This window comes from Rhodococcus sp. IEGM 1302 (genome assembly GCF_030056935.1).
Taxonomy (GTDB): Bacteria; Actinomycetota; Actinomycetes; order Mycobacteriales; family Mycobacteriaceae; genus Rhodococcus_F; species Rhodococcus_F qingshengii.
The window spans coordinates 1-57,671 of record NZ_JASHKY010000026.1; the positions used below are offsets into that span (position 1 = coordinate 1).

Consider the following 57,671-nt stretch of genomic DNA (forward strand, 5'->3'; position numbering starts at 1 on the left):
GCCGCCAGGGGTTGCGCGCAGGTCACCGCCGACGAGAATCGGAAGGCCAGAAGGACAAACAAATCAACGCTCTTCGTCAGACGGAGAGCAGCGGAGTTCCATTCGGAGGACACCGGTAGGTGGCCGGCCGCCGGGCAGGCGCCAACACACCGCCGGCAACGGACCAGGCATTCGCACCTCCCACTCGGGTGGCTCGCGCGGTGATTGTGCGGGAGCTGCGGAGGCTGGCCATGCTTGGTGCCGCGGTAGCGCTGATGTTCTTGTCGGTGGCCTCTGGCAGATTGTGAGGTGTAATGCAGCCGCGAAGTTCAGGGTGCTGTCTTTGAGCTGGTCCAGCACTGTTTGTTCAGGATCCATATGCTGCGAAGCGGCGGTAGTTGTCGATTTACGTTGCCGTTTGTTTCGCTCAGACTTCCGTCACGGGCAGTGATGGGGTTACAGTCTTCGGACGGGCTTGTTGAGCACTTTCGAACAGGTTCGTTCGTTGTACAACTGAAAACAGGCGGCTCCACGGTGCGCTAACACCTGAGGAACCGCCTGCGTCTTCACCTTCTGGTGATCGGTCGCCGCAAAACGATAACGATCATCTGAAGCATTCCAGCTGCCATCTTGGTGCCAAGCATCAAGGTGGCATTGCTGTTTGTAGCGTCGCAGTACATGGATACTGCGGTGAGCATGACAGCAGTCTGATTCAAAAACTTGATCAGGTTACTGTCGGTTCGAGACTCATCTGAGTCTCTTTCTGAGTCCGGGTTCAAGGTCATTTACCTCCCTTCCCGTCACCGTGCCCCAGGGTGGGGTCGGCTCAGTTCTGGGTGGATCGATATCCACGAGTGGAAAGGGCTCGAAAGCGACTCTCCCCTTTTCTCAGGGCTGATTGACCTCTCGGCAGTTGCTTCGAAGACGTTCCGCGTTGTGGTCTCTCAGTGCTCAAGACACTACCGCTTGTGGGCGAGAGAAACACATATCGCGAGATGTTGTGAGTTACATCGTTGAAATTCCCAGGTCGCGCTGGTGAACCCGTCCATTTCGCGTTCCGAGTGCGCCTGAGTCGTTCTGAATCGTCGTGGTCTCTTCCTCGAATGTGCGGGAGATTGAGCGTGTGTCCCCTACGCCTCACGCTAGGAGCCGTACAAGGCCACTGAGTCCCAGCACGGCGCCGATGAAAAGGATCGGTGTTCCTATTTTTGCTCCCATTTCTTCTTTGATGGGGTAACTCACGAGGGCGATGGCGCCACCAATGGACATCAGCAGGAATGCATTCCAGTTCATTGCCGTATGGGATCAGGATCTTCGTCCGGACCGCAACGGGGTCCCCCACCCGAAGATCTCGGTTCTTGAGGACCGGCGTATTTCTTCGGAGCTTCATTCCGGCTGTCCGTTTCTCGGCCGGTGGGGATGTCCGGGCGCGTTGTTAGCATCCATCGGACTAGGAGGTTGTTGTTGTGAAGTACATCGACTCTCCGGGGGCGGCTGAGGTCAACGCGGCTCTTCGGATGCGTGATCTCGGGTTCGTTGATGCCCAAGTTTCAGGGCCTGGTGCTGACGGGGGCATTGATGTGTTCTCGGAGCGCGCGGTTGCGCAGGTGAAGTATCGGGTCGGTTTTGTGGGTCGTCCGGACTTGCAGCGGTTGTTTGGGGCGCGTGGCAATCGGAGCGATCTGCAGATGCTCTTTTTTGCCGGATCTGGTTACAGTCGGCAGGCTGTCGAATACGCCGACGAGGTGGGCATGGCGTTGTTCGTGTACGACGAGATTGGAATCGTCGCGCCTCAGAATGGGTCTGCAGAGAATCTGGTTAACCGGGCTGGGCGACCCGTCCGTGTCACTGATGATCCGGGTGAGCCAGATTTTTACCCTGACGTCGACATCGCTGTTGCTGTCGAGTTGGCACGTAGTTATCGGGCCGAGCAGCATGAAATTCGCGTTGCCGAACACCTGGCGACTCGGGAGCCTGTTCCGCCGTTGATCCCAGTTGATGTGAAGTCAGCGGGAACGGCGGGTCGCCGGACCGAAACGTCAAATGTCTTGTCGTCCAGTGGTGTTGGGGGCCTGGTTCTCGCCCTGGCGGGGGCACTGATTGCGGTTGTTTCTTTCGCTGTCGTAGCTGGCGGGGTCGGTGCGGCGGTCAACAGTGACATGACCGCATCCGGTCGGATATTCAATGCTGTTGCAGCTTTTGTGGTCGCTGCTCTTCTCGGCTTTCTGGCGTACAAAATGATTAGGCGCGGTGTGCGTTGACCGGTAATGAGGTTCGGCAAGCCGTGATGCACACTGATTCCTTGTGATCCGACCTTCACCTGGCAAGTCCATAGACCGAGCGACTCGACGTTCCCTCAAGGACGCTCTGCTGACGCGAGAGTATTTCTGGCGCGGCGCGAAAAGCGAGTCCGCGTTCCTGTCAGACCTGTACCCCCTCAACGAACTCCCCAGCACCGATCCTCGCTATAGGACGGCGTACGAAGACATCCAGAAGCATCGCGAGATGAATAGCGACTGGGCCGATAGCTGGGTGTTCGACGACCCACGTTTCGATCTCATGGGTAGCTCGGACGAGACCTTCTTGGAGTTCGTCGCGCACACAGTACATCCGAGTGTGCGGCCGCGGGCCCTCCAGCGCTCGACCATGCTCATGCAGTTGAATACGGTCCTGGCGGCGAGTGGCTACGAGCTCTACGAGACGACCAGCGCTATCGGATCGGTCACGTTCAGTCATCGCCGCACGTCGATGGCTTCGGATATCGTGCCGCTCGACGGCCCCAAATCACAGGGGCCGATCCACCGCCAGAACATCGGCTCGGGTTCGTACGCACTTGTCTTCTCGTATGTTGATCCGTTTTACGGGATCCCGTTCGCCATCAAACAGGCGAAAAATAACTTGGATGACCGAGAGCGTCAGCGGTTCAAGCAGGAGTTCGACTCCTTGAAGGACTTGAATTCCCCGTATGTGGTCAAGGTGTATCGGTATGACGAGGGTCGCATCGAGTACGTGATGGAGTACTGCGATCAGACGCTCGAAGACTTCATCAAATATCGGACCGGCAAACTGACCTTCGATGCACGGAAACGCATCGCTTTGCAGTTTCTCCAGGGCATGCATCACATTCACGAGAAGGGTCTTCTTCATCGGGACCTGAGCCGGCGCAATGTGTTGGTGAAGCTCTACGACGAAGACGAAGTGTTGGTGAAGATCTCGGACCTCGGCCTGGTGAAGGTCCCGGAGTCCGATTTCACTCATTCAGGGACGGAGATGAAGGGGACCCACCGCGACCCGCAGCTCGAGCACTTCGGTGACTTTGGCCTTCGAAACGAGATGCACGGGATTGGCTACATCCTCCAGTACATATTCACCGGACGAACATCGCTGACTCTAGGACCGGGAGAAATGGGTCGGATCGTCCAGAAGTGCACGGCATCCGACTTGTCGCAGCGTTACGAACAGGTGGTTGACGTGATCACAGACGTCGAAGCTATGGAGGGAGCAGACGCCGTAACTGCATGAGAGATCAGCATTTGGATCTCGTACTTACGGCGTTGTCCTCCGCCCCGCGAATGGGATGGAGGACAACGGGGTCAGGATGTGCGAACGTGTCGGAAAATCAGCTGCCGAAGATCGATCCGAGGGATCCGGTCGCGGGCGGGTCGATGACCGGTGCTGCGGTGACGTTGACCGTCACCTGCAAGGTGGCGGCGGGGGCGGTGCCGTTTGTTGCGGTGACCATGAAGTCGAATTTACCTGCAACGGTGGGTGTTCCGGAAAGAGTCGGAACACCGGTGACGGGATCATTCGCGAACGTCGTTCCCGGCGGAAGCTTCGCCGGATCGACGACGGTCACAGCTGCGGCTGGTGTCCCGGTAACGGCGAAGGTTCGGGTCAAAACAGTTCCGACGGTGCCGGTCAGCGCAACGGGCGCAGTGTCCGCGAATACAGGAGCAGCAGGCGCCAGAGCAACAACCATCGTCACATCGAGTGTTGTGGGTGTTCCGACACCGTTGGCAGCGGTGAGGGTGAAGTCGAACTTTCCTGCGGTGGTGGGTGTTCCGAACAGAACCCCGCCCAAGCTCAGGACGAGACCGTCAGGCACCTTACCCGCGGCAACAGTAACGGCAGGGGATGGCGTCCCGGTGGCAGTGAACGTGCGGGTGAAACTCGTTCCGACTGTGCCGGCCAATGCGACAGGATCAGGGATGGCAGGCGCCGGGACGGTCGCGAAGACCGAGCCGCAGCAGCGGCCCCCAGCATTAGACCACCAGCCCTGACCGCTAATATGCCGCACGGTAACCGCACTATTGACCTCAACCACCTCGGTCAGACCTGCCGACATGTTGGCGGAGGGGTTCCATCCTATGAGACGCACCCAATCGCCCTCGCTGAGGTCTGTGGGCACGACGATCTGACACCACATGCCCACACCATAGGGATGTCGAACGTCGTCGAACCAGGTGTCGAACGTGACGTTCGACATCCACTCGCCGTGCCAGGTGTCCTCGGGCGGGACGCCACCATGATAATCACTCTCCTTGCCCTCATTCACCTGGACAGCAAAAGTGTTCCCCTCCTTCGCGTCTGAGCAGAACCGGGCTTGGTAGGAGGCTGAGGTGTCGACGAAATCTGGAGCTTCGGTGTTCGTGTTGGTGACGGGGGCTGGGGCCGGCGCATCAACCGGCACATCCACGGGCGCGGCAACAGCAGTGGTCGCGCCCGCGAGAGCCAGCACTCCGGAGGTCAGGAGAGCGGCGAGCCCTCGAAAGCGTCGGCTTCGGTGTGGTCGGAGATAGTGATCGAGTAGTGCCATGGTGGTGCGGCCTTTCGAGCAGAATCCACCGGAGAGGGCGGAGCGGCCACTGGAGGCAACCGCGACATAGAACATAACGGACAGTTGCCTTGATGAAATACGGTTCCGTGGCACTCGGTCGTGTTGGAGACTGTCTCGGAATCGATCGTTTTGGCGCCACTGTGCGGCATTGTGCCTTCGTCAACAACGATCAAGAAGGAATTGGCATCCACACATGCACGTCGACACGAAGGCGCCACCCGGATCGCTCGCCTCGCCGCAGAATTCGACTGGACCTGGGCCGTCGACGACCTGGAACCCTTCTGCGCACAGGCTAGATGGGAACTCGTCGAACTCAGGCAAGGTGGCGGCTCGATTCGGACGAACTTTCCATGTCAGCCGGCCGACGGCGTACATGTACAGGCGGAACCGTTCGATGCGCTACATCTCAATCTTCGTCACGGACCTGGCAGATCTAGGTACTCCCAAGGCAGAAGTTCGCTCGCTGCTGGACGAAGGGTTCACGAACCTCGATGTGGCACTTACCGCACTCCTGGGGACAGCCACGAGCGCCGAGCCCGGACCAACGGCAGCTCTCCGGTGGGATCTGCCGAAAGCGGTCATTTCACTGCACCTGAGTGTCATTGCGATCTACGTCAATTTGAAGAGTCCGAAGTATCAGGCATGGGTGGATGAGCCCGAACCGGAGTACGAGGACGAGGACTAGCGATCGAGGTCGGCGAGATCGCATCCGGTGTGGGAACAGGTTTGCGCACTCCTCACGCGAATCGGACCACTCACATCGAATGGTTAGGATCGCGTTAACCCCGCGATGCTGACCGGACGGGCAGTCGTGTCCGTAGTTTTTCGGTGTCCGAATTCGGGCCGTTGCGACCTGTTTCCGGGTGACCATCCGTTATGTTCTGGTGTTGTGGACGCTTCCCCGTGGCCGCGCCGCGCGCTTCGCCGAGGGTGCGGAATACATCCGGAAAAGGGCACACTGGTATGGCCATTCTTCATCGATCGATGTCACCGACGCGGCGGGCTCGACTGTTCGCGTGCGCCGGTGCTGCCGCGTTGGCAGTCACCGCCTTCGTCGCCGCGGCGGGTCCGGCATCAGCGGACACCGTCGTCGGCGCCCCCGTCCCGGTCGGCGTGAGTCCGGTCGGGGTGGCGATCACCCCCGACGGCGGCCACGCCTATGTCACCAACCAGGGCAGCAACTCGGTGCCGGTGATCGAGACCGAACAATCTGCGACCCTCACCGGATTACCCGCCGCCGGTGTCGTCGGTCAGCCCTACCGTCACGCGTTCACCGTCACCGGCCGGCCCGCCCCCACCGTGGCCGTGACCGCCGGCGCTCTGCCCGATGGCCTGACTCTGTCCGCGGAGGGTGTTCTGTCCGGAACCCCCACCACCAGTGGTCGATTCGAGTTAACGGTCACCGCCACCAACGGCATCGGCGATGCTGCGGTGCTGCCGGTCGTTCTCGACATCACCGACACCACGCCCCCTGCGGGGCCCTTCGGATCGCTGGGCAGTGACTCACTGAACTGGACCTTCTGACCAGCCTGGAGCGTCAATAGCACTGTGTTCCGCCGAGTTCGCATGGAGTCACTTCGGAGAGTGGCCGCCCATGTCTTTAGAGCATCGGTCAGCGTCGTCGCCCATCCGGTCGATCGCGAGACACTCCGATCGTTTGCGAGTTTCCTACAAGCTTCGAAAGCCTGCCAGAGCTGAGGTGTCTGGACGAGTGGACTGTCGACGCAGATCGCTAGGCTCTGAAAAAACACCCGACGGCACGACAGACGGAGCAGGGGCATGGGACTTAACGAAGATGAAGTCAAGAAGCAGCTCGGTATCGAGTCTTGGAGAAACCTCTCCAAGGACAAGATGCTGCGGTTCGCCGCGATGATGCCCGACATGGACACTGAGGTAACCCTCAAGATCATCGAAAAGTTCCCAGATTTCAAAGAGTTCGCTCTGGACACGGTGAAGGAGATAGAAAAAGCCCACGAGTCCACGCTCAAGTCAAATGACAAGAGCCAGGATCAGGTCTACAAGGCTCTCCAGGATATTCGCGAGATCCTCAAAGGCGAACTCGACAAAGATGACCTCGACTGGGACCAACGTAAGTTCATCATCGAGCTGGTCCAGGAAACTGGGAAGCTCGCGTTCCAGAAGGATGGCGAAGGTAAGCAGTTCTTGAATACCGTCCTCGGAAAGGTGGCGTTGGTTGGGGGCAGTGTGGTCGCTTTGGGAGTGGTCTTCGTGGGTGGGAAGGTCATGCTCGAACAGCGCGACGACATCGACGCCTGAGTTCCAGCATGAGCCTGAGTTTCAGCATGAGGATGTGAGCCCAACGGCTCGGATCTCAATTTTTCGGAAATCTCAAGGTAGTCATGGACTTTGATCCAGCCGAAGAGTATCGCAAGTCGATGATCGGAATCCTCGCTAACTGTGTCTTCTGAAAATGACAGCCGGGCTGGCTCTGTTCATGTCCGAGAAACGATCGTGTTTGAAACACCAGTGATCGTTGGGTGAGGAGGCGGCCTGGCGGCGCCTCTGCCAGAAACAGGTCTATGCCCGACTCCGACACTCAACCTACCGATCCCATCGCAGTCGGTTCCAGGGTCACCGTGATCCAGACCTCCGGATCACGGTCTCGCGATACCAATATCGGCCGCCGGTCCACAGACTGAGGAAGGGCCTGACCTACGGGGCGTAAGCATCCCATACAGCTCTGAAGAGAGATACGCCGCACTTGCCATGTGCAAGTGCGGGTGAACTATTTGGATGTTGTCGAAGGTCCGATTTACGGGGAAGGTCGACCCGTTCGAGTATCAGCTGTGGAGGATCCAGAGAAATTCACCGAACTCGGCGTCGGATGGGATGAGTCTTTCAAATCTGCGCGCGAACGTTCGATCACACCCGTTGTTCGGTGCGTCGGCTGAAACCTGTCGGACTTATCTGCTTAAGTGAAGTTCTCATTAACACCGCCACAATTGGCGATTTGAAGAAGAGACCAATGAACTCGTTGAAGATCTTTGCCGCTGTCTCTGCTACTGCCGCGCTTCTCGTCGTATCGGGTTGTTCGTCCGATTCCTCCGATGGTGCTGCGGCTTCCTCCGATGAAATTACGACTACCTCCGCTGAAGCTACATCCGCCTCCTCTGGAGCTACGACGCCAGCAAGTGTGTGTTCACAAATCGAAGACGCTGGCATCGGCAAGAACTGCGTACCAGGAAGCACCACGGGGCTCGCAGTGGCAGCAACCGGTGCCTACGATTTCGATCTCCCCTCGGTCCCGGGGGAAGGCGGAACCGTCATGATCTTCGACAATGCCGACATGTACCACAAAACAGTAAAAAGCTATGCCGATGCCGCTTTTCTGGCCGGACCACACCGCTACGGTTAGGAAAATGCGTTGATCTTCGTGCAGATCAACGAAGGACTCTCATCGAGTGATGGAGAAAAAGTCAAGGACATCGTTGACTCCCTGTAGTTCGATTTTGACGCAGCAATCATTTCCGAACTCTCTATCGGATGGTTCATAACCGACCATATTGAAACACGGGAGAAGATTCTGGCCACCAGAACAAAGATGTTCCTGGACCCGTGTCTAAAACTGATGGTTCATTCACGAAAAATCTAGGCTATCTATTAAGGGGCCTTCGTTCACGCGAAAACTCGAACGCAGTCCTCGCTCGACTTGAGAATCGTCTCAGATCCGTAGGCGAAGCAACCGTTGTCGAACCACCCCACCACGACGTGAATGTCCGTTATCTTCCTCGGTAGTGGTTGCAATCTCCTGGCTGCTAGGCGTCCCGCGCACGGATGCTGTCACCACGAAAGGGAGCACATCTGTGAATGGACTCGAAACGCCTACTCGTTTGTCCCGGACCACCGCCACCCTCGGGGTCGGCGCGCTCGCTGCCGCGATCACCTTCGGCAGCGCAGTTGGTACTGCATCAGCCGACACTCCGGTCGCCGACTTCGGCAGTCTCTCGTTCTCGGTGACCAACGGTCCCGACAACACCATCTACGACATCAACGCAATCATCAATCTCCCACCCGGCACACTGCCGCCAGGGATGATGACCCCTCAGATCACGGCGCCCGCCGCGCCCCCTCAACCAGTCGGCGACCCGTTTGCGGGCACCGCATTGGACTTCGTTCTGAGCTTCATTCAGGCTGCGGCCAGATAGCCGACAACAAAAAACGAGGCCACCAACTCTTGTGAGTTCGTGGCCTCGTCTTGTGGTGGGCGAAGGGGGACTTGAACCCCCACGTCCCGAAGGACACTGGCACCTGAAGCCAGCGCGTCTGCCATTCCGCCACTCGCCCGAGCAACGCCGAAACATTATCACGACAAACTTTGAAAGTTCTATTCGTGCAGCTCAGGGCACGAATCAGTGAACATCGAGCACCCAAAAGCCCAGAACCGATACCATGCTGAAACAGCGGCCAGGTACTGCCGAAGCGACATTTGACAGTACCGTGGAACCTGTACAGCAGTTTGGACGACACGCGACAAGGCGGTGCCGGCGCTACTTGCCGAGCATTTTGCCGTCGTAGATGCGAGGCGAGAGGAGGTCCCGATGGGCATCGTGCAGCGTTTCGAACGAAAGCTCCAAGGAGCTGTCGGCGACGCATTCGCGCGGGTCTTCGGTGGTGGTGTTGTGCCGCAGGAAGTAGAGGCGGCGCTCCAGCAGGAGGCACGTGACCGCGTCGAGCACCTCGGCGGCGGAATCCTTCTCGCCCCCAACAACTACGTGATCACCATCAACAACTCCGATCACGAAGAGCTGGCAGCAGATCGCGAACTGACGACAAAAGCTTTCAGCCGACACCTGCAGGATTTCATCCGCGATCAGGGTTGGCAGACGTATGGCGACATCTCGGTCACTTTCGAGCCTTCGCCTACGCTCCACACCGGTCAGTTCCGCACCCGCGGAACCGTCGACCCGGATGGTGACGCCGAGCAGGCATCGCCGCCGTCGCATGTTCCGCAGGTTTCGTCGCGGCCGCCACAACGGCCGCCTCAGCGACCCGCACCGATTGTTCCCCCTGTTTCCAATCCAGTCCCGTCACAACCAGGAGCCGGCCCCATGACGCAGAACTCAGGCTACGAACCAAGCCGCGAACCGGCGGGTCGCCAGCCCGAACCGCAGCAGCCGGCACGGAACGGGTACTCCCACGACGACGGCGGTTACGCCGCTCCGCAGGGCCAGGAAGCGCCGTACCAGAACGGTTACGACCGCGGCGACGGTTACCGCACGGGCGACGACCAGCAGGGCTACAACCAGCAGCAGGGTGGCTACGACCAGCAGGCGTACCCGAACCAGCAGCAGCCGTACGAGCAGGCCGGTTACGACCAGCAGGGCTATGACCAGCAGGGCGGCGGCTACGACCAGCAGGGTTACCAGCAGCAGCCGTACGACCAGCAGGGCTACGGCCAGCAGGCGTACCAGGGTGGGTACGACCAGCAGGGCTACCAGCAGGGCGGCTACGACCAGCAGGGTTACCAGCAGCCCTACAACGGACAGTCCTACGATCAGCCGGGCTACGACCAGCAGAGCTACCAGCAGGGCGGCTACGACCAGCAGGCGTACACACAGCAGCCGTACGAGCAGGGTGGCTACGAGCAGGGCGGCAACTTCGAGCAGACGCAGGCCTACCCGCAGCAGGGTTACGCCCAGCCGCAGGGCGGTTACGCACCGACGGCCCAGAGCCTGACGGCAACCCTGCAGCTCGAGGACGGCAGCGGACGCCACTTCCAGCTTCGCGACGGCAGCAATGTCATCGGTCGCGGCCAGGAAGCTCAGTTCCGCCTCCCGGACACCGGCGTCTCACGCCGCCACATCGACATCCGTTGGGACGGCCGCACCGCGATGCTGTCCGATTTGGGATCCACGAACGGCACCACCGTCAACGGAGCACCGGTCCAGGACTGGCAGCTGGCAGACGGCGACATCATTCGCGCAGGTCACTCGGAGATTCTGGTTCGCATTCTCTGAGCTGAGAAACGGACGCCAGGATTTTTCCGATAACAATCGAACATTCGGCGGTCCGTCGGCGCGCCGCCGTCACGCGGCTGTCAGTATCGTGATCTTCGGGGCCCAGAGCCCCCTATGATGCTGCCAGTCGACAATGCTCGAACCCCGCTGCGGCGGGGCTCGAGCCATAGAAGGAGGTGGACAGCCGTGCAGGGCCTGATTCTGCAACTCACACGGGCGGGCTTCCTGCTCCTACTGTGGCTGTTCGTCTGGGCAGTCCTCCGCACTCTCCGCTCCGACATCTATGCCGGTTCCGGGGTCAGGGTTCCGCCGCGGTACACCCGTGCCGGAAAGGTCCTGCCCTCGCTGGGCAAGGCGAAGGTGCCTCGGTACCTGGTGGTCACGCAGGGCGCCCTCGCCGGTACCCGCATCACCCTGGGCTCACAGCCGGTCATGATCGGCCGCGCCGACGATTCGACGCTCGTTCTCACCGACGATTACGCGTCGACGCGCCATGCGCGGCTCTCGCAGCGCGGCGCTGATTGGTACGTCGAGGATCTCGGTTCGACCAACGGCACCTATCTGGACCGCGCCAAGGTCACCACTGCGGTGCGCGTCCCGCTGGGCACCCCGGTTCGCGTCGGCAAGACGGTAATCGAGCTACGCCCGTGACCCTTGTTCTCCGCTACGCGGCGCGCAGCGACCGCGGTCTCGTGCGCTCCAACAACGAAGATTCCGTGTACGCCGGTGCACGCCTGTTGGCCTTAGCCGACGGTATGGGCGGACACGCGGCCGGTGAGGTCGCGTCGCAGTTGATGATTGCCGCCCTGGCGCATCTCGACGACGACGAGCCCGGCGAGGATCTGCTCGGCAAGCTCGAGGCAGCCACCCGCGAGGGTAACGATTCCATCGCCGATCACGTCGAGGAAGAACCCGAACTCGACGGCATGGGCACCACGCTCACCGCGATCCTCTTCTCCGGCAGCAAGCTCGGTCTCGTGCACATCGGCGACTCGCGCGCCTACCTTCTGCGCGACGACCACCTGACGCAGATCACCCGCGACGACACTTTCGTGCAGTCGTTGGTCGACGAGGGCAGGATCACCGCCGAACAGGCACACACGCACCCGCAGCGATCCCTGATCATGCGGGCGTTGACCGGCAACGAGATCGAGCCGACGCTCACCGTGCGCGAAGCCCGCGCCGGCGATCGTTACCTGCTCTGCTCCGACGGCCTCTCCGACGTGGTCAGCGACGAGACCATCGAGAACACGATGCGCGAGGGCTCGCAGGAGCAGTGCGCCGACCGTCTCATCGAATTGGCGCTGCGCAGCGGCGGTCCCGACAACGTCACCGTCGTCGTCGCCGATGTCATCGACCTCGACTACGGCCAGTCGCATCCCATCGTCGCGGGCGCCGCGTCGACGGAAGAGGAAGAGGACGCCCCTCCCCCCAACACCGCTGCCGGCCGCGCCGCTGCCATGCGTCCGCCGCGCGCGACGCCCAAGCGAGTTGTCTCCCAACCCGAACCGGAACCGAAGAAGAAGCGGAACCGGTTGTGGTGGGTGGTCCTCGCCGTGGTGCTGATCGCGCTGGTCGGCGTCGGCGCTGTGATCGGCCGCGCCGTCATCCGCAACAACTACTACGTCGGCGAAGACAACGGCCGCGTGACGGTGCTGCGCGGAATCCCCGGTTCGGTGCTCGGCTACTCGCTGCAAGACGCGGATCTGGTGGGTTGCGTCGGCGACGACGACGTCCTGACCCTCGTCTCCCCCGACGCGATTCCCAGCAACTGCAACATCCTCGAAGTGACGGATCTGCAGCCGTCTGCGCAGGAGCAGGTGCGCGCCGGGCTGCCGTCCGGCAAGCGTGAAGATGCGCAGAGCCAGATGATCCGTCTCATCGGCGGCGATCTGCTGCCTCGTTGTGAGCCGGTTCCGACGACGACGGCCACGCCCACTCCCCCGCCGGCACCGGAGACCACGCCGCCCCCCGCACCACCCGCGGATCCTGCTGCACCGACGACGGCAGCACCCACGACTACGCCGACGCCGACCGAAGTTCCCGGTCAGACTTGCAGGACGGTCAACTGATGTCGTCCAACGCAGCTGCGGGGACGGCTTTTCCGAGTCCGCCCGGAGGTTTTGCCCCGGCGCCGGTCCAGTCGACCCGTCGAAACATGGAGCTGCTGCTCCTGGGCTTTGCCGTCATCATCACGACGGTCTCGCTTCTGCTCGTCGAGGCGAGCCAGGAACAGAAGATCACTCTCGATCTGGCCAAGTACGCGCTCGCGTACACGGGCTTGTTCCTGATCGCGCACTTGGCAATTCGGCGGTATGCGCCGTACGCCGATCCGCTGTTGCTGCCGATCGTCGCCCTGCTCAACGGCCTCGGGTTGGTGCTCATCCACCGACTCGACCTCGCCGACGAACAGACAGCGCTCTACAACGGCGTCGAGGCACCGTCTCCGGATGCGAACCAGCAGGTCATGTGGACTGCATTGGCGATCACCGGTTTCGTGCTGCTGCTCGTGTTCTTGAAGGACTACCGCCTGATGGCGCGGTTCAGCTACACACTCGGCCTCGCGGGCCTGGTGTTCCTGGCGATTCCCGCGATCCTGCCGGCGAAGTTCTCGAGCGTGAACGGCGCGAAGATCTGGATTCGCCTGCCCGGATTCAGCATTCAGCCAGGTGAGTTCGCGAAGATCCTGCTCATCATCTTCTTCGCGTCAGTGCTCGTCGCCAAGCGCGACCTGTTCACCTCGGCCGGTAAACACTTCCTAGGCATGGACTTTCCGCGTGCCCGCGACCTCGGCCCGATCCTGCTCGCCTGGATCGTCTCGGTGGGCGTGCTCGTCTTCGAAACCGACCTCGGTACGTCGCTGCTGCTCTTCAGCACCGTGCTGGTGATGCTCTACATCGCGACCGAGCGTGTGGGCTGGCTGGTGATCGGCGGCGGACTGCTCGCCATCGGATTCTTCTTCGCCTACAAGATGTTCGGACACGTGCGCGTTCGCGTCGACACCTGGCTGGACCCGCTCGGCGACTACGCCAATACCGGTTATCAGATCTCGCAATCGCTGTTCGGCCTGGCCACCGGTGGTATCGCCGGAACAGGTCTGGGCAGCGGCCGCCCCAACCAGGTGCCGTTCGCGAAGACGGACTTCATCATCGCGACCATCGGCGAAGAGCTCGGCCTGATCGGCCTGGCCGCTGTGCTGATGCTGTTCCTGCTCCTCATCGTGCGCGGCCTGCGTACGGCGTTGGCCGTGCGCGACAGCTTCGGCAAACTGCTCGCCGCCGGTCTGTCGTTCACGATCGCGATCCAGATTTTTGTCGTCGTCGGCGGCGTCACCAAGCTGATCCCGCTGACGGGTCTGACAACACCGTTCATGTCGTACGGCGGCTCGTCGCTGCTCGCGAACTACCTACTGCTGGCCATCCTCGTCCGGATCTCGGACGCGGCTCGTGCGCCGGTAGTGACGAAGAAGAAAGGTCCGCCCCCAATCGCTGACGCCAATACCGAGATGATGCCGCGCGTATGAACACTCCACTGCGCCGCGTCGCGATGGCCGTCATGGTGATGGTCGTCGCGCTCCTCGCCAACGCCACGTACGTACAGGTCATCAAAGCTGACGACCTGCGAGCCGACCCGCGCAACTCGCGGGTGCTGCTCGACGAGTACTCACGCCAGCGAGGTCAGATCTCGGCTTCCGGTCAGGTGCTTGCCGCCTCCCGCGCCACCGACGACCGGTACAAGTACCTGCGCGAGTATCCGAATCCGTACCCGTACGCACCGGTCACGGGCTTCTACTCGATGCAGTACGGCAGCGCCGGCCTCGAGCGCACCGAGGATCCGATTCTCAACGGCTCGGACAACCGGTTGTTCAGCCAGCGCTTCTTCGACCTTGTGTCCGGACGCGATCCGCGCGGCGGCAACGTCGTCACGACGCTCAATCCGGCGATGCAACAGGTGGCGTACGACCAGCTGACCAGTAAGGGTTACACCGGTTCCGTCGTCGCCATCGAGCCGAGCACCGGACGCATCCTGACGATGGTCAGCACTCCGAGCTACGACCCGAACCTGCTTGCCAGCCACGACGGCGCCGAAACCACGAAGGCGTGGGACGAGCTCAATGCCGATCCCAACGATCCGCTGGTCAACCGCGCGATCTCGCAGACCTACCCGCCCGGCTCGACGTTCAAGGTGCTCACCACGGCCGCAGCTCTTGGCAACGGTGCGACGCCGGACGACCAGCTGACCGCGGCTCCGCAGATCACGCTGCCCGGCACCAGCACGACCCTCGAGAACTACAACGGCAGCACGTGCGGCCCCAACCCGACGGCGTCGTTGCGCGACGCGTTCGCGCGCTCGTGCAACACGGCGTTCGTCGAACTGGGCATCAAAGACGGCGCCGACGCCATCAAGGACGAGGCCAGCGCCTTCGGTATCGGACCCAACACTCCCGCGATCCCGCTGCCGGTTGCAGACAGCACGGTCGGCGACATCTCCGACGACGCGGCTCTCGGCCAGACCAGTATCGGCCAGCGCGACGTCGCGGTGACCCCGCTCGAGAATGCAGTGATCGCCGCGACCGTCGCCAACGGTGGTGTGCGGATGCAGCCCAACCTGATCTCCCAGTTGCAGGCGCCCGATCTGACCGATCTCAGTACGCCGTCACCGGTGTCGATGGGTCAGGCGATCTCGCCGGCAGTGGCCGCAACGCTGACTGATCTGATGATCGGCTCGGAGAACTTCACCGGCGGCGACGGCAAGATCCCCGGAGTTCAGATCGCGTCCAAGACCGGTACCGCCGAGCACGGCGTGAACCCGCGGGAAACTCCGCCGCACGCCTGGTACATCGCTTTTGCACCGGCGCAGAATCCGACGGTCGCCGTGGCCGTCATCGTCGAGAACGGTGGTGACCGCGGACTTGCCGCTACCGGTGGCTCGGTTGCTGCGCCGATCGGTCGTGCAGTCATCGCAGCCGGAATCCAAGGGGGCTGAACCGTGGCGTTGAACAACGGCGCTTTGATCGCCGATCGTTACCGATTGATCCGTCTCATCGCCACCGGTGGGATGGGTCAGGTGTGGGAAGCCACCGACTCCCGGCTCAACCGTCGCGTCGCCGTCAAGGTACTCAAGTCCGAGTTCTCTTCCGATCCGGAGTTCTTGGAGCGCTTCCGCTTCGAGGCCCGCACCACCGCACAGCTCAACCATCCCGGTATCGCCGGAATCTACGACTACGGCGAGACCCGCGACAGCTCGGGCGATTCCACGGCGTACCTGGTGATGGAACTCGTCAACGGTGAGCCGCTCAACGCTGTCCTGGCACGCGTCGGCCGCCTGGCGGTTCCGCATGCCCTCGACATGCTCGAGCAGACCGGCCGCGCCCTGCAGGTCGCACACGACGCCGGTGTCGTGCACCGCGACGTGAAGCCGGGCAATATCCTCATCACGCCTACTGGCCAGGTGAAGATCACGGACTTCGGCATCGCCAAGGCCGTCGAGAACTCTCCTGTCACGCGCACGGGAATGGTGATGGGCACCGCCCAGTACATCGCGCCCGAGCAGGCCCTCGGTCAGGACGCGACCGCGGCGAGCGACGTGTACTCGCTGGGAATCGTCGGATACGAAGCACTTTCGGGTCGACGCCCGTTCACCGGTGACGGCGCGCTGACCGTCGCGATGAAGCACGTGCAGGAAACCCCGGCGCCGATGCCGGCCGACCTGCCGCCGAACATCCGCGAGCTCATCGACATCACGTTGACCAAGGATCCGGCCGGCCGCTACGCCAGTGGCGGTGAGTTCGCCGACGCCGTCGCAGCCGTTCGGGCAGGGAGGCGTCCACCGCCGCCCGGTCTGCTCGCCACCGGTGCCGCGAGCGCGTTGCCGGCGACGGGTGCCACGCAGGTCATGCCGCCGACGTACGCGGGCCCGGTGACGGGCGCAGCTGTTGCGGACGACGCGGCAGCCGGCGGAATGACCAGTGGGCAGAAGGCCGTGGCATGGGCCGGCGGCGGATTGATCTTGTTGGCGTTGATCATCGGCGGAGTCTGGATCGCGACCGACGGTCCGAGCGACCCGACGCCGCCCGTCGTCACGTCCACGACATTGCCGACCACGACGACGACCAAGCCCACCACGACGACGACTCGGCCGACGACGACAACCACCGAGCCGACAACAACGACGACTCGGCCGACGACAACCACGACCGAGCCGACAACCACCACGACAACGCCGACCACGACAACAACAACTCCGACGACCACAACCACCACCACGACGACAACGACGACCACAACGACCACTGAGCCGTTGGCGGATCCCGGAGACGCTGAAGAACCGCTAGGACAAGACCAATGACGACACCCCGCAATCTCTCCTCCCGCTACGAGCTGGGTGAGATTCTCGGCTTCGGCGGAATGTCCGAGGTTCACCTGGCGCGCGACCTCCGACTCAGCCGCGACGTCGCGATCAAGGTGCTGCGTGCAGACCTCGCGCGCGATCCCACGTTCTACTTGCGGTTCCGTCGTGAGGCGCAGAACGCTGCTGCGCTGAACCATCCGGCGATCGTGGCCGTCTACGACACCGGTGAAGCCGAGACCGACGCCGGGCCGCTGCCGTACATCGTCATGGAGTACGTCGACGGCGACACGTTGCGTGACATCGTGCGCAGCACCGGGCCGATGGCTCCGCGCAAGGCGATGGAAGTGATCGCGGACGTCTGTGCCGCTTTGGACTTCAGCCACCGCAACGGCATCGTGCACCGCGACGTCAAGCCCGCCAACATCATGATCAACCGTGCCGGCGCCGTGAAGGTGATGGACTTCGGTATCGCCCGTGCCATTTCCGACGCGTCGAGCCCGATGACGCAGACGGCCGCCGTGATCGGCACCGCTCAGTACCTCTCGCCGGAGCAGGCGCGAGGTGAGCAGGTGGACGCGCGTTCGGACGTGTACTCGCTCGGTTGTGTGCTGTTCGAGATTCTGACGGGCGAGCCGCCCTTCAAGGGTGATTCACCGGTCGCCGTGGCGTACCAGCATGTTCGTGAAGATCCGCAGACGCCGTCGGAGATCAATCCCGACATTCCGCGCGAGCTGGATTCGATCATTCTCAAGGCGATGAGCAAGAACCCGGCCAACCGCTACCAGAGCGCCGGCGACATGCGCAGCGACTTGGTACGTGTCCTGGGCGGTCAGCGTCCGAGTGCTCCGATGGTGATGAACGACGAGGACCGCACCACCATCCTCGGCGCCGTCGGCTCCGACACCGGGAACTACCGCACTGCTCCCGATCCGGTCGAGCCGGTTGCTGCGAGGACAACTCGCGCTGCCGAGCCGCCTGCCAAGAAGAAGGGCGGACGCTACGCCCTGATGGGCATCGCGGCGCTTCTGGTGATCGGTCTGGTGACGTTCTTCCTCATTCGGGTGAACTCGCCGAAGGTCGAGATGGTGACCGTTCCGGGTGACCTCACCAACCAGCCCGCCGACGTCGCCGAGGCGACGCTGACAAACGCCGGATTCCAAGTGGAGCGTCAGCAGAAGACGGACAAGGTGATCGCCGCCGGAAACGTCATCACGACGCGTCCGGTTGCCGGGGTGCGCATCGAGAAGGGCAGCACCGTCACCATCGACGTGTCCACCGGACCCGAGCAGGTCGCGATCCCGCGCCTGACCGGGCTGAGCCAGGACGACGCGGAGAAGAAGCTCAACTCCGTCGGACTCCGACTTGATCCGACCATCGGCAAGGCGGCGTCGACCGTCGCCGAGGTCGACAAGATCGTCAATCAGGACCCGGCCGTCGGAGTGTCGGTTGTTCTCGATTCCGCGGTCTCGATCACCGTCGGCACCGGACCGGAGCAGGTTCGTGTCCCGGATGTCACCGGTCAGCGTGAAGAGGTGGCGAGGCCCAACATCGAAGGTGCCGGGTTCGTCGTCCAGATCACGGAGATCGATTCGGGTCTGCCGAAGGGGCAGGTCGTTTCGACCGACCCGACCGGTGGCACTTCGGCCACCAAGGGTTCGACCGTGACGCTACGAGTGTCCAACGGCAACCAGGTCGCGATGCCTGATCTGACCAACAAGACGGTGTCGGAGGCGTTGAGCACGCTTCGCGCAGCCGGTTGGGCGGGAACCGCTTCGCAGCTGGTGCAGAACCAGAGCACGACGCTCACCCCGGAAATGGTGGGCAAGATCGTCTCGCAGACCCAGCCTCCGGGCTCGGAGATCTCCAAGGACGCGGTCATCACCGTCAGCGTCGGAGCGCTCGGAATCCCCGGCCGCTAGCAAAGCGAAAAAGTGCCTCCCGGAGATTTCCGGGAGGCACTTTTTTGTTGACAGGTGTCAGAGAATTGCGGGCAGGGCTCCACCGAGCGCCGACGCGACCTCGGCCTCGAGAGCTGCGACGAGCCCTTCCGGAGGCGCCTCACCGCAGACTGCGAGCCAGTTCGCGAGCATCCGGTGTCCACCCTGAGTGAGGACGGACTCCGGGTGGAACTGGACGCCGTGAATCGGCAGTTCGCGGTGACGCATCGCCATCACGACGCCGCTCTCGGTGTGGGCGGTCACCTCGAGTTCCTCGGGAATGGTGTCCTCGAGAACCGTCAGCGAGTGGTAGCGGGTAGCGGTGAACGGATCGGGCAGTCCGGCCAGGACGCCGACGTCCTTATGGTGAACCAGACTCGTCTTGCCGTGAAGCAGTTCGGGCGCGCGGTCGACGGTTCCGCCGAAAGCCGCACCGATCGCCTGGTGTCCGAGGCAGACGCCGAGCAGCGGAGTCTTGGTGTCGGCGCAGACCTTCACCAGATCCATCGTCGCTCCCGCGCGCTGCGGAGTTCCGGGGCCCGGGCTCAGGAGAATGCCGTCGAACTGCGCTACTGCACCTTCGAGGTCTGCCGTCAGTTGTGGATCGTCGTTGCGCCAGACCACGGCTTCGGTTCCGAGCTGGCCGAGGTACTGCACCAGGTTGAACACAAAGCTGTCGTAGTTGTCGACGACGAGAATCCTCATGAGAGCAGGGTAAACGCCTGTGCTATCCGCCGGTATAGGCGGGGACCGTGATCTGCGACGGCGTCGCCTGCGTGTACCCGAGGCCGAAGCGGGTCGCGTACTGCTTGTAGATCCGAATGCCCGGTTCGGCGGCGAGGGCCGCCTCGAGGCGCGCAACGTCACCGATGGCGCTCATCACGTAGGGCGGGCTGTAGGTACGTCCGTGAAGAAGAAGAGTGTTTCCGATGCACCGCGGCGCCGACGTACTGATGATCCGTTGGTCCTGCATGCCCACCGCTTCGGCCCCGCCGGCCCACAGCGCGTTCAGGACGCTCTGGACGTCCTGCTGATGCACGACGAGGTCGTCCGGGGTGGCGTCGACCGGGTACTTGCCTTCGGCGTTGCGTGGGGCGTCCGTCATCGTGACCACGACGCCGGGGCCGGTCATCTCCGTCAGTCCCGCGTCGGCGGAGATGTTCTTGATGTCACCGAGCGCGGCGGCCACTCCGGCGTCGGACCGAGCCGCGTCTTCCTGCAGCGAATCGAGCTGAGCGGCAAGTTCGTCCCGGTCGGCCGAAACTTTTTCGGCATTGGCCTGGGCGCTGCGGACCAGATCGGAGAGCCTGGTGCTTTCGGTGACCTGCAGCTGGTTTTCCTCGGCGGATCGTTGCGCCGTGGCGACCATCAGACCGGCTACCAGGCAGACGGCAAGTACACCGATGTGCCAGACGGTTCGTGAAGATTCACCCGAAGACACGTGGCTCCTCCCGGATTGTGCAGGTCGGCCGGTGACCAACTGGACACAGCTACGTTAGCGTGTAGGTAACACATGCAGGTCACACCGTAGAGCGAGGACGTCATGCCCAAGTCGAAGGTCCGTAAGAAGAACGACTACACAGTCAACCCGGCAAACCGCACTCCGGTGAAGGTGAAGATGGGTCCGTCGAGCACGTTGTACGTCTCGGTGATGCTCGGATTCATGCTTGTCGGCCTGGCGTGGTTGATTGTGTACTACTTGGCCGCGGATTCGATCACGTGGATGAACGACTTGGGAAACTATAACTTCCTCGTCGGCTTCGGTTTCATGGTTGTCGGCCTTGTCATGACCATGAGATGGCGCTGACCAGCGAGTATCTGATTCGACCCGGATCGTGACCGTCATTCAATTACATGGGTGTCATTCATCCCCATTGTGGATAACTCCTGTGGACAACCTAGGAAGTTATCCACATGCTCGAGGATGAATTTCATCCACAGCCTCGTGACAACGTCACGGAGGTGATCTCGTGGGCCACTCCGATGGGTGTTGTCTACGCGATGTTCGGCGGCGGAATTGCCCTCGCGATCGCCTCGATAATCGCGCCCACGGAGCCTGCCGGACGCTTCCTGCTCGCCCTCGCGGTGATCGGGCTGTTCGTGATGGGCGGACTCGCCCTGCGTCAGCGTCCCCGCCTGGCTGTGATCGAAGACGCGGGAACCAAGTCGATCGCGGTGCAGCGATTGCGCGCCCGCCACGAGTTCACCCGCGAACAGATCGACCGCGTGCGTCTCGTCCGCTACCCGCGTCTGGGTCGACGCGTCCCGATGCTCGAGATCGACATCGTCGACCGTCCCACCGACACGGAGAAGCTGTTGATCTTCGGACGCTGGGATCTCGGCACGTCACCGGAGGACGTCCTGGACGTGCTCGCCGTCCACGGTTTGGTGCCGCCCGAGAAATAAGCGCTGGTTACATGGCCAGTGCCGCGAGGTCCGGCTGCACGATGTCGAGAGCCTGCTGCGGCACCGCGACTGCGTCGCTCGACCATCCCCAGATCGAGTACAGCTCACGGCCGGGGTCGGTGTATCCGTCGCGGCCGTGCAGTACCCGGTAGTTGTCGATGCAGATCATCTCGCCGGCTTCGGCGCGGAACATCGGACCGCTGTCTCGCACGTGAATCACAGCCTCACTCCACTGCTTCACCAGCGGCCACTGCGCTACTTCCGATTCACCGGCGATCGGCGCGAGGTACGGGTGATAGCGAACCTGGTTGCGTCCACTCGGCACCGTCCTGGCGATCGGCGCAAATGTGTTCTGCGGGAAGTTCGGTTCCGAATGGTCGATGTCTGTGCTCCAACAGAATTCGGCCAGCTCCGCTGTTGCGGGATCGAAGGCGAGCAATTGGGTCAGTTTGACCGCGTCGATGAGAAACGAGTCGCCGCCACTCGGGTACGCCGGGCGCTTGCACCACAGAAACAGGTAATCGGGAGCGTAATCGCCGAACGCGAAACCGTCGTTGTGGGCGGTCATCCGCTCGCCGGAGAAACCGAACGAGCGCTTGCGGCCGCGTTCGTCCACCGGTTGCGTGTCGACGACAGCGGCTTCGGCATCCTGACTTTTGGCGCTCGCCTCGAACTGGCGGCCGACGCGAATGCACTTCTCACCGAGCAACTTCGACGCGAAGGCAATGGCATCTTCCTCGGTGTGCAGGCCACCGAACACCGCGGCGCCGTCGAGAGCGATTGCCGCCCGGACGGCCTCGACCGTCTCCACGCGCCGCGGAACAACACTTGCCAGCGTCAAATCGGAAGAGAACATTCATGACTCCATACGTCGAGTTGGCCAAACGGTTCAACTCGAGCGTAGGAACTCGTCATTTCGACGGCGTAACTCCGGAAACCGATTCGGTTACGGAGCCAGCCTTTCAGATCACCTTGCCCGGGTTCATGATTCCGTGAGGGTCGAGTGCGCCCTTGATTGCATGATGCATCGCGACGACGGCCGGTGACAGTTCCTGTTCCAGGCCACCCATCTTCAGTAGGCCGACGCCGTGCTCACCGGTGACGGTTCCGCCCAACTCGAGGGCGTTGTCGATGATCTCGGCAAAAGCGGCCTGAGCGCGCCTCCGCGCCGCTTCGTCGTCGTGTGGCGTGATCAGCAGCGGGTGCAGGTTGCCGTCACCCGCGTGCGCGATGTTCGCGATGTGCGTGTCGTGCCGGGCCGAGATGGCCTCGATGCGCGCCAACATCTCCGGAACCGCCGCCTTGGGGACACAGATGTCCTCGGTGAGCACCGGGCCGAGCCGCTCGAGGGCGGGGTATGCCAGACGCCGGGCGGAGAACAGGGCGTCGGCTTCCTCCTGGTCGGTGGATCTCGCGCTCCAGGTAGCCCCGGAACGGTTGAAACAGGCCAACATTCGCTCGGCTTCGGCGTCGCCGATCTCGCCCGGTGTGTCGATTCGGCCGAGCAGGACCACCTCGGCATCGGCCGAGAGGCCCATGTTCTTCCAGGCATCGACGGCAAGCAGGCACTGCCGATCGATCAACTCGAGGGCCGACGGCGTGAGACCGTCTGCGGCGACGGCTTCGACGGCCTTGCCCGCAGCAACGATGGAGTCGAAGTATCCGACGATGGTGCGTTCGGGATCGCGCTGAGGACGAAGCTTGACGGTCACCTCGGTGATCACCCCGAGAGTGCCTTCGGAGCCGACCATGAGTGCCGAGAGATCAAACCCAGCCACTCCCTTGGCAGTTCGACGCCCGAGCCGAACCAGCTCACCGGTTCCGGTGACCACCTGCATGCCCAGTACGTAGTCCTTGGTGACGCCGTACTTGACGCAGCACAGGCCGCCGGCATTGGTCGCGACGTTGCCGCCGATCGTCGACCAGGGTGCGCTCGCCGGATCGGGTGGATACCAGAGGCCGTGCTCGGCGCAGGCGTCGCGGAGGTGATCGTTGACCACTCCGGGTTCGACCACGGCCAAACGCTCGAGGGTGTTGATCTCCTTGATGGCGTTCATCGCGTCGAAGGCGATCACGACGCCGCCGGCGACTGCGTTGGCTCCGCCCGACAGACCGGTTCCGGCGCCGCGCGTGACGACGGGCGCACCGTGGGCGATGCACGCCTGCACAACTGTCTGTACCTGCTCGGCTGTGCGCGGGCGGACCACTGCGACAGGCATCTCGTAGGGAGCCCACTCGGCGTCGTCGTGGATGTAGCTCGCCATGATGTCGGGGTCGGTGATCAGTCGATCCGCATCGATCTGCGAGCCGAGCGCCTCGAGGAGTGTCATGTCTCCACGATAGTGACGGCGGCTACATCGCCCCATGTAGATTAACTCCGAGAAACCGGAAACTGTATGGACATTCTCTCCATACTCATCATTGGTCTGACGAGTTGGTCTGACAAGGGAGCGCGGATGCACGAGAACTGGCTACAGCTTCTCCTGGCCGAGGCATCCACCGAGGAACTGATCGAACACCGCGATCAGTTGGCCGCTGGGTCAGGCCCCGAGGTCGCCGCCGAGATCGAGCGAGAAGCCCGATCGGCACTTCAACTACGAAGTCTCCTGGCTCAGCGCCGACAGCGCGCCACCGAACTCGGGGCACTCAACGACATCGCGTCGCTGCTGACCACGATGCACGATCACCACGCCCTCCTGCAGGAGATCGTGGATCAGGCCAAACGACTACTCGGCGTGGACCTTTCGTACCTTGCTCTCATTCACGACGACATCTTGATCATCGAAGTCACGAGCGGTGCGTACACCTCCCAACTGCTCGGCCTCACGGTTCCGTTCCGCGAAGGTCTGATCGGTCGCGTAGTCGAGAACTCTTCTCCCGCTTGGTCTTCCGACTATCGAAACGACCCCTCGTTTGCACACATCGGGCCCGCCGACGACGCAGCGCGAGCGGAGAACATGCGCGGCCTGTTGGCCGTGCCGCTGACCTTGAACGGCAAGATCCTGGGTGCGCTGTGCGCGTGCAAACGTCAGGAGCGCCGATTCGGCAACGAGGAAGTTGCGTTGCTGTCCGCCCTCGCAGCTCATGCCTCGGTGGCGATCGAGAATGCCCGCTCTCTCGAACGCTATCGCGCGACGGTTGCAGAAGTGAATGCAGCGAACACCGAACTTGCTAAGCGCACAGCACTTCTCGAACAGACACTGACTTGGGATCGTTCGCTCACACAAGTTGTCCTGCGCGGCGGTGGAGTCCGTGAACTCGTGGAGGAAACCTCGGCGTCGACGGGTTCGCCGGTGTTCTTCGTGACCGGAACATCCGAGATTCCACCGGGACTGCAACGGGTGAGCGAGAGCGTGCATCGGGTCTTCGACATCTTTGCCGCCGACCGACGCGAGCAGGAGGTGACGCTGATCGTCGGTGAGCAGTTCCTGTTCGCCACCGAAGTACGCAGTGCCGGTGACCAACTCGGAGTTCTGTTCCTACTCTCGCGCCAGGAACCCACCGCCGCCATGAGATTGGCACTCGAAAGGTCAGCTCCCGCCATTGCGCTGGCACTGGTCGGCGAACGGGCGGCCAGGGAAGCTACCCGTCGGGCACGCGACGCATTTCTGGTCGATCTGATCACCAGGCCTGCGCCGACGCCAGCCGAGGTCACCGGTCAGTTCCGCCTGGCCGGGCTCAATCCTGACCGCTCGTACACCGTCGTGGTGGCCCGCCCGGCCGACGCCGTCGACCGTACGCGTCGCAGTATCGAGGAAATTGCATTCCCGTCAGGAACCGTTGTTGCCGAACATGGTTCACGAGTCATCACACTGATTCCCGGAATGTCACCGGCAGCAGTTGCGGCGGCGTGGGTGCAGCCGGCGGAGAACCCGACCGTCGGAATCGCCGATCCGGCGGTGGGAGCGGAAGGTCTGGCGCGAGCGTATGTCGAGGCGCAGCACACCGTCGACGTCCTCGAGACTCTCGGTCGGGCCTCCCACGTGGAACCGGCAAGTTCACTCGGCATCTACCGAATTCTCCTCAGCCGCACCGGCCGCGAAGAACTGGAAGCCCTGACAGAGCGTTCCCTCGGTCCTCTCCTCGAGGAGGAGCAACGACGCGGCGTTCCGCTATTGGACACCCTCGCGTCGTACCTGTCACACAATTGCAAGCACTCCGCGACCGCCGCCGCGCTCGCGATTCACGCCAACACTCTGTACCAACGGCTCGAGTCGATCGACAGGTTGATCGGTACACAGTGGCGTCAGCCGGACCAGGCGCTCGATCTTGCGCTCCTGATCCGGCTGCGTGCCAGTGCCGGGAAACTCGGTCAGATCTGAGCGGGCTTGCTCGATCGCTTTGCCAGTGCCACCACAAGGATTGCGGCACAGAGCATCACGGCGCCCACCACCCACAGTCCTGCCTTGGCATTTCCGGTCACATCGGTGAGCCAGCCGGTGATGTACGGAGCACCGAAGCCCGACGCGTTGCCGATCGAGTTGATCATGGCGATGCCCGCGGCCGCGCTGGCACCCGTCAGGAACGTGGTGGGAAGGTACCAGAATACGGGGAGTGCACACAGCACGCCGACGGCGGTGAGCGAGACCGCGATCATGACGGTGAACGGTGAATCCAGGTACAGCGCAATCGGAATTGATACCGCGCCCAGGAGCGTCGGGGCTGCAACGTGCCACATTCGTTCACCGGTCTTGTCGGAATGGCGGCTCCACAGCACCATCGCGACAGCGCCGATCGCGTAGGGGACGGCCACGATCAGGCCTGTCTCGACGAGCGAGAAATCGGTGTTGAACGTCTGCTTGAATCCCGCGACGATGCTGGGCAGGAAGAAGCTCAAAGCGTAAAGGCCGTACGTGATTCCGAAGTAGACCAGACCGAAACCGATGACGCGGGGATCGCGCAGGGTCTTGCCGGCGGACTGGTGACCGGCGTCGCCGAGTTCTTTCTCCTCGTCGGCCATGGACTTCATCAGCCAGGTGCGCTCCTCGAGGGTCAACCACTTTGCGTCGGCGGGACGATCGGTGAGGTAGAACCAGACGACAAACGCCAAGATCACGGCGGGCAGACCCTCGATCAGGTACATCACGCGCCATCCGGCGAGGCCGAACAGTCCGTCGCCGTACTGGATGATGGCCGCCGAAAGCGGGGCGCCGAGCGCCGACGAGAGCGGAAGCGTCAGCAGGAACAAGCCCATCAGGCGTACGCGGTACTTCTTCGGGAACCAGAAGGTCAGGTAGAGAAGAACTCCGGGGAAGAAGCCGGCCTCGGCGATTCCCAGCAGAATGCGGAGGAAATAGAGGCTGCCCACGTTGGGCACGAATGCCAGCGCAGCGGCGAGGATGCCCCAGGTGAGCATGATCCGCGCGATCCACAGCCGGGCGCCGAAGCGGTGCAGGGCCAGGTTGCTCGGCACCTCGAACAACAGATAGCCGACGAAGAAGAGTCCGGAGGCGAGGCCGAACATCGTCTCGGTCATCCCGAGGTCGGCGCTCATGGTGAGCTTCGCGAAGGCGATGTTCGTACGATCCAGATAGTTCACGAAATAGAGCAGGATCAGGAAGGGAATCAGCCGGCGCGCTACCTTCTTCACCACGCGAGATTCGATCTCGCTCGGCGCAACCCCACCGTCAGTGGTGGTGCTATCGGTGGAGGTCATGGCAGGGGTACTCCTCGGAAAAGGTCAGCGTTGCTATCTACGAAGTGACTCAAGCCACAGTAGAAGCACCGCTGACCTCAACCTATGTGAAGTTCACCCATGAGTTGGCGCGCAACGTGGAGGAAAGCTCCACAACTATCGCGCAAATACCGTCGGCCTGCGATGCTCCCAGGGCATAGCCTTCTCCAGGTCACCCGCCAACGCGAGGAGCTTCGCCTCGTCTCCGTAAGCACCGATGAACTGAATCCCGATCGGCCAGCCCTCGGACGAGGTACACAGCGGCAACGAGATGGCAGGATTGCCGGTCGCGTTCGAGATTGCGGTGAACGAACCGAACTCGAAAATCTTGTCCGCCCAACCCTGTGCGTCCAATGCATCGTCGTCTGCGTCGAGATGTCCCAATTCGGTATTCGGTGAGCTGGTTGTCGGCGTCAAGATCACGTCATAGGACCCCAGGAACCGCGCATACTCACGTCGGACGGTGTTGAACACGTTCTCCACCGCAAAAACGTCCCGCGCACCGAGTTTCGCGCCGTATTCGGCACACGCGAGAGTGGTCGCTTCGAGGTGATCCGTGCCGGGAGTGAATCCCAGTTGTTCACCCGCACCTGCCACAGCTTGCGCAAGAAAACTGCACCACGCATCGAGGTTCGCACGATTGAACATCTCCATATCGATCGATGGCGCCGCGTACTCGACGAGGTGGCCCATCGATTCCAGTTGTGCGGCAACCGCCTTCACCGACAGTACGCACTGCTGATCGACCGGCCGACGCGGATCACCGGAATCGACGGAGACGGCAACCCGAAGCGGCCTTGACTCCCGTGCGGCACTTTCCGCGAACGAGTCGACCGCACTCGGAAACAGATACTTGTCGCCCGGCTCCGTCCCCGCGACCGCGTCGAACAACGATGCGCAGTCACGCACGGTTCTGGTGACCGCGAATTCAATTCCCATGCCCAGCAGTGGATCCGAGTAGTCGGGACCAGGGCTTACCCGTCCGCGGCTCGGCTTGAGCCCGACGAGCCCGCACGCCGCCGCTGGAATACGAATGGAACCTCCGCCGTCGTTCGCGTGAGCCATCGGAAGTGCGCCTGCCGCAACAAGGGCCGCCGATCCGCCACTGGAACCTCCGGGGCTGCGAGTGGTATCCCAGGGATTGCGGGTCGGCTTGCCGTAGGCCTTTGCCTCCGTCGTCGCGTTGAATCCCATTTCAGGTGACGTCGTAACCGCCATGGTTGCAAGGCCGGCCCGCCGAAAACGCGCCATCAGATGGCTGTCGTACGGATACGTGACGCCGTCTCCGAACAACCTGCTGCCGTTACGCTGCGGGACGCCCGCGGCGTGAATGATCAGATCTTTGATCGCGAATGGCACTCCGGAAAATGGCCCGTCGGCGTTGTAGTCCAAGGGGTCGAATCGATCACCGACCATTGCTGCGAGTTCACTGTCCACCTGATCCAGCGCAGTTGCTGCCGCAGACTGCACCTGAGAAGCGCTCACCTGCCCGCTTGCAATCAGTGAGGCAAGCTCAGTCGCATCGCAGGCTGCGTAATCCGAAACATCCATCGTCGTGCTCCAAGTGCTCGAGGTCCAGTGATGGAGGAGAACCTAGGAGCAGGTGGGCTCGGACGAGTCCGTCGATCAGGGGATGCGGAGACAGCGGACTCGTGCTGTGACCCAAGGCATAATTCAGGGATGGCTGATCCGACCTCGAGACGCTTGGCTGCCGCGCTGAGGCTGCGCGACGCCTTACCCGCGATGGTCCCGGCGCGCGCACTCTTCGAATTGCAGGAAGCAGTGCCGTACCACCACGCCGGACTGTCACGGTGGGATCCGTCCGAACGCACCCACCGAACAGTCGCGAGCCTGGGATACCCGGCGGCATCCCTCGACGTCGTCAATACTCGAATGGCAGCACATCCCGTCTTCGAACAGCTTCAGGGGCAGCGGCTGCCGATCGTTCTGCACGACGTCGACGATCATCTGCGGACCGGAGTTCTGTTCGATTCCGTCATCGCACCCTTCTACAGCGACGGCATCAGCCAGTGTCTGTTTGCGGGCGACGGTCGCTATCTAGGAATGTTCAACGCGAGTACAACACCAGGGCATTATCTCGACGATCAATCGAAAGTGACGATCGCTCTGCTCGCAGCGTCGTTGGCCGCTGCCCTCGACCCATACGAGCCCAGCCGGAAGGCGTTGCCCGATTCACGGCCGACAGCTCTGATCGCTCCGGACGGCACCGTCGTCGACGGCTCTCGCGAACTGCCGATAGCGGTGCGGAACGCCGGCGCCGAAAGTGCCCGAACGGGTGCCCCCGCCACTTACCTGTCACTCGACGGGACTTCGGTGATTCGTCTCGAGGTAACGCCGACCCGCGGGGGCCTCGCCGTCGTCAAATGGCATTCGATCGAGCCACCGATGGGATTGACTCGACGCGAACTGGAAGTACTCGCACTGATACCGACCGGGGATTCGAACACGGCCATCGGAGCGCGCCTGGGGATCGGAGCAGCAACGATTGCTACACATGTCGAACGCGTGATTCGGAAAGTAGGCGTCCCCAATCGAACCGCCGCGGCAGTACTGGCGACCCGATGGGGATTGCTCGCTAACTGATTCCCAGCTGTTCGCGCAGTTGGACGACGCGGAGCACGATGACTCCCAACGTCACCACAGTGACGGCACCAAAAGCGATCCAGCCGATCCGCACTGCTTTCACGCGGTTCTCACCGGCGCCCAACCACTGCGGGGCGTACAGGAATGCAGCGGCCGTTGCGGCACCTGCCACCAGACCTCCAGCGTGACCCCAGAACGAGATCCCGGGCAGCGAAATGCTGATGATCACATTGATCGCGATCACCGAGATGATCGGGACCGGGCTTCGACGCAAACGCAATAGAAGGACGGCCTGTGCGCCCATGATGCCGAAGATCGCACCCGACGCCCCAGCAGTCCAGGACAGGGCCGTGAGCGAAGAGAACACCGGCTGGAATGCCATCACCGAGGCGGAACCGCCGAGAAGCGAAACCAGGTAGATGCCGATGTACCTCGAGCGGCCCATCACGATTTCGGTGTCGCGTCCGAGGATGTAGAGGGCGTACATGTTGACCGCGAGGTGCAAGATGCCGAAGTGCAGGAACCCGGAGCCGATGAGCCGGAACCAGTCACCGCTGGCGACGAGCCCCGGATTGAGTGCCCAGTTCGCGAAGATCGACGAGCCGACCTGATTGTTCATGATGCTTCGCGACTGCGCGAAGGTGGCGAGGAACGCCAGGACGTTGAGCCCCATCAAGGTGTACGTCACGACCGGGACCGCACGGGTGGGGCTCACGGTGTTTCCGGCGACGCCCCGAACGCGGCGGACATCACGCTGACCGGCAGCTACACAGTCAACACATTGGTATCCCACCGCCGTCTCGCGGAGACAGTCCGGGCACGCCGGTCGTCCACAACGATTGCAGGAAAGTGCGGTAGGTCGATCTGGATGGCGGACGCACCGCGGTTGGGGCGGGATGCCCTCACTCGCACCGCCGCCCCAACCGGGGTTCGTCATCTGCTTGTTTTACCTGTTCAGGAGATGGTGATGCTGTTGATCACGACGGGCTCGACCGGACGATCGCCACGATCGACGGCGGTGGAGGAGATAGCGTCGACAACCTTCTTGGAATCGTCGTCGAGAACCTCACCGAAGATGGTGTGGCGACGGTTCAGGTGCGGCGTCGGGCCGGTGGTGATGAAGAACTGCGAGCCGTTGGTTCCCGGGCCTGCGTTGGCCATGGCCAGCAGGTAGGAACGGTCGAACTGCAGTTCCGGGTGGAACTCGTCGCCGAACTTGTAGCCCGGGCCGCCGGTGCCGGTTCCGGTGGGGTCGCCACCCTGGATCATGAAGCCGTCAATGACGCGGTGGAAGATGGCACCGTCGTAGAACGGGCCGGTCTTGGTGCCGGCGGCGTTTGCGGTGGTGTACTCCTTCGAGCCGTCGGCGAGGCCGACGAAGTTCTCGACGGTCTTCGGCGCATGGTTGCCGAACAGAGCGATCTTGATGTCGCCGCGGTTCGTGTGCAGCGTTGCGGTTGCGGTCTGATGAGTTGAAGTCACACCACCATCGTGCCATTGCCGGCGTTCTCGTGGATGTCGCCCCGCAAAAGTCTCCCTGTCCTCGCCCCACTGTTATGGCACAGTGAAGTCATGACACGAGTGACCGAGTCCCTCAGCACGCAGTTGCCCGACACCTTCGATCACGCGCGCGCCCGCGTCGAGGACACCTTCGACGAGACTGCCGCCTACCTCGAAGAGACAGCGGCTCGCATCAAAGAGTCCGAGGCAGCCGACAACGCTCGCCGCATCGCTGCGGTGGTCGCCACGTCGGTCGCTCGCGGCGCTGGGCAGGTCGGGTTGTTCCTGGGTCGTCAGGGCAAAGTCCTCGCCAAGAAGGGCGTCGAGCGCGCAAAGGCCATCCCCACGAAATCCACGGAACGCACCGAGAAGCCTCGCGGCCGCAAGCGCGTCACCGTGTTCGTCATCGCCGGTGTTGCGGTGATCGGTGGCGCGGTGTTCTTCAAGAGCCGCCGACGCGAGCATCCGCCGGTCGCTTCCGCACCCCCTCGCCTCGAGGAGAACTCGGCCGAGAAGACCGCTTAGTCGACATACGAAAAGCCCCGGAACAGATTGTGTTCCGGGGCTTTTCGATGTTCACATTCAGCAGTTGGACGGTGCCGGGACGTTGTTGAAGCGATCGATCATGTATCCGATGGATTCGGGGGTACCCACCAGGTACGGCGTCGCGTGATTGATTGCCAGTCCCGGAATGATCGGGGGCAGTTCGTTGACGGAGAACTGCACCGTTGCACCCTTGCCGCACCAGTCTCGCGCCAGTTGCTGTCCCTGGCCGAACGGAACGATGTCATCGGAGCGGCCATGCTGAATGAGCACGGGCGACTCCGGCGTCAGCTTGCCGATCTTCTGCTCGTCGAGGATCGCCTGCGCCATGGGGAGACGCGCCAGAACTGCGGAGAGTGATTCACCGGAATTGGTGAAGCTCGACGACTGCTGGAAGCCGAACTGCAATCCACTTTCGGCGACGCACTGGTTCTTGGTGGCGGCCAACATCTGTCGGCCGCGATCGTTGATCTCGGCGTCGAGCAGCGGCTGAACCTCGGGGTACTGGGCAAGGATCCCGTTGAGCGCGTATCCGATCACTCCGGTGAGGAACGTGCCGTCGACCTGCTGCAGCGTCGCCGCCAGATCGGCGGGCGGTGCACCTGCGTAGGTGCCCTTGAGATCAAGCTCAGGAGCATACGACGGCTTCAATTCCGTTGCGGCAGCGGCAGCTCCACCACCTTGCGAGTAACCCCACAGTCCGACGGGGCCGTCGGCGGGAATGCTCGTGTTCGGGAGTTGCTGAGCGGCTCGCACCGAGTCCAGAACGGCGTGCGCTTCGGCTTCACGGTTGACGTAGGTGTGATCGCCCGGAGTTCCGAGGCCCTCGTAATCGGTGACGACGACGGCAATGCCGTTGAGCAGCAACGTGTTCACCCAGATGGACTCGTAGCCGACCATGACGTCCGTCGGGAACTGGTACTCGATACCGGTGTTGAACAGCTTGGACGGAGCGCATTGATCGCCCTGCCCGTGCGTTCCCACCGCTGCGGCAACCAGTGGACGCGCCCCCTGCCCGGTCCACGGGTTCGACGGTTCGAGATAGGTGCCCGTCACGGCAACGGGGGCGCCCTTGGCGTCCTCGCTTCGGTACATGATCTTGGTGGCGGTTGCCGGCCACGCACCGTTCGATCCGGGCACGCTCAGCAGCAGTGGTGACGGCTCACTCTTGATGAGATCTCCGTTGGCACCTGCCGGAAGCTCGACCGGCGGCGTGTAGAAATCCGCCGGCTCCGCCGTTGCGGCAGGGGCCGTCACAGCACCCATGACCAGTGCCGCGACGGAGACCCCTGCCGCCCACCATGCTCTGCTCTTCACGTTTCGATCTCCCCACGTTCGCTTGCGCTGTGGCTTGGCACACAGCGAACGCAGAGTAACACATACCTCACGTAACACTTTTTCGTGAGGTTTTCGCCTTAACAGGCTGAATTACAACCGTTTACGACTACTTCGTGGGCTCCAGATTGGTGGTCAGCAGCGCACGAAGCTTGTCGGTATCAGCCGACGTCCAGGCCTCGGGGTGCAGGATCTTGGCCCACATGTCCGCTGCATCCTCGCCGTAATTGTGACCGTGCCCGGACGGGACGTCAGCCGAGAAGACCATGTCGAGGGTTACCTGCCAGAAGGTCACGAGAGGAACCCATGTCATTCCCGGATCCACGTCGCGACCCAGCGGTTCCTTGAGCCAATCCGGCTTGTTGAGCAGCAGGTCGAAGGACCACCACGTGATCGGGTCGCTGGCGTGCTGCCAGTACACGATGCGATCGTCGTCCCAGTCCGACTTCAGCTCCAGATCTTCCGGATCACCGGCAAACCGAATTGCCTGGCCACCGTCGATCACCGGCAGAATCTCCGGTGAGCCCGAGTCACGACTGTCCGTGATTTCCTGCCACTGAGCAGTGAAGTTGGGGGTTCCGACCCACAGTGCGCCGTCGACGCGCGTCATCATGTCCTGGGCGCCGGCGAATGCGGCCTGGCCACCGTAGGAGCCGAGGCTCTCACCGAAGACAACCAGTTCGGGTCGCGTCTCAACGGGCAAGTCGATCCACTTGGCGTAGACCGCGTTGAACAGCGCGCGGCCGGCGATCATCGGCGTCTCACGGTCGGCGATGAAGGCCAACGGACTCGGAAGGAACGAGTACTGCATCGACGCGATCGCCGTGTCCCCGCCCTCGACGTACTCGAACGCCGACGCGACGTCCTCGTTCACCCAACCGCGACCGGTGGTCGTGACAACTGCGAGAGTTCCGCGGTCGAATCCGCCGGTGCGCTCCAACTCGTCGACGACCCGCTGTGCGACACCGTTGATCGAGTCCGAGGATTCACGTCCGGCATACACCCGGATCGGTTGCTTCGCTTCACGTCCGGTCAATGCAGAGATCTCGGCTGCGGTGGGACCGCTACCCATGAAGGTGCGCCCCTCCTGGCCGAGAGAATCCCAAGCCTCGGCGGACATCGGCGAACCGCTGCGCTCTGCAATCATGGGCTGTTCGATGCCGTCCGGTGTTTCGTGATCCGCACCGGAGAAACTCCAGTTCGCGAAGGCGATCAGCCCGTTGTACAGCGCACCGTTCACGATGAAGATGCCGAGGGCGAAGATGACGATCAAGCTGCCGACCTTCGCCGCCTCGAGGGGAACGAACCGTAGTGCGACGGCGGTGAGCTTGTTGGTGGTGAACCGAAGACCACGGCCTGCCTCGAGCAGGATGAACCAGATTCCGAGCGAAATCATCAGCACCAGAAGATAATTCGCTTGATTGGTGCGTGGAGCTTCCACGAGATCGCGAACGATCTGCTGCCACCACGAACCGAGGACCAAGAACGTCGGCACCAGAATGACGGCCGCGACCAACAGGATTCGCCAGCCGATCTTCTTGGTGCGATCCGACCACTGCGGTTCGACGCCGCACTTGCGGATCATCCAGGCAACCGTCACGCCGACGCCGTATCCCATGGCGAGCGAGATGCCCGTCGCAACGCCCTGCAGGTACCACGCGCGCGGCAACAGGGACGGACTCATCGACCAGGTGAAGAAGACCAGAGCAAAGGCAAGCCCGACCGGGTGCAGCGTCTTGCAATAGAGGCGCAGCCGTTCCCACACACGTTTCATGCCGGAATCGTATGCGCCCCGTGCCCGAATCAGGTCACGAAGCGCACACGCGTCCAGTCTGTTTACGGGGCGAAGCGCAAAATCGCGGCAACTGCGCCGCCGCCCGGAATGTCCTCCGCGCGAACAGCGAGCACCCGCGCACCCGTCAGGAGCGCACGACGAGCGATCTCGTCGACGACCCCGTAGGTGCTTCCGTTGGTCGACTCGCCGGTCGTGAGAGCGCCCGTCTGGGGATCGAGACTTCCGGGTACGACGGAATCTATGTCGATGAAAACGGTGTCGACCTGTCCGTACGTCGCGGCTGTTGCCACGTCGGCGACGTCCGTCTGAGTGCGTCCCTGTTCCGTGCGCACATTGAAGGTGTCCCGCACCGCCGCCAGCTGCTCGGCATGGAAGTCGTCGAGCGCCGGACGCGAACCGTCCGCCACTTCCTGCGTCGACAAGGCTTCCGGGTTTCCCTCGACGGTTTTGTCGACCAGGTGGCGGTACGAATTCACGGAGCGATACACCGACGCGATGGGTTCCGCAGCGGCCAGAATCAAGGGGACGTCACGGCCGGCGAGCACACCGCGGACCTCGTGATCGACTGCGCGGGCGTACTGATTGACGCGCAACTTTCGGCTGTCCGACCCCGACAACCGACCCGCTTCGGTACGGCTGTTGATCGACGACTTGCCCGCGTGATCCGCAGCGTTCTTCGGCATTCCCTGAACACGGACCTCGTCGGCCGGCTGATCGGCAGCGATCTCGATCAGTCGCACCGAACCCTCTGCCAGAGCGAGAACAAACGCCGTCTGGGGGAACGTCACCGAACGGAGCAGTGGCTTGAGATGAAACCGATCGCTGACCGTTTCGAGCGCCTGCAGACGGTTGGGGAGGCGGAAGGTCACCAGACGCTCCGGCGTCGCGTACGTGACCAATGAGCGCGACTGGAAGCGCCAGAAATCATCGTCGTCGTCGAGCGCTGCGTATTCGGCCTCGAACTGCTTGCGCTCGGCCGGATCCTCCACCGATGCGAGTGCCGAGCGGACCTGGTCCTTGAAGGCTATGCGCGCTTTGTCGTAATCCTGCGGCGCATCTTCAGTCGGAGTAACGATGGTGATGCAGGTGGGCCCCTCCACCTCCGCGAGTGCGGCAATTTCACCGTGGCTGGGAATGTCGTTGTGAAGCACTACGAACCTCCTGAAATTGGGTTCTCCTCACGCTACGCCCGGCTGGTTATGACCACTAGACTTTCCGGAGAATTCGGGACGAACGGTCCATAGTGGGCGCGGTTCCGGCCACCCCACTCCGAGCGAACGGCATGTTCATCGCCTCCAGTGCGCCGAAAGTGCCGTTCGCTCAAAAACAGGGGGCACACAAGTCGGGCAAGTCGGGCACCGGCCGGGGCGAGCAGAGATCGGGTACATCGGCATACAAAAACACCCTCCCGGATCCCGGGAGGGTGTTTTCTTACTGTGGAGCCTAGGAGATTCGAACTCCTGACATCTGCCTTGCAAAGGCAGCGCTCTACCAACTGAGCTAAGGCCCCGTTCGGTTTTCTGACCGGAGTCAGAGTACCTAGGTTCTATCCTGTTTCCAAATCGTGCCAAACCTTGTCTCCGCGCTGACTTTTGATCAGCTTGGTGACCCCGAGAGCTACCAGAATTCCGGCCCCGACAAGCAGGAAAACCTTCATTCCAGCAACCCTTCTTCGGCACATGGGAGTGGGCCTAGGAGGACTTGAACCTCCGACCTCTTCATTATCAGTAAAGCGCTCTAACCACCTGAGCTATAGGCCCCTGAACCGATTCCAAAGATTACCCCACCGGGCCGCTGACACCAAAACGGGCCCGGCGGAGCAATGTTTTCGCAGGTCAGTCGCGGTCGGCGAGAGTTACCTCTACGCCGCCAACCAGGTCGCTGCAGAGGTTGTAGATGAACGATCCGATCGTGACGAGTGCCGTGAAAAGCACCATGTTCGCGATGCCGATCAGCGCGGCGTAGCCGAACACCTGGCCGGCCGTCACCAGACCGTCGGAGCCGCCATCGGCAACGATGTCGGTGAACGCGTTGTTCAGGCGATCCCAGACGCCCATGCCGTCGAGAACGACGTAGAGCAGTCCGACGGCCACCATCCACACGAAGAACAGCGACACCGAGATCACGGATGTGATCTTGAGCGTGGACCACGGGTCGATACGACGGATCTGGACCGTTGCGCGCAGTGGCGCACCGTCCACGACCGAAGCCGATACGGCGTGAGTTTTCTCACCCTTCACCGCAGCAGGCAACGGATGCTTGGCCTCGGAGAGGTCAGGCATGTCCTTCGGTAGATCCTTGCGATCGATGTGCCGAGTCGGCCCGTCGATCGCGGCGGCTTTTGCTTTCGGATTAGCGACCGTGGGATTGGCGACCGTGGCGTTTGCAGCCTTGGGATTTGTGCCCGAGGGTGTAACAGCCTTGGCTGCTGCCGCGCCGGCGACGCCACCGGTAGCTGCGGCAGCCGCCGTTCCCGTCACGACGGGACGTGCCGACGGGTTGCCGGCAGGACGACCCGTCTGTGCACCGGCAGCGGGGCGATCCGATTGCGGCTGTCCCTTCGGCGCACCACCCTGCGCGGGGTTTTTGGCCGGACCACCCTGCACCGGACCACCCTGCGCCGGGCCGGCCGCTGCAGGACGCTGCGGACCCGCAGGCGGCTTACCCCCGGCAGGAGCTGCCGGACGACCCGCAGGAGCACCAGCGCCGGCTGGGCGCGTGATGTTGGTCTGCGGCTGACTTTGCGGCGCCTGACTTTGCGGTGGCTGAGTCTTCGACGCCGGGGCTTTGGACGCCGGGTTCTGAGCAGCCGGGTTCTGAGCTGGCTGCCCCTGCGGCTGACCCGACGGCTGGGGTCCGCGTTGCCACGGCGGCGCCTGGCTGCCACGAGCCTGATTGGCAACCGGTTGCGGCGGAGCCTGACCGTCACCCTTTGCCGGAGTTACCGGCGCAGCCGGAGCCACTGAAGGAGCGGAAGGAGCTTGACCCTTGGCCGCACCCGCGGCGTCGGAAGCCCCACCCGCCGGCTTCTGAGCCGACGGGCCGCGAGGCGGCTCCGGCGCCTTGGGCGCCGGAGCTGCCTCGGAAGCTTTGGGTCCGCCGTCCGCTGGAGCTGCAGGTTTCGAGGTCTGCGGCCCCGCCGGAGCAGTTGCCTGCTCCGGCTTCGGTGGCGTCGAACCTGAAGTGCTTTCGCTCTTCTGGTCACTGCCCGGCTGGTTGGGAGTGCTCACTAGGACTCCTTAGCTCCATCGGCATTGTCTGCGTTGTCGGTGGTCTCTGCAGCGAGCTCTTCGGGCTCGTCGGCGTTGCGCGCAATCGCGAGCAGTGTGTCGCCTTCGCCGAGGTTCATCAGACGCACGCCCTTGGTCTGGCGTCCCGCCTTACGAACCTGCTTGGCAGCCGTCCTGATGACGCCGCCGCCCGAGGTGATCGCGTACAGCTCGTCGTCGTCGTCGACGATGAGCGCACCGACCAGAGTGCCACGTTTCTTGTCGTACTGAATCGTGAGCACGCCCTTGCCGCCGCGACCCTGCACCGGGTAATCCTCCATGCCGGTTCGCTTGGAGTAACCGCCCGAGGTGGCGACCAGGAGGAACGTTCCTTCACGAACGACGTTGAGCGAGAGCAGCTCGTCGTCACCGTTGAAACGCATGCCCTGGACACCGGAAGTGGCGCGGCCCATCGGACGCAGTGCCTCGTCGGTGGCCGAGAAGCGGATCGACTGGCCCTGTGCCGAGACGAGAAGGAGGTCGTCTTCGGCGGAGCAGAGGACAGCGCCGACCAGTTCGTCTTCACCGCGCAGGTTGATGGCGACGATGCCACCGCTGCGGTTGGAGTCGAAGTCGGTGAGCTTGGACTTCTTGACCAGACCGTTGCGAGTGGCGAGCACCAGGTAGGGCGCGTCTTCGTACGTCTTGATCTGGATGACGGACTGAATGCGCTCGTCCGGCTGGAAGGCCAGCAGGTTGGCAACGTGCTGACCGCGAGCGGTACGGCTCGCCTCGGGCAGTTCGTAAGCCTTGGCGCGGTAGACGCGGCCCTTCGTGGTGAAGAACAGCAGCCAGTCGTGCGTCGAGGTGACGAAGAAGTGCGAGACGATGTCGTCCTGCTTGAGGCCGGCACCCTGAACACCCTTGCCGCCGCGCTTCTGCGAGCGGTACAGGTCGGTCTTGGTGCGCTTGGCGTAACCGGTCTCGGTGATCGTGACGACGACGTCTTCGCGGGCGATCAGATCCTCGTCGTTGACGTCTCCGTCGGCGGCGATGATGCGGGTACGACGGTCGTCGCCGTACTTGTCGACGATTTCCTTGAGCTCGTCACGAACGATCGCGCGCTGACGCTCCGGGCGAGCCAGAATGTCTTCGAGGTCCGCGATTTCGAGTTCGATCTCGGCCAACTCGTCGACGATCTTCTGACGCTCGAGGGCGGCCAGACGACGCAGCTGCATGCCGAGGATGGCGTCGGCCTGGATCTCGTCGACGTCGAGGAGTTCCATCAATCCGGCGCGAGCGATGTCGACGGTCTGCGACGCACGGATCAAGGCGATGACCTCGTCCAGAGCGTCGAGGGCCTTGACCAGACCGCGCAGGATGTGGGCGCGCTCCTGTGCCTTGCGAAGCAGGTACCTGGTACGACGAACGATGACCTCGAGCTGATGCGCCGTGTACAGACGGATCATCTGGTCGAGGCGCAGCGTGCGCGGCACTCCGTCGACGATGGAGAGCATGTTGCAGCCGAAGCTGGTCTGCAGCTGGGTGTGCTTGTAAAGGTTGTTCAGCACGACCTTGGCAACGGCGTCACGCTTGACGGTGACGACGATGCGCATGCCGACGCGGTCCGAGGACTCGTCGTGGATGTCGGAGATGCCACCGATCTTGGCGTCACGAACCTGCTCCGCGATGGAGGTGATCAGGTTGTCCGGGTTGACCTGGTAGGGCAGCTCGGTGATGACGATTGTGGTGCGGCCCTTGGCATCTTCTTCGATCTCGACGACGCCGCGCATACGAACGGAGCCACGGCCGGTGGTGTAGGCGTCCTGGATGCCCTGTCCACCGACGATGAGCCCGTGCGTGGGGAAGTCGGGTCCCTTGATGCGCTCCATGACGGCCGCGAGGGTGGCTTCCTCGTCCGCTTCGAAGTTGTCGAGCGCCCAGTAGATGGCCTCGGCAACTTCACGCAGGTTGTGCGGCGGAATGTTGGTGGCCATACCGACGGCGATGCCGTTGGAACCGTTGATCAGCAGGTTCGGGATACGGCTGGGCAGAACCGTCGGTTCCTGCGTCTTGCCGTCGTAGTTCGGGGTGAAATCGACTGTCTCGTGGTCGATTTCGCGCAGCATTTCCATCGCGAGCGGCGTGAGCCTGCACTCGGTGTAACGCATGGCGGCTGCGCCGTCGTTGCCGCGGGAGCCGAAGTTTCCCTGACCGTCGACTAGCGGGTAACGCAGCGACCACGGCTGGGCCATACGAACCAACGTGTCGTAGATCGAGGAGTCGCCGTGGGGGTGGTAGTTACCCATGGTCTCGGCGACCGGTCGGGCAGACTTCACGTATCCGCGGTCGGGGCGATATCCGTTGTCGTACATCGCGTAGAGCACGCGGCGGTGCACCGGCTTGAGTCCGTCGCGGACATCCGGCAGAGCGCGACCGACGATGACGCTCATGGCGTAGTCGATGTAGCTGTTCTGCATTTCCTGCTGGATGTCGACCGGTTCGATCCGGTCGTGTTGCGGACCGTCCGGTGGCAACGTGGTGTCGGTCATGAGCTCACTTTCTTAAAAGAGGGGGCAAGCCCCTGTGCGCGGAAAAGGAGTCCGGGGACTCCTCAACCGCTCACAGGGCCGCAGGCCTACACGTCGAGGAAACGAACGTCCCGGGCATTGCGGGTGATGAAGCTGCGTCGTGCTTCGACGTCTTCGCCCATCAGCACGCTGAACAGCTCGTCGGCAGCAGCCGCGTCGTCGAGCGTGACGAGACGCAGAACGCGCACCGTCGGGTCCATCGTGGTTTCCCACAGCTCCTTGGCGTTCATCTCGCCGAGGCCTTTGTAGCGCTGGATGCCGTCGTCCTTGTTGATCTTCTTGCCGGACTCGAGGCCGGCCTTGACCATCGCGTCGCGCTCGCGGTCGGAGTACGCGAATTCCGGCTGCGCACCCTTCTGCCACTTGAGCTTGTACAGCGGCGGCTGCGCGAGGTAGACCTTGCCGTGCTCGACGAGCGGCCGCATGAAGCGGAACAGCAGCGTGAGCAGCAGCGTTGCGATGTGCTGACCGTCGACGTCGGCGTCGGCCATGAGCACGATCTTGTGATAGCGCAGCTTGGCGATGTCGAACTCGTCGTGGATGCCCGTGCCGAACGCGGTGATGATCGACTGGACTTCGGTGTTCTTGAGGACGCGATCGATACGCGCCTTCTCGACGTTGATGATCTTTCCGCGAAGCGGGAGGATCGCCTGGTACATCGAGTCTCGGCCGGACTTGGCCGAGCCGCCTGCGGAGTCGCCCTCCACGATGTAGATCTCGGACTTCTCCGGATCGTTGGAGCGGCAATCGGCGAGCTTGCCTGGCAGGCCACCGAGGTCGGTCGCACTCTTACGACGGACCAGCTCACGCGCCTTACGTGCGGCGACGCGGGCCTGCGCCGACGAAACAGCCTTGTTCACAATGGTTTTCGCGTCGGCGGGGTTCGCCTCGAACCAGTGCGCGAGGTGCTCGTTGCACGCCTTCTGCACGAAGGACTTGACCTCGGTATTGCCGAGCTTGGTCTTGGTCTGACCCTCGAACTGGGGTTCACCGACCTTCACCGAGATGATGGCCGCGAGTCCTTCACGGATGTCGTCACCGGTGAGCTTGGGATCCTTGTCCTTGAGCAGCTTCTTTTCGAGCGCGTACTTGTTGACCGTTGCGGTCAGTGCGGCGCGGAAGCCCTCTTCGTGGGTACCACCCTCGTGGGTGTTGATGGTGTTGGCGAAGGTGTGCACGGACTCCGAGTATCCGGAGTTCCACTGCATTGCGACCTCGAGCTCGTGGCCGGTGCCCTTGGCGGTGAATCCGACGACCGAGTTGTGGATCGGGGTCTTGCTCTTGTTGATGTGCCGGACGTAGTCCTCGAGTCCACCGGGGTAGTGGTAGATACGGGTCTTGGACTTACGCGGCGCTGCCTGAGCAGCTTCTTCGGCTTCTTCGGCAGCAGACTTGGGAGCCTCGGCCACCTCGGCAGCTTCGTCGTCGATGACCTCGGCGCGCTCGTCGGTCAGCGTGATGGTCAGGCCCTTGTTGAGGAAGGCCATTTCCTGCAGACGACGCGCAACGGTCTCGAAGTTGTAGCGGGTGGTCTCGAAGATCTCGGGATCGGCCCAGAAACTGACGGTGGTGCCGGTCTCCTTCGTCGGGTCGCCCTGTACGAGCTCTCCCGGCTTGGAATCGGTGTACGTCTGCTGCCACCGGTAGCCGTCGACCTTGATGTCGACGTCGAGCCGGGTCGAGAGCGCGTTGACCACCGAGATGCCGACGCCGTGCAGACCACCGGAGACGGCGTAGGAGTCGGAGTCGAACTTGCCGCCGGCGTGCAGCTGGGTCAGCACGACCTCGACGGTGGGAACTCCGGAGGCGTGCATGCCGACCGGGATGCCACGGCCGTCGTCGATGACGCGGATTCCGCCGTCTTCGAGGAGGGTGACCTCGACCTTGGTGGCGTGTCCGGCCATCGCCTCGTCGACCGAGTTGTCGACGACCTCCCAAATGAGGTGGTGCAGACCGCGTTCACCGGTGGAACCGATGTACATGCCTGGACGCTTACGTACCGCCTCGAGTCCTTCGAGGACGGTGATGGACGACGCGTTGTAGTCCTTGCTGGAAGTGCTTGTATCTGACTTCTGGGCAGCCACGGGTGGGTAGCTCTCCTTCTCCGTCAATACTCGAGCGCAGCCGTCAGCAAGCCCTTGCGGGTGTCGTCGGAGCGGGTTCGAGAATGTTGCCGCTAGTTACCGTTGACCATCTTACTGGTAAGCACCGACTAGAAGCGGCCAATGACACCCCTGGCTGCGCCGCAGACGAATTTTTACGATCCCCGGAAGGTGAAACGCTAGGAACTTTGCTTCTCCGAGCGACGCTCTCTCAGGCTCGCGATAAATGCCCGCGCATGTTCGGCAACCTCACCCGGATGTGAAAACGGCGACCAGTGTCCCGCGGCAATTTCACGTCGCTGCAGGTCGGAGACCCATTTTTCGGTGTCTTCGTATCCCACCGGACGAACGGCTTTGTCGTACTTGTTCAGAATGAGCTGAACAGGCACGTCCGTGTACCGATCCCGCGGCTTGCCGAGCGACGGCCGGATGTTCGCGCGATAAAGCTTGAGTCCGTTCACCATGTCGTCGGCGATGGTGGGCGCGGTGTTGACCACACGGGGGTCCAGACCGTCGAAGAAGCCCAGAAATGCCGGCCAGTGCTTGGAGAACCACAGACGCAACGGAAGGGTGCACAGCCCGGGAATCTGGAACAGAACGGTGTAGGCCGACGCAATTCCCTGCGCCGCCGGGCCGAGGAAACGACGCTTGGACGCGCTCGCCCGGATCCACTTGCCGAGATGATCGAGATTGGGGCCCGAGATGGACGAGAACGACGCGATCTTCTCTTCGGCACCCGGCTCGCAGACCGCTTCCCACGTTTCGACGGATCCCCAGTCGTGCGCGAGGACGTGCACCGGCTTGCCCGGGCTGACCGCGTCGATGACGGCAAAAAGATCGCCGGCCAGTGCGCTCAGTTGGTAGTCCTGCACCCTCGAGGGGATTGTGCTCTCACCGGCCCCGCGGCTGTCGTAGCTGACGACGCGGAAGTCGTCTGCCAGCAAAGGCACGATGCGGTTCCACAGTTCATGGGTGTCGGGCCAACCATGCACCAGGACGATGGTCTCGCCGTCTGCCTTGCCCTGCTCGAACACGGCCAGGCTGACGGAACCGTTGGTCACGCGACGCGCGGTCACGGCATGGACAGGAGAGTGCTTCGACATTGTCGAACCCTTCGGAGTCGGGAAATATCTAGAGATCGAGAACGAGACGTCCACCGTCGGAACGGGATACGCAGATGAGCATCTCCGTTTCCTGTTCGGTGTCGGTCAGACGCCTTTCGCGGTGATCGGGTTTACCCGCGAGTACCTTCACACGACAGGTTCCGCAGAAACCCTGCTGACACGAGTACCCGACACCGGGCAATGTCTTCTTGATGACGTCGAGCGCGGACTCGTCGGCGGGCACGGTGAGCACCTGTCCCGAATTGACAAGCTGCACTTCGAATTCCTTGCCGTCGATCACCGGCGGAGCCCCGAACCGCTCGAAATGCAAAGCGGTGGAGGGTGTATCACGGAAACCGCGGCGGACGGCATCGAGCATCGGAGTCGGGCCACAGCAGTACACGGCGCCGCCGACCGGCGCTCGTCCGAGAAGGTCTGTGGTGGTGGGCAATCCGAACTCGTCGTCCGGGCGCACGAAGACACGCTCGGGATCCCAGGTTGCGATCTCGTCGAGGAACGGCATGGATTCACGGGAGCGGCCCGAGTACACGAAGTACCAGTCCATCCCCAATTCTCTTGCCGCACGGACCATTGCGATGATCGGCGTGATACCGATGCCGCCGGCGACGAACAACGCGCTGCCTTCTCCGACAAACGGGAAGCCGTTGCGTGGTCCGCGTACCGTGACGTGCTCACCGGGCTGGAGAGCGTGCATCTCGATGGAACCGCCACCGCCGTCGGGGATCCGGCGCACCGCGACGCTGTATCCCGTGCGATCGGCCGGGTCGCCGCACAGCGAATACTGACGCCGCAGACCCGAAGGTAGATGGAAGTCCAGGTGCGAACCCGGATGCCACGGCGGAATCGGTGAGCCGTCGGCGGATTCGAAGCGCAGGCGAACGACGTTCTCGTCGGTCGCCACCACCTCACGCGTACTGACCACCATGTTCATGGCCGTGTCGGGGTTGTGGCCAGCGATCTCGGGGTTGTAGTCGTAGGCCGTCAACACCCGAAGGTACTTGTCCGCCAATAACTCCGTGATGCGCATGGCACGGTCGGGACGGTTCTTTCCGGACAAATCGGGTGGCGCCGGAAAACGCGGCAACCCGTCGTGCCCGGAGATGACGTCCTTGACCCTCGAGAGTGAAATCACCGTGCAGCCGCCTGAGCTGCGGGTGACGACGCCAGGTACTGCACCGCCTGGGCGGTCGAGCCCTCGTTACTGGGGTGATAGGACTTGCTGAAGTACGTCGACATCCGCTTGACCAGCTCGAACGACGTGGGAACTGTGCCACGCTTTCCGGCCGCGATGAAATCGGACAGGTGGGGTCGTCGACGGCTGGGGGCCTGAGCGGCAAGCTCGGGATCGTTGCGCATCAAGAACCGGGTACCGCGAATCCACAGCCACACGATTGCGGGCGTGACGAGGATCTGGGTACGGATCCGGCGGGTCTCACGCTTGTCGAAGTAGCGCATCACGTCGTACGCGACGGCGCGGTGTTCGACTTCTTCGGCGCCGTGCCAGCGAAGGAGATCAAGCATGGTCGGGTGCATGCCGGCTTTGTCCAGTCCCTTGGCGTTGAGCACCCAGTCGCCGAGGAAAGCCGTGATGTGTTCGATGGCCGCGATGATCGCCAAGCGCTCCACCAGGTGATTCTCGGCACGCAGACCCGTCATCGGACGCGGTCCGAGCAGTTTCGAGAATGCCCACTCCATCTGCTGGGTGTACGGCGTCGGATCGAGGCCGTTTTCCTTGAGATGGACGAGGACACCCGAGTGCGCGTTGGAGTGCATCGCCTCTTGGCCGATGAATCCGACGACGTCTTCACGGAGTTTCTCGTCCTCGATCAGAGGAAGAGCTTCCTTGAAGGTCTCGACAAACCATTCCTCACCGGCGGGGAGGAGAAGGTGAAGCACGTTGAGAACGTGTGTGCTGAACGGATCGCCCGGAATCCAGTGCATGGGCAGATCGGACCAGTCGAACTCGACATTGCGAGCCTGCAACAGGATGTGATCCGGCTCGGCGAACGACGAAGCGGGTGTCGATATCTTCTGCGACATCTAGCTACTCCTTCATGCCTGCCGATCGGTGGGGAACGACAGCCTTGTGACACAGTTCACTCACTAGCGAGTTTTAACTGTAACACGAAGTAATAGGTAGAACCAGGGCCTGGTTGAGTTTTCCTCAGCCGTACGTATCGCGAGGTCCGCGGCCTTTCACATGCCTTTCTCCCTTGCGCCAGCTAGGCGCACTCGGACCGGTGATCCGCAGTGTCTTCACGACGCCGTCACCGACGGCAGCAGCGATCTTGGCCAGAATCTGGGACTGCATCATGCGCAACTGGGTAGCCCACGCCGTCGACTCGGCAGAGATGCTGAGAACACCTTCTTTCAGAGAGATCGGCTCGGCGTGCGCGGAGATGTCTTCTCCGACGACCTGCGGCCACCGACCGAGGACCGTGCCCTCGGACACCTTGGGGGACCACCCACGCGATTTGGAGATAGCGCTGGTGAGAGCGCCGAACGGCTGAGGGTCCCGCGCATCCGGGCCGGGGCCGGACCAACCGCTGCGTCGACGCGGTCGGCCACTTCCGTATTTGGGCGACGATCGCCCCTGCCCGACGGCCTTGCCGTTGGCCTTTGCCGTCGCGCGTGCCTCCTCGAGGGCACGGCGCGCCAGATCGATCCCCTTGAGCTCGGGCTCCGGGGCCGCGCTGCTGTCTTCAGTCATCGAACTCGACCTCCTGATCCGTCGAGCCTACGGGCACTATCCGGGATATCCGACCGTCTCCGGTATCGGAGGCTTCGACGCCGAACTTGGCCGCCTCGAGTTCGTCCGGTACGTCCTCGGGAACGGCGGCCGTGATCAGCACCTGTTCGGCGGTAGCCGCAACGGTGGCGAGCGCACGACGCCGACGACGGTCCAATTCCGCGAAGACATCGTCGAGCATCAGGACCGGGTCGCTGCCGTCCGCGCGCAACAGAGCAAAACCTGCCAGTCTCAGCGAAAGCGCAAAAGACCACGATTCACCATGGCTGGCAAAACCTTTCGCCGGACTGTCGCCGAGAATCAGCTCCAGGTCGTCCCGATGCGGACCGACCAGACACACTCCGCGATCGATTTCCTTCGACCTCATCTGCGCCAACTCGAGATGGAATCTCTCCTCGAGGTATGCAACGTCGTCGATACCGGAAATCCTTGCAGGATCGGTGAATTCGGGATCCAACGAGGACCCCAGACTGCTCTTGTATCGAATCGACGCCGGCCGGGATTCGGGTGCGATGGAACGATACGACTCCGCCAGATGCGGCGCCAGATCATGGACCAACTCGAGGCGCCCGGCCAACAATTGTGCGCCGTGAGCGGCCAGATGCCCGTCCCACACCTCGAGGGTGGAGAGGACGTTGTCGGACTCGCCACCACGAGAACCGCGACGCAAAGCCGCACCGGCAGTTTTGAGTAGGGCTGAGCGCTGACGCAGAACTTTGTCGTAATCCGCACGGACAGCAGCCATTCGGGGTATCCGGGACGTCAACAACTCGTCGAGATAGCGTCGACGATCACCAGGATCTCCACGTACCAACGACAGATCTTCCGGCGCGAACATCACCGACTGCAAAATCCCTAGCACTTCACGTGGGCGACGCGTCGGAGACTGATTTATCCTGGCGCGGTTGGACTTTCCCTCGATCAGTTCGACGTCGATGGTCAGTTCGCGCCCGTTGTTGACCACCGTTGCACCGGCAAAAGCACTGGCGGAACCGCTGCGGATCATCGGTGCATCCGCGGACACTCGATGTGACGACAGCGTCGACAGATACCCGAGTGACTCGAGGACGTTCGTCTTACCGTGCCCGTTGGAACCGAGGAACACGGTTGTTCCCGGCGTGAGGTCAAGCGTCAGCGAATCCCAGGATCGGAAGTCACGCAGCGAAAATCTACGAACGAACACTTAGCTTCCAGAAGCCGAATTCTTGGGCGAGGCGCTCTTGACGGCGTGACCACCGAACTGATTGCGCAAGGCCGACACCGCCTTCATGGCCGGTGAATCATCCTGTCGTGAAGCAAATCTCGCGAACAGAGCAGCCGAGATGACGGGAGCGGGGACCGCGTGCTTGATAGCTTCCTCGACCGTCCAGCGGCCCTCACCGGAATCCTCGGTATAGCCCGTGATCTGCGCAAGCTCCGGATCTTCCTCGAGGGCGTCGACAAGCAGATCGAGCAACCACGAACGTACGACGGTTCCCTTCGACCAAGCTCGGAGCACGCCCGGAACGTCCGCGATCAGGCTTTCCGCCTCGAGGAGCTCGTACCCCTCGGCATACGCCTGCATCAGGCCGTATTCGATGCCGTTGTGCACCATCTTCGCGTAATGACCAGCACCGACGGGACCGGCGTGGACAAAGCCGTCTGCAGCCTCACCGTCGGGGCGAAGGGCGTCGAAGATCGGCATTGCCTTCTTGACGTCAGGCTCGGATCCGCCCACCATCAGGCCGTAGCCGTTCTCACGGCCCCAGATGCCACCGGAGACACCGCAGTCGAGGAAACCGATCCCACGGGCGCCCAACAGCTCGGCATGAACAGCGTCGTCGGTGAAGCGAGAGTTTCCACCGTCGATGACCAGATCGCCGCCCTCGAGGGTATCCGCCAGTTCGGCAATGGTGCTCTGGGTGATGTCACCGGCCGGAACCATCACCCAGACGACTCGAGGTCCCTCGAGGGATGCAGCTAGTTCGGCAAGTGACCCGACATCGGTGACTTCCGGTCGAGGGTCGTATCCGATCACCTCGAGGCCATGCGCGCGCAAGCGCTCACGCATGTTGAAGCCCATCTTGCCGAGACCTACGAGTCCGATCTTCATACTGTTCTCCCTGGTCAGGCGCGAACTGAAGTGCGGGGTTTCACTCAGCCCGGAAGGCGAACCGGCATCAGCAGGTACGTGTACTCGCTCGAGGGCGCAGCGAAGTTACCGGATTCGTCTGCCGTGGGCTCTTCCTCGGCCGCGGGGCGAAGAACAGCCGGACGGCTGGGAGTGGTGAAGCCGAACAGAACGTTTTCGCTGTGAAGCGAATTCAACCCGTCGATGAGGTAACCGGGGTTGAACGCAATGGTGAGTGCTTCGCCCTGGAACGACGCGTTGAGCGTCTCTTCCGCGCGGCCGGCGTCGTCGCCACCCGCAGAGAGGAGCAGGCCGTCAGCGGAGAACTGCATGCGAACCTGTGCGCCACGCTCGGCGACGAGTGCTACACGCTTGATGGCCTCGATGAGAGGCGTGACCTCGACCGTTGCCATCGCGGTGTGCTGAGCAGGCAGCAACTGACGGAACTTCGGGAACTCGGCGTCGAGGAGGCGCGTCGTGGTGCGGCGTCCGTCGTTGACGATGCCGAGGAGTCCGTCGTTTCCGATGGTCGTACCGGAGCCGAGAGCCAACTCGACCGGCGAATTTGCATTGCCGGCAAGCGTTTTCGCGGACTCGGACAAAGTCTTGGCCGGGATGAGAACAGCAGCCTGGACGTCGGGATTGGCCGGAGTCCACTCGAGTTCACGTACGGCGAGACGGAAGCGGTCGGTAGCGGCGAGGACGATCGAATTCTGTTCGATCTCGACACGGATACCCGTGAGCATCGGAAGGGTGTCGTCCTTGCCGGCTGCAACAGCTACCTGGCTGATGGCTTCGGAGAACAGGTCGACGGGAATGGACCCGGACTGCTGCGGAAGCGTCGGAAGCTGGGGGTAGTCCTCGACCGGCATCGTGGGCAGGGAGAACTTGGCGCTTCCGCACGAGATGAGCACGCGAGTGCCCTCGAGGGTCACATCGACCGGCTTGTTGGGAAGCGACTTGGTGATATCTGCGAGGAGGCGACCGGAGACGAGTGCCTGACCTGCAGTTGTGACATCTGCCGAGACGCGGACCTGCGCGGATACCTCGTAGTCGAACCCGGAAACGGTGAGGCCGGCTTCGGTTGCGTCGAGAAGAACTCCGCCGAGAACCGGCACGGGCGGCCTCGAGGGCAGGCTACGAGCAACCCACGCTACTGAATCAGCGAACTCTTCCCGGGAAACGCGAAACTTCAGGCTTCCAAGCTCCATCGCCGGGTTATTCCTCTCGGTAGGCATGTTCGTCTGCTGCGGATCTGCATCAGCTCACTTGAAGTCTGACACAGACCAAGCGATGCCCACCGTATGCCCTCGAGGGCGCAAGTGGAAAGCCGAAGCCGCGGCGAGCGCAGCCTGAGGCGAGGTTCTCAACAGGAGTTGTCCCCAGAACTATTTTCAAAGAGCTTTTCCTAGGAAATTCTCAGTAGTAGTAATAAGTCCTGTGCAATCTGTGGAGCAACGGTTGTCGACGCTGGTAGGTCCCCTCGAGGGCCTGTGCACTTCTCGAGGACAGACTCGAGGACCAATCGACCCCCTCTGTGCACTCTCTGAAAGTTTTCGGATTCCTCCTCGAGAACTCCACAGACTTTCGGAGTTATCAACACACTTATCCACAGATGTGAATACTTTTCACAAGAAACGAAGAGTTTGTTCTCATCGGCGTGTCTGACTCCGGCGTGTCGTCCCTCGAGGTGGACAACCGCCCTCGAGGGGACCGCACGTGGAACCCTTCGAATACACCGATGCCGCTCGAGGGAACCTCTGCCTCGAGCGGCATCGATCGAAATAAGTGCAGGTCAACGCTTGGAGCGCTGCTTGATCCTTGCGGTCAACTCCTGAACCTGGTCGTACACCTTGCGGCGTTCCGTCATTTCCTTACGGATCTTCTTGTCGGCGTACATGACCGTCGTGTGGTCACGGCCGAACGTCTGACCGATCTTCGGCAAGGACAAATCAGTGAGCTCACGGCACAAATACATCGAGATCTGGCGGGCCTGAGCGAGTGGCCGGGCCTTACCCGGCCCACACAGGTCGTCGATCGACATGTTGAAGTATTCGGCCGTCACCGCCATGATCGTCGCCGCGTTGATCTCGAGGCTCGACGAATCGGGCATCAGATCGCGCAGGACCACCTCGGCCAACGTCAGATCCAACGGCTGGCGGTTGAGCGAGGCAAAAGCGGTGACGCGGATCAACGCGCCCTCGAGTTCACGAATGTTGCGCTCGATACGGCTGGCGATCAACTCGAGGACGTCGTGCGGGACCTCGAGGCGATCCATCCTCGCCTTCTTGCTCAGAATCGCGATACGCGTCTCGAGCTCAGGCGGCTGAACGTCGGTGATCAGGCCCCATTCGAAGCGCGTCCGCAGACGCTCCTCGAGGGTTGCCAACTGTTTGGGCGGACGGTCCGAGGAAACGACGATCTGCTTGTTCGCGTTGTGCAAGGTGTTGAAGGTATGGAAGAACTCCTCCTGAATACCTTCCTTGCCTTCGATGAACTGGATGTCGTCGACCAGCAGGACATCCGTTTCCCGGTAGCGACGCTTGAACGCGACCTTGCGGTCGTCACGAAGACTGTTGATGAAGTCGTTGGTGAATTCTTCGGTCGAGACGTACTTGACCCGCATGCCGGGGAACAGTCGCTGTGCGTAGTGGCCGGCGGCGTGAAGAAGGTGCGTCTTGCCCAGGCCCGAAGCTCCCCAGATGAACAAGGGGTTGTAGGCACGCGCCGGCGCCTCCGCGATCGCGACGGCAGCGGCATGAGCGAATCGGTTGGACGATCCGATCACAAAAGTGTCGAAGGTGTACTTCGCATTGAGGCTGTTGGCGCCGGACCCCGAAGCAGAAGGAGTAGCGGGCGGCTTCGTGAAGTACGACGGCCACGATTCGTGAACGCTCGCGAGTGCTTCGCGGTCGTCGTCGACTTCTTCGGTCTCGGCAGTCTCGGAGTCCGAAGGTTCGCCGTCGCCTTCGGTGAATCTGCGCCGACGGTATGCGCCCGATGAGTTGACCGACTCGAACTGACGGCTGCCCGTGCGCTCCTCGACCGGTTCGGCGGGTGCGTCGGCATCGTCTTCGAGTGCAATGCGGACACCGAGTCCCTCGACCTGGCCACCGAGATGGCGTCCGAGTGCCTGCAGGATCGGCTCGCGCAGATCGCGCTCGATCGTCTCTTGAGCAAATGGCGATGGAACCGAGAGGAGTGCAAAACCCTGAGCAAGTGTGAGAGGCCTCACCAGACGGACAAATGCCTTCTGCTTGCTGCTCAAAGCCGGAAGATTACTTCCGGGGTCATCACTCGTGAGTTCTGCAACCACGTCGACCCAGACCCGTGCGAGCGCGTTGGGATCGTCGTTCACGTGGTTCCTTCCCGTGTTTCGCCGACAGTGGGTGTGCTGCAGCTGCCGAGCGTATGGCTGCGGCGTCGAATGATTCGGTGGATTACCACCCGGGGTGAGAACCCCGTAACAGGCTACGAATATGCCACCTGGGCTGTGTTTCCACACAATTATCCACAGATGTGGACAAACCTGCACCGAGTCGGTTTTTTCGTCAACCAAATTCGTCAAAGTGACCGAGAAATTGATCTACCTGCAACTTTGTCGGAACTCGAGGCGTTCGCCACTTGGTGTCGGGGATGCGTCAACACTCACAGCCCTGTGGATGAATGTGGAAACTCGGGATTCGGGGTCGCGTCCGGTGCTCGTGCCCGTATGTGCTGATGAGGCCTTGTCGAGAGCGTGCGCGGTTGGAACTGTCCGGGTTGCCTTCGGGCCACCTGCGTTCCGTAGCGGAACTGTTGCCAAGGTCACACTTGCCGCCTCGCTCGAGGTCACGGCCGTATGCACACCGCGAACGGAATCTTCGGAACAATGGAAGTGTCGGCGTGTCGCCGTGGTTGCCGCGGGAGGGCTCCGAATCGGGCTGGTTTGACCTTGGCAACGGTGGTAAGTAACCTCGAACGGTCACCCGCTGGTGGTGATCGCTTCGTGCTGGCTACATATGTCAGGTCGGATCGGTCTTCCAAGCCACAACGAGTGAAGTTGATTGTTCTGTACCTGTTGGATCCAAAGGCGCCGTAAGGCGTCGATCACTGAATGACGCCGGGAGGCGTCAATGAACTTCGAGGAGTGTTGACCGTGGCCAAGGGCAAGCGGACGTTCCAGCCGAATAATCGCCGCCGCGCGCGTGTTCACGGCTTCCGTCTTCGTATGCGTACCCGTGCGGGTCGTGCAATCGTTTCGGCGCGTCGCCGTAAGGGCCGCGATTCCCTCACCGCCTGATCTGATTTCGAGTTCAGGAGCTCGGGGTGTTGCCTGAGCCGTCTCGGTTGCGTCGCCACGCGGATTTCTCCGTGGCGGTGCGACGCGGGCGTCGTATGGGAAGACGCGACCTTGTCGTGCACGCGTTCGATCGCGAGCAAGTAGAGGCGCTGGTAGTAACAAATCACGGTCCCCGTTTCGGGCTGATCGTGAGCAAGGCTGTCGGGCCGGCGGTGATTCGACATCGAGTCGCACGCCGGCTTCGTCATATCTGTGCAGATTTCGTCGGGCAGGTTTCGCCGGAGACGGACGTGGTTATCCGCGCACTTCCGGGTGCAGCTACCGCCAGTTCAGCCGAACTGGCCAAGCAGTTGCGCGGGGGCCTGACCAAAATGAACCTATTGGTGTCGGTAAGTGAAGAGCCATGAGTACTCCGCTCTCTGAGCAGATCGAGACTCCCAGAGCCTCCCGTGTCATCACGGTGTTGAAGGCTGTGCGTCGCGCTCCCGCCACTGTTCTCATCTTCTGTATCGAGTTGTACCGGACGTATGTGTCGCCCTTGAGGATGCCGACCTGCCGGTTCACCCCCACCTGCAGTGAATACGCAGTCGAAGCGCTGCGCACTCACGGGGCGATCAAAGGCCTTTTCTTGACTGTGGTGCGGTTGGCGAAGTGTGCCCCCTGGCATTCTGGAGGGTGGGACCCTGTCCCTGCCCGTCGTGACCGTGATGCGGGTAGCCGCCATAGCTGTCCGGAAGCACGCGCAGCGTGTCACAGTCCGACGGACGAACAGAGGAGTACTTAGAGCCGTGCTCAATTTCATCTACTATCCGGTATCCGCGATTCTGTGGGTCTGGCACAAGGTCTTCGGGTTCATTCTCGGCCCGGACAACGGAATAGCCTGGGCGCTTTCCGTGGTGTTCCTGGTGTTCACCTTGCGTGCGGTTCTGTACAAGCCGTTCGTGAAGCAGGTCCGCACGACGCGTCAGATGCAGGAACTGCAGCCACAGATCAAGGCATTGCAGAAGAAGTATTCGGGCGACCGTCAGCGCCAGGCCGTCGAGATGCAGAAGCTCCAGAAGGAGCACGGATTCAACCCGATCATGGGCTGTCTCCCGGTCTTGGCTCAGGCTCCGGTGTTCATCGGTCTGTTCCACGTCCTGCGCTCGTTCAACCGCACCGGCACCGGCATGGGCCAGCTGGGCATGAGCGCCGAGGACAACCTCAACACCCCGAACTACGTCTTCTCGGCCACTGACGTCCAGTCGTTCCTGGATGCTCGTCTGTTCGGCGCGCCCATCTCGGCCGCGATCACGACGCCGGTTGCGCAGCTTCAGGCCTACGTCACCGAGAACGTTCCCGAGCTTCCGTCACGGCTGAACATCATCCTCGTGGCCGCTCCGCTGATGATCATCGCCAGCATCGCGACGCACTTCAACTCACGCGCTTCTGTTGCCCGTCAGAGCGAAGCAGCTGCCGCGAACCCGCAGTCCGCGATCATGAACAAGCTCGCCCTGTACGTCTTCCCGCTCGGTGTTCTGGTCGGTGGACCGTTCCTTCCGATCGCGATCCTCCTGTACTGGGTGTCGAACAACATCTGGACCTACGGTCAGCAGCACCTCGTCTTCCGCAAGATCGACGCGGAAGAAGAAGCCAAGAAGCAGGAAGCGATCACTCGCCGCAACGACAATGCGCCCAAGCCCGGTGCCCGTCCCGATCCCAGCAAGAAGAAGGGATCTCCGGCTGCGCTGAAGACCGCGGATTCAGCCGACGACGACGGTGACGCCCCGGAAGTTTCGCTCAAGAAGCCACAGCCGAAGCCCTCGGGTTCCAGTGGTGGTTCCACGTCGAAACCGAAACAGAACCGGCCACAGAGCAACCGCGGCAACTCCCCCAAGCGCAATAAACGGCGCTGATCCAGGAAAGAGAACGACCAATGTCCAGTGAAGCTGACATCGTTGTGGATGGAGAGAACGCAGACGTGAGCACCGAGACCACTGCGCCGGTTACCGATGTGGATGTAGACATCGACGATTCCGATGACGACCTGATCGAAGAGGGCGAGATCGCCGGCGACTACCTCGAGCAGTTGCTCGACGTTCTCGATTTCGACGGAGACATCGACCTTGACGTCGAGGGCGATCGGGCGATCGTCAGCATCGACGGCGGCGACGACCTGACCAAGCTTGTGGGACGTAAGGGTGAGGTTCTGGATGCTCTCCAAGAGCTGACTCGTCTGGCTGTTCAACAGTCGACCGGCGAGCGCAGCCGCTTGATGCTCGACATCGCCGGATGGCGGGCGGGCCGCCGCGAGGCACTCAGTGCTCTCGGTGCGGAAGCTGCACAGCGTGTTCTCGAGACCGGCGAACGCGAAGAGCTTGCTCCGATGACGCCGTTCGAACGCAAGATCGTGCACGACGCCGTCGCCAAGGTCGCCGGTGTTTCCAGCGAGAGCGAAGGCGCTGAGCCGTCTCGCCGAGTAGTTGTCCTCAAGGACTGACACTCCCCCCTTGATCGAATGCGGGCCCCGGATTTTCCGGGGCCCGCTTTTGTGTCCGAGAGTGTTTCACGTGAAACCGAATCCGGCGGCACGGTGAAGGTCAGGTGCCTATCGTTGTCGACACGGCCTATCTCTATTTCGGAACCTGTCGTCAATGAAGCGTCGTGAAGGGAAGCAATCTTGCTGATACGACCCGCGACACGGGCCGAGCTGGAAGAGCCCGTGGGGTTCGCGATGAACGATCCGGTCGAGTTCGTCGACACTGACTCGCTCCGGGAAGAGGTGGCGGCCGGACGGCTTCGTCCGGAATGGAGTTGGTTCGCCGTTGACGGCTCCAGGATCGTCGCGCGTGCCCTGTGGTGGGGGCGTGAGGACAGTGAGCGTCCGCTCGCCCTTGATTTCCTGCACGTGCTGGCTGACGTGCCGGATCGTGCTGCGCTTGCCGCCGAACTCATGTCGCGGGCGCACACCGAGTTCCATGCGAAACCTGAGTATGTGCTGGTCGTGCCGACCGCCGGGCAGGACGCGAATTCCGCCGTCGCAGACGCCGTGTCCTGGCGTCGTGAGGCGGCCCAGGCGGCCGGACTGACCGAGATCATCGAGCGGCTGCGTTTCGAGTGGACGCCTGCGGCCGGTGTGCCCGCCCCCTCCGAGCGTCTGACTTTCCGTCCCGCCACCGATGAGGAGTTCCTCGCGGTGTTCCAGCGGGTCGCTGTCGGCAGCCTGGACGTCGCCACGCAACGAGGCATCGCGGCTACGGACATCGTCAGCCAGGCCCGGGACGATCTCGAGTTCTACCGGTCGTGCCCCGGCGAACGATCGTGGTGGCGGCTGGCGGAGACCATGGACGGGACGCTGGTCGGCTTCGCGATCCCGTCCGCGACGCCCTACCACCGCAACGTCGGATACCTCGGAGTAGTGCCCGAGCTACGCGGGTGCCGCTACGTGGACGACATCCTCTGCGAGATCACCCGCTTTCACGCAGCCGATGGCGCCAATCGCATCACCGCGACCACGGACGTACCCAACACACCCATGGCCGCGGCGTTCAAGCGGGCGAACTACCAAGTGACCGAGGTCAGGATGGTGTTCGAGGCCCCGGCGGGCTGATCCGGGCCTCAACCGGAGGTTCGCTGCCGTCGTGCCGGCGCGGGCCTTTCTGTCCAGCTTGTCCGACGGTGTACGGGGTGACGCGGAGACCGCCGTGTACCAGGGGGTAAAGGTGGCCAGGTTCCAACTCGGCCCACATATCCTGCTGCAACGGTGTCGTACGAAAATAGAGGTCTCCAGATCCGGTCACCCGGTCGAGGAAGTGCCACCATCGGTTGCGCGCGCACGGCCGACTTGGCGCATTCGGCGGTACGCTCGGTCACTTGCATCGTCACCACAGCCACGGGGAAGTCGGAATAGAGGAGGTCGGCAGCGACCGAAACTTCGATCCCGAACGTCTCTCACAGGCGGGCGGCGATTCTTGAGAGCCGTCATGCTCAGCTTCATGATTGCCTTCTTGGCTGTCGGCGGGGCACTGTGCATGTTCGGATATTCGATCGACAACATGCCGTACTACATGTGAGCCCCTCCCCTCCCCCAGCGGAAATAGTCGGCCCTTCGTTTCACGTGAAACCGGATCGATGGTTGTTGCCCCGAGCCCTCGATCTCCATCCCAGATTGGTATTGGATGTCTACTGGATGGCGATCACGACCCAATGGCTTCTGGTGTGCCATCGTCAGCGCGAACCCCAACCTGACGGATGCGGCCGTGAACCAACTTCAGCCCGTCACCGTTTGCTTGCTCGATCATCGCGATCTGTGGGGCTTCGGCGCCTAGATCGGATCGTCTTCGGATATTTCGAATGTCGCGAACGGTTCGTCGTGCGCCGGAGTCGACGAACCGTTCCGGAGATGCCAACTGGCGGATCTCGTGCTCGAGTCCCACCCAGTGTCGAGCCGGCATGGAACGACGGTGCAGTTCGATGAAGAAATTTATGTGGTGCGGATTGCTCAATGCATCTGCGACGGAGTCGAGGGCGAGCCCAATGCTGCGGAGTGCGTTCACCATCAGTCCACAGGAGAGGGTGAACTCTCC

The 57,671-nt window shown here is 62.4% G+C and carries 50 protein-coding genes, 3 tRNA genes and 1 pseudogene; 26 read left to right on the forward strand and 28 right to left on the reverse strand.

Annotation, left to right across the window (positions count from 1 at the left end; all coding sequences use genetic code 11):
* Positions 1-1,116: 1,116 nt before the first annotated feature.
* Complete coding sequence (locus QM609_RS24305) at positions 1,117-1,272, reverse strand: hypothetical protein (RefSeq protein WP_158656559.1); 156 nt, start codon at positions 1,270-1,272, stop codon at positions 1,117-1,119.
* A gap of 173 nt (positions 1,273-1,445) precedes the next feature.
* Between QM609_RS24305 and QM609_RS24310 the strand changes: the two genes are divergently transcribed.
* Entirely contained in the window at positions 1,446-2,240 is a 795-nt protein-coding gene (locus QM609_RS24310; RefSeq protein WP_050656369.1) for a restriction endonuclease, read from the forward strand.
* Positions 2,241-2,283: 43 nt separating this feature from the next.
* Positions 2,284-3,501: an AbiJ-related protein gene (locus QM609_RS29300; RefSeq protein ID WP_050656368.1), complete on the forward strand. Its 1,218-nt coding sequence runs from the start codon at positions 2,284-2,286 to the stop codon at positions 3,499-3,501.
* Positions 3,502-3,598: 97 nt separating this feature from the next.
* Here QM609_RS29300 and QM609_RS24320 read toward each other — a convergent pair whose 3' ends face one another.
* A complete protein-coding gene (locus tag QM609_RS24320; RefSeq protein WP_050656367.1) occupies positions 3,599-4,870 on the reverse strand; it encodes a hypothetical protein in 1,272 nt (423 codons plus the stop codon).
* A gap of 45 nt (positions 4,871-4,915) precedes the next feature.
* Between QM609_RS24320 and QM609_RS24325 the strand changes: the two are divergent.
* The 6 genes and pseudogenes from QM609_RS24325 to QM609_RS24350 form a co-directional block, all read left to right on the forward strand.
* A pseudogene (locus QM609_RS24325) lies at positions 4,916-5,092 on the forward strand (hypothetical protein); the annotation flags it as partial.
* Entirely contained in the window at positions 5,010-5,501 is a 492-nt protein-coding gene (locus QM609_RS29305) for a DUF6301 family protein (protein ID WP_371683561.1), read from the forward strand. The pseudogene QM609_RS24325 and the gene QM609_RS29305, both read left to right, overlap by 83 nt.
* Before the next feature lie 278 nt (positions 5,502-5,779).
* Entirely contained in the window at positions 5,780-6,340 is a 561-nt protein-coding gene (locus QM609_RS24335) for a putative Ig domain-containing protein (RefSeq protein WP_050656366.1), read from the forward strand.
* Positions 6,341-6,595: 255 nt separating this feature from the next.
* Positions 6,596-7,093: a hypothetical protein gene (locus QM609_RS24340; protein ID WP_050656365.1), complete on the forward strand. Its 498-nt coding sequence runs from the start codon at positions 6,596-6,598 to the stop codon at positions 7,091-7,093.
* A gap of 709 nt (positions 7,094-7,802) precedes the next feature.
* Positions 7,803-8,192, forward strand: a complete 390-nt coding sequence (locus QM609_RS24345) for a hypothetical protein (RefSeq protein ID WP_143541226.1) — start codon at positions 7,803-7,805, stop codon at positions 8,190-8,192.
* 448 nt (positions 8,193-8,640) lie between these two features.
* Positions 8,641-8,982 carry a hypothetical protein gene (locus QM609_RS24350; protein ID WP_050656363.1) on the forward strand — a complete coding sequence of 114 codons (342 nt, stop codon included), beginning with the start codon at positions 8,641-8,643 and terminating at the stop codon, positions 8,980-8,982.
* Between the two features lie 53 nt (positions 8,983-9,035).
* Here QM609_RS24350 and QM609_RS24355 read toward each other — a convergent pair.
* A tRNA-Leu gene (locus QM609_RS24355) sits at positions 9,036-9,121 on the reverse strand.
* Positions 9,122-9,375: 254 nt separating this feature from the next.
* Between QM609_RS24355 and QM609_RS24360 the strand changes: the two genes are divergently transcribed.
* The 7 genes from QM609_RS24360 (at position 9,376) to pknB (ending at position 19,064) form a co-directional block, all read left to right on the forward strand.
* Positions 9,376-10,794 (forward strand): FHA domain-containing protein, encoded by a 1,419-nt coding sequence (locus QM609_RS24360; RefSeq protein ID WP_050656362.1) that lies wholly within the window; start codon positions 9,376-9,378, stop codon positions 10,792-10,794.
* A gap of 186 nt (positions 10,795-10,980) precedes the next feature.
* Positions 10,981-11,445 carry an FHA domain-containing protein FhaB/FipA gene (locus QM609_RS24365; RefSeq protein WP_003943418.1) on the forward strand — a complete coding sequence of 155 codons (465 nt, stop codon included), beginning with the start codon at positions 10,981-10,983 and terminating at the stop codon, positions 11,443-11,445.
* A complete protein-coding gene (locus QM609_RS24370) occupies positions 11,442-12,866 on the forward strand; it encodes a PP2C family protein-serine/threonine phosphatase (RefSeq protein WP_050656757.1) in 1,425 nt (474 codons plus the stop codon). The genes QM609_RS24365 and QM609_RS24370 overlap by 4 nt, the downstream gene beginning before the upstream one ends.
* Entirely contained in the window at positions 12,866-14,317 is a 1,452-nt protein-coding gene (locus QM609_RS24375; protein WP_007735775.1) for an FtsW/RodA/SpoVE family cell cycle protein, read from the forward strand. The genes QM609_RS24370 and QM609_RS24375 overlap by 1 nt, the downstream gene beginning before the upstream one ends.
* Complete coding sequence (locus QM609_RS24380; protein ID WP_007735774.1) at positions 14,314-15,780, forward strand: peptidoglycan D,D-transpeptidase FtsI family protein; 1,467 nt, start codon at positions 14,314-14,316, stop codon at positions 15,778-15,780. The genes QM609_RS24375 and QM609_RS24380 overlap by 4 nt, the downstream gene beginning before the upstream one ends.
* A 3-nt stretch (positions 15,781-15,783) precedes the next feature.
* Positions 15,784-17,142, forward strand: coding sequence for a protein kinase domain-containing protein (locus QM609_RS24385; protein ID WP_019746232.1), 1,359 nt, complete (start codon positions 15,784-15,786; stop codon positions 17,140-17,142).
* Positions 17,139-19,064, forward strand: a complete 1,926-nt coding sequence (pknB, locus tag QM609_RS24390; RefSeq protein WP_007729221.1) for a Stk1 family PASTA domain-containing Ser/Thr kinase — start codon at positions 17,139-17,141, stop codon at positions 19,062-19,064. Before QM609_RS24385 ends, pknB begins: the two co-directional genes overlap by 4 nt.
* A gap of 57 nt (positions 19,065-19,121) precedes the next feature.
* Here the strand turns inward: pknB and QM609_RS24395 are convergent, their stop codons facing one another.
* Positions 19,122-19,787 (reverse strand): aminodeoxychorismate/anthranilate synthase component II, encoded by a 666-nt coding sequence (locus QM609_RS24395; RefSeq protein WP_003942537.1) that lies wholly within the window; start codon positions 19,785-19,787, stop codon positions 19,122-19,124.
* Positions 19,788-19,809: 22 nt separating this feature from the next.
* The gene (locus tag QM609_RS24400) at positions 19,810-20,523 is read right to left on the reverse strand and encodes a DUF881 domain-containing protein (RefSeq protein ID WP_020905624.1); all 714 of its coding nucleotides are present in this window, start codon (positions 20,521-20,523) and stop codon (positions 19,810-19,812) included.
* 102 nt (positions 20,524-20,625) lie between these two features.
* On the opposite strand from QM609_RS24400, the gene crgA reads away from it, so the two are divergent.
* Positions 20,626-20,889: a cell division protein CrgA gene (crgA, locus tag QM609_RS24405; RefSeq protein WP_003942576.1), complete on the forward strand. Its 264-nt coding sequence runs from the start codon at positions 20,626-20,628 to the stop codon at positions 20,887-20,889.
* Between the two features lie 107 nt (positions 20,890-20,996).
* A complete protein-coding gene (locus tag QM609_RS24410; RefSeq protein WP_003942511.1) occupies positions 20,997-21,488 on the forward strand; it encodes a PH domain-containing protein in 492 nt (163 codons plus the stop codon).
* Between the two features lie 7 nt (positions 21,489-21,495).
* Here QM609_RS24410 and QM609_RS24415 read toward each other — a convergent pair whose 3' ends face one another.
* Both QM609_RS24415 and QM609_RS24420 read right to left on the reverse strand, forming a co-directional pair.
* Entirely contained in the window at positions 21,496-22,344 is an 849-nt protein-coding gene (locus tag QM609_RS24415) for a TauD/TfdA family dioxygenase (protein WP_050656758.1), read from the reverse strand.
* A gap of 106 nt (positions 22,345-22,450) precedes the next feature.
* Positions 22,451-23,818 carry an FAD-binding oxidoreductase gene (locus QM609_RS24420; protein WP_228232348.1) on the reverse strand — a complete coding sequence of 456 codons (1,368 nt, stop codon included), beginning with the start codon at positions 23,816-23,818 and terminating at the stop codon, positions 22,451-22,453.
* A gap of 126 nt (positions 23,819-23,944) precedes the next feature.
* Here QM609_RS24420 and QM609_RS24425 point away from each other — a divergent pair, with 126 nt between their 5' ends.
* Positions 23,945-25,810, forward strand: a complete 1,866-nt coding sequence (locus tag QM609_RS24425) for a helix-turn-helix domain-containing protein (RefSeq protein ID WP_050656770.1) — start codon at positions 23,945-23,947, stop codon at positions 25,808-25,810.
* Here the strand turns inward: QM609_RS24425 and QM609_RS24430 are convergent.
* Positions 25,801-27,144: an MFS transporter gene (locus QM609_RS24430; protein ID WP_003942551.1), complete on the reverse strand. Its 1,344-nt coding sequence runs from the start codon at positions 27,142-27,144 to the stop codon at positions 25,801-25,803. The genes QM609_RS24425 and QM609_RS24430 overlap by 10 nt on opposite strands.
* A gap of 135 nt (positions 27,145-27,279) precedes the next feature.
* Positions 27,280-28,713 carry an amidase gene (locus QM609_RS24435; protein ID WP_050656760.1) on the reverse strand — a complete coding sequence of 478 codons (1,434 nt, stop codon included), beginning with the start codon at positions 28,711-28,713 and terminating at the stop codon, positions 27,280-27,282.
* A 129-nt stretch (positions 28,714-28,842) separates the two neighbouring features.
* On the opposite strand from QM609_RS24435, the gene QM609_RS24440 reads away from it, so the two are divergent.
* On the forward strand, positions 28,843-29,766 hold the full coding sequence (locus QM609_RS24440) for a helix-turn-helix domain-containing protein (RefSeq protein WP_050656761.1): 924 nt from the start codon (positions 28,843-28,845) through the stop codon (positions 29,764-29,766).
* Here the strand turns inward: QM609_RS24440 and QM609_RS24445 are convergent.
* Both QM609_RS24445 and QM609_RS24450 read right to left on the reverse strand, forming a co-directional pair.
* Positions 29,759-30,703 (reverse strand): rhomboid family intramembrane serine protease, encoded by a 945-nt coding sequence (locus tag QM609_RS24445; protein ID WP_283337571.1) that lies wholly within the window; start codon positions 30,701-30,703, stop codon positions 29,759-29,761. The two genes, QM609_RS24440 and QM609_RS24445, sit on opposite strands and share 8 nt — an antisense overlap.
* 17 nt (positions 30,704-30,720) lie before the next feature.
* Positions 30,721-31,248: a peptidylprolyl isomerase gene (locus QM609_RS24450; RefSeq protein WP_007729190.1), complete on the reverse strand. Its 528-nt coding sequence runs from the start codon at positions 31,246-31,248 to the stop codon at positions 30,721-30,723.
* Between the two features lie 90 nt (positions 31,249-31,338).
* Here QM609_RS24450 and QM609_RS24455 point away from each other — a divergent pair, with 90 nt between their 5' ends.
* Positions 31,339-31,791 carry a hypothetical protein gene (locus QM609_RS24455; protein WP_039973062.1) on the forward strand — a complete coding sequence of 151 codons (453 nt, stop codon included), beginning with the start codon at positions 31,339-31,341 and terminating at the stop codon, positions 31,789-31,791.
* Positions 31,792-31,848: 57 nt separating this feature from the next.
* Here the strand turns inward: QM609_RS24455 and QM609_RS24460 are convergent, their stop codons facing one another.
* The 16 genes from QM609_RS24460 to dnaA all read right to left on the reverse strand — a co-directional run bounded on the left by QM609_RS24460 (position 31,849) and on the right by dnaA (position 52,182).
* The gene (locus QM609_RS24460; protein ID WP_050656763.1) at positions 31,849-33,126 is read right to left on the reverse strand and encodes a lipase family protein; all 1,278 of its coding nucleotides are present in this window, start codon (positions 33,124-33,126) and stop codon (positions 31,849-31,851) included.
* 127 nt (positions 33,127-33,253) lie between these two features.
* On the reverse strand, positions 33,254-34,918 hold the full coding sequence (locus tag QM609_RS24465; protein ID WP_007729186.1) for an alpha/beta hydrolase: 1,665 nt from the start codon (positions 34,916-34,918) through the stop codon (positions 33,254-33,256).
* Positions 34,919-34,980: 62 nt separating this feature from the next.
* Complete coding sequence (locus tag QM609_RS24470) at positions 34,981-36,090, reverse strand: baeRF11 domain-containing protein (RefSeq protein ID WP_050656764.1); 1,110 nt, start codon at positions 36,088-36,090, stop codon at positions 34,981-34,983.
* A 286-nt stretch (positions 36,091-36,376) separates the two neighbouring features.
* Positions 36,377-36,449, reverse strand: a tRNA-Ala gene (locus QM609_RS24475).
* 176 nt (positions 36,450-36,625) lie between these two features.
* A tRNA-Ile gene (locus QM609_RS24480) sits at positions 36,626-36,699 on the reverse strand.
* A gap of 75 nt (positions 36,700-36,774) precedes the next feature.
* Positions 36,775-38,169: a DUF3566 domain-containing protein gene (locus QM609_RS24485; RefSeq protein WP_283337574.1), complete on the reverse strand. Its 1,395-nt coding sequence runs from the start codon at positions 38,167-38,169 to the stop codon at positions 36,775-36,777.
* Positions 38,169-40,700, reverse strand: coding sequence for a DNA gyrase subunit A (gene gyrA, locus QM609_RS24490; RefSeq protein ID WP_047272672.1), 2,532 nt, complete (start codon positions 40,698-40,700; stop codon positions 38,169-38,171). The genes QM609_RS24485 and gyrA overlap by 1 nt, the downstream gene beginning before the upstream one ends.
* An 86-nt stretch (positions 40,701-40,786) precedes the next feature.
* Positions 40,787-42,823, reverse strand: coding sequence for a DNA topoisomerase (ATP-hydrolyzing) subunit B (gene gyrB / locus QM609_RS24495; RefSeq protein ID WP_003942515.1), 2,037 nt, complete (start codon positions 42,821-42,823; stop codon positions 40,787-40,789).
* Between the two features lie 197 nt (positions 42,824-43,020).
* Entirely contained in the window at positions 43,021-43,944 is a 924-nt protein-coding gene (locus QM609_RS24500) for an alpha/beta fold hydrolase (protein ID WP_007729179.1), read from the reverse strand.
* Positions 43,945-43,972: 28 nt separating this feature from the next.
* Positions 43,973-45,094, reverse strand: coding sequence for a PDR/VanB family oxidoreductase (locus QM609_RS24505; RefSeq protein WP_039973074.1), 1,122 nt, complete (start codon positions 45,092-45,094; stop codon positions 43,973-43,975).
* Entirely contained in the window at positions 45,094-46,005 is a 912-nt protein-coding gene (locus QM609_RS24510; RefSeq protein ID WP_007729174.1) for a metal-dependent hydrolase, read from the reverse strand. The genes QM609_RS24505 and QM609_RS24510 overlap by 1 nt, the downstream gene beginning before the upstream one ends.
* 124 nt (positions 46,006-46,129) lie before the next feature.
* Complete coding sequence (locus QM609_RS24515; protein ID WP_003942471.1) at positions 46,130-46,675, reverse strand: DUF721 family protein; 546 nt, start codon at positions 46,673-46,675, stop codon at positions 46,130-46,132.
* Complete coding sequence (gene recF / locus QM609_RS24520) at positions 46,668-47,897, reverse strand: DNA replication/repair protein RecF (protein WP_030536718.1); 1,230 nt, start codon at positions 47,895-47,897, stop codon at positions 46,668-46,670. The genes QM609_RS24515 and recF overlap by 8 nt, the downstream gene beginning before the upstream one ends.
* A complete protein-coding gene (gene gnd / locus QM609_RS24525; protein ID WP_050656766.1) occupies positions 47,898-48,806 on the reverse strand; it encodes a phosphogluconate dehydrogenase (NAD(+)-dependent, decarboxylating) in 909 nt (302 codons plus the stop codon).
* Positions 48,807-48,850: 44 nt separating this feature from the next.
* Entirely contained in the window at positions 48,851-50,035 is a 1,185-nt protein-coding gene (gene dnaN / locus QM609_RS24530; RefSeq protein ID WP_007729165.1) for a DNA polymerase III subunit beta, read from the reverse strand.
* A gap of 584 nt (positions 50,036-50,619) precedes the next feature.
* Positions 50,620-52,182 carry a chromosomal replication initiator protein DnaA gene (gene dnaA, locus QM609_RS24535; RefSeq protein ID WP_003942491.1) on the reverse strand — a complete coding sequence of 521 codons (1,563 nt, stop codon included), beginning with the start codon at positions 52,180-52,182 and terminating at the stop codon, positions 50,620-50,622.
* 780 nt (positions 52,183-52,962) lie between these two features.
* Between dnaA and rpmH the strand changes: the two genes are divergently transcribed.
* From rpmH to QM609_RS24565, 6 genes are all read left to right on the forward strand, one after another.
* Entirely contained in the window at positions 52,963-53,106 is a 144-nt protein-coding gene (rpmH, locus tag QM609_RS24540; protein WP_003942540.1) for a 50S ribosomal protein L34, read from the forward strand.
* Between the two features lie 26 nt (positions 53,107-53,132).
* The gene (gene rnpA / locus QM609_RS24545; protein ID WP_019746209.1) at positions 53,133-53,513 is read left to right on the forward strand and encodes a ribonuclease P protein component; all 381 of its coding nucleotides are present in this window, start codon (positions 53,133-53,135) and stop codon (positions 53,511-53,513) included.
* Entirely contained in the window at positions 53,510-53,890 is a 381-nt protein-coding gene (gene yidD / locus QM609_RS24550; protein ID WP_007729147.1) for a membrane protein insertion efficiency factor YidD, read from the forward strand. The genes rnpA and yidD overlap by 4 nt, the downstream gene beginning before the upstream one ends.
* A 4-nt stretch (positions 53,891-53,894) precedes the next feature.
* Positions 53,895-55,001, forward strand: a complete 1,107-nt coding sequence (gene yidC, locus QM609_RS24555; protein ID WP_003942570.1) for a membrane protein insertase YidC — start codon at positions 53,895-53,897, stop codon at positions 54,999-55,001.
* Positions 55,002-55,021: 20 nt separating this feature from the next.
* Positions 55,022-55,585, forward strand: a complete 564-nt coding sequence (locus QM609_RS24560) for a Jag family protein (protein WP_003942504.1) — start codon at positions 55,022-55,024, stop codon at positions 55,583-55,585.
* A gap of 234 nt (positions 55,586-55,819) precedes the next feature.
* Positions 55,820-56,695 (forward strand): GNAT family N-acetyltransferase, encoded by an 876-nt coding sequence (locus tag QM609_RS24565; protein WP_042453666.1) that lies wholly within the window; start codon positions 55,820-55,822, stop codon positions 56,693-56,695.
* A 586-nt stretch (positions 56,696-57,281) separates the two neighbouring features.
* Here QM609_RS24565 and QM609_RS24570 read toward each other — a convergent pair.
* A complete protein-coding gene (locus QM609_RS24570; RefSeq protein WP_141695784.1) occupies positions 57,282-57,644 on the reverse strand; it encodes a hypothetical protein in 363 nt (120 codons plus the stop codon).
* Positions 57,645-57,671 lie beyond the last annotated feature (27 nt).

Coding starts and splice junctions, on each gene's coding strand:
- QM609_RS24305 (WP_158656559.1), bottom strand. CDS start 1,272: ATGAACTGGAATGCATTCCTGCTGATGTCCATTGGTGGCGCCATCGCC.
- QM609_RS24320 (WP_050656367.1), bottom strand. CDS start 4,870: ATGTTCTATGTCGCGGTTGCCTCCAGTGGCCGCTCCGCCCTCTCCGGT.
- QM609_RS29305 (WP_371683561.1), top strand. CDS start 5,010: ATGCACGTCGACACGAAGGCGCCACCCGGATCGCTCGCCTCGCCGCAG.
- QM609_RS24335 (WP_050656366.1), top strand. CDS start 5,780: ATGGCCATTCTTCATCGATCGATGTCACCGACGCGGCGGGCTCGACTG.
- QM609_RS24340 (WP_050656365.1), top strand. CDS start 6,596: ATGGGACTTAACGAAGATGAAGTCAAGAAGCAGCTCGGTATCGAGTCT.
- QM609_RS24345 (WP_143541226.1), top strand. CDS start 7,803: ATGAACTCGTTGAAGATCTTTGCCGCTGTCTCTGCTACTGCCGCGCTT.
- QM609_RS24360 (WP_050656362.1), top strand. CDS start 9,376: ATGGGCATCGTGCAGCGTTTCGAACGAAAGCTCCAAGGAGCTGTCGGC.
- QM609_RS24375 (WP_007735775.1), top strand. CDS start 12,866: ATGTCGTCCAACGCAGCTGCGGGGACGGCTTTTCCGAGTCCGCCCGGA.
- QM609_RS24380 (WP_007735774.1), top strand. CDS start 14,314: ATGAACACTCCACTGCGCCGCGTCGCGATGGCCGTCATGGTGATGGTC.
- pknB (WP_007729221.1), top strand. CDS start 17,139: ATGACGACACCCCGCAATCTCTCCTCCCGCTACGAGCTGGGTGAGATT.
- QM609_RS24395 (WP_003942537.1), bottom strand. CDS start 19,787: ATGAGGATTCTCGTCGTCGACAACTACGACAGCTTTGTGTTCAACCTG.
- crgA (WP_003942576.1), top strand. CDS start 20,626: ATGCCCAAGTCGAAGGTCCGTAAGAAGAACGACTACACAGTCAACCCG.
- QM609_RS24410 (WP_003942511.1), top strand. CDS start 20,997: ATGCTCGAGGATGAATTTCATCCACAGCCTCGTGACAACGTCACGGAG.
- QM609_RS24415 (WP_050656758.1), bottom strand. CDS start 22,344: ATGTTCTCTTCCGATTTGACGCTGGCAAGTGTTGTTCCGCGGCGCGTG.
- QM609_RS24420 (WP_228232348.1), bottom strand. CDS start 23,818: ATGACACTCCTCGAGGCGCTCGGCTCGCAGATCGATGCGGATCGACTG.
- QM609_RS24425 (WP_050656770.1), top strand. CDS start 23,945: ATGCACGAGAACTGGCTACAGCTTCTCCTGGCCGAGGCATCCACCGAG.
- QM609_RS24430 (WP_003942551.1), bottom strand. CDS start 27,144: ATGACCTCCACCGATAGCACCACCACTGACGGTGGGGTTGCGCCGAGC.
- QM609_RS24435 (WP_050656760.1), bottom strand. CDS start 28,713: ATGGATGTTTCGGATTACGCAGCCTGCGATGCGACTGAGCTTGCCTCA.
- QM609_RS24440 (WP_050656761.1), top strand. CDS start 28,843: ATGGCTGATCCGACCTCGAGACGCTTGGCTGCCGCGCTGAGGCTGCGC.
- QM609_RS24445 (WP_283337571.1), bottom strand. CDS start 30,703: ATGACGAACCCCGGTTGGGGCGGCGGTGCGAGTGAGGGCATCCCGCCC.
- QM609_RS24455 (WP_039973062.1), top strand. CDS start 31,339: ATGACACGAGTGACCGAGTCCCTCAGCACGCAGTTGCCCGACACCTTC.
- QM609_RS24465 (WP_007729186.1), bottom strand. CDS start 34,918: ATGAAACGTGTGTGGGAACGGCTGCGCCTCTATTGCAAGACGCTGCAC.
- gyrA (WP_047272672.1), bottom strand. CDS start 40,700: ATGACCGACACCACGTTGCCACCGGACGGTCCGCAACACGACCGGATC.
- QM609_RS24500 (WP_007729179.1), bottom strand. CDS start 43,944: ATGTCGAAGCACTCTCCTGTCCATGCCGTGACCGCGCGTCGCGTGACC.
- QM609_RS24510 (WP_007729174.1), bottom strand. CDS start 46,005: ATGTCGCAGAAGATATCGACACCCGCTTCGTCGTTCGCCGAGCCGGAT.
- QM609_RS24515 (WP_003942471.1), bottom strand. CDS start 46,675: ATGACTGAAGACAGCAGCGCGGCCCCGGAGCCCGAGCTCAAGGGGATC.
- gnd (WP_050656766.1), bottom strand. CDS start 48,806: ATGAAGATCGGACTCGTAGGTCTCGGCAAGATGGGCTTCAACATGCGT.
- dnaN (WP_007729165.1), bottom strand. CDS start 50,035: ATGGAGCTTGGAAGCCTGAAGTTTCGCGTTTCCCGGGAAGAGTTCGCT.
- yidD (WP_007729147.1), top strand. CDS start 53,510: ATGAGTACTCCGCTCTCTGAGCAGATCGAGACTCCCAGAGCCTCCCGT.
- QM609_RS24560 (WP_003942504.1), top strand. CDS start 55,022: ATGTCCAGTGAAGCTGACATCGTTGTGGATGGAGAGAACGCAGACGTG.
- QM609_RS24565 (WP_042453666.1), top strand. CDS start 55,820: ATGAACGATCCGGTCGAGTTCGTCGACACTGACTCGCTCCGGGAAGAG.
- QM609_RS24570 (WP_141695784.1), bottom strand. CDS start 57,644: ATGGTGAACGCACTCCGCAGCATTGGGCTCGCCCTCGACTCCGTCGCA.